Raw genomic sequence first — 57671 nt, 5'->3', positions numbered from 1 at the left:
GAGTCGCGCCCGGTAACCAAGTTCGAAATGCGTGGCCAGCGTTTAGGCCACGGCGTATGGGATCTGATGTTTGAGAGGAAGCAATAATGGCCACGAATCGTAGTCGTCGTTTACGTAAAAAGTTACACATTGCCGAGTTCCAGGAACTGGGCTTCTCAGTAAAATGGCGTTTCGCGGAAGGCACCCCGGTCGAAACTATCGATGAGCAGCTTGATGCGTTCATCGACGGTGTTATCGAGCCAAACAAGCTGGCGTTTGACGGCAGCGGCTACCTGCAGTGGGAAGGTTTGATCTGCCTGCAGGAAATCGGTCACTGCACCGACGAGCACCGCGCACAGGTTAAAAAATGGTTGGAAGACCATAAAATGGAAGATGTAGAAGTTTCCGACCTGTTCGATATCTGGTGGGATTGATTCTGCCGTCATCCTTCGTGCTGCTTCTGCTGTCTTGATGCAGCGCGAATGCTTTTGGCAGAATGTACAACGGAATTATTAAAGGTGCCTTCGGGGCACCTTTGTCATATCTGGAGTCGAGACGTTGGCAACCGAATTAGATAACCGTTTACTGGAAGATATTCTTGAGCAAGTCCGCCCGCTGATTGGTCGCGGCAAAGTGGCGAATTACATTCCGGCACTGGCTGAAGTCAATCCTGACAATCTCGGTATTGCGGTCTGTACCACGTCTGGAGAGACGTTCAGCGCTGGCGACGCCAACGAGCGTTTTTCCATTCAGTCGATTTCCAAAGTATTAAGCCTGACGCTGGCGCTGACACGCTATCAGGAGAGTGAAATCTGGCAGCGCGTCGGCAAAGAGCCGTCGGGCCAGCCGTTTAACTCCTTAGTTCAGCTCGAGTTAGAGCAGGGCAAGCCGCGCAATCCGTTTATCAATCCCGGCGCGCTGGTGGTGTGCGATTTACTGCAAACTCGCCTTGCCGCCCCTAAGCAACGCATGCTCGAAGTGGTCCGCCAATTGGCCGGACAGCCAGATCTCAACTACGATCGTCACGTCGCGCGTTCGGAATTCGACAATTCTGACCGCAACGCCGCCATTGCCTATTTAATGAAATCTTTCGGTAATTTCGAAAACGACGTTATCACCGTACTTCACACCTATTTTCATTATTGCGCGCTGCGTATGAGCTGTGTCGAACTGGCGCGAACCTTTGCTTATTTGGCGAATAAAGGCCAACCGCTCGACAGCGATGAACCTCTAATTGATGCCAGACAGGCTAGACAAATCAATGCGTTAATGGTCACCAGTGGCATGTACGACGGGGCAGGTGAGTTTGCCTATCGCGTGGGGATGCCGGGCAAGTCTGGGGTCGGCGGCGGTATCATCGCCATTGTCCCTGGCGAGATGTGTATTGCAGTTTGGTCACCCGAACTTGATGCCGCAGGGAACTCTTTAGCAGGAACCGCTGCCTTAGAGAAACTGGCGCAACGAATTGGCCGTTCGATTTTTTAATTGTTTGCTGTTGGAAGGGAGAGAACATGGAATTTAAGACCGGATTGAAAATGAGCATCGCGGGCCTGTTGGCGATGACCGCATGGAGTGCGCAGGCGGACTACCAGTGTAGCGCCAATCCGCAAGACGACGTGGTGATTAAACCGCAAACCGTGCAGGTGGTAGGTGCCAGCGGCAACCTGCTGATCACCCCAAACGGTGATGTCACCCTTAATGGCAAACAGCCGACGCTGAGCGCAAAACAGCGCCAAGAAGCGATTGATTATCAGGCCGCGCTGCGCCGCGACCTGCCGTGGATTGATCAGGGTGCCACCGCGCATCTGGAGAAAGGCCGCGTGGCGATGGATAAAGTCATCGTCGAGAAGCTGGGCAGCGACAGCAACGTGCGCAACCGCCTGACCACTCTCAACACTCAGTTGAAGCAGCAGATGAACCGCATCATCGAGCACCGCAGCGATGGCCTGACTTACCACTACAAAGCCGTGGATCAGGTGAAAGAGGATGGGCGTCGTATTCTCGAACAGAGCATGGGCGGCGTGATGCAAGACAGCCTGAACGAAATGGGCGTCAAGCAGGCAACCAGCGGCGGCAACCCGCTGCAAGCCGTGATGGGCAATCTGGGCGGCTTACAGCAGGCTGTGCAGAATGAGTGGAGCAAGCAGGAGCAGGACTTCAAAACCTTCGGCGACGACGTATGTAAACGTGTTACTTCGCTCGATACCCAGCACAAGACTTTATTGGCAAGCCTGAAGTAATTGCGCCATTAATCGCGCCATAATTTATCGCTAATCGCGCCACAATCGCGCCACTTTTCCCGGTTGAAGTGGCGCGATTAGGTGTAAAAGTGGCGCAATAGTGGCGCGATTTTGATAATCGCGCCATTCTCAACTCGCCAGCGCAATCAGCTGTGCATCAAAACTTGATGATGTTGCCATCCGCCACATGCGGCTGTAGAAGTCGCTTTCTATCTTATCTTTCAGCAGTGCGCCGGGTTCCAGATAGTAGTAGATATCCGCGTAGACCTTGATTTCCGTTGACGTGATGCGGCGCAGCATATGGTGCGACGTTAGCTGCTCTGGGCGGCTGACGCCAGCTGCGGCTAGCATCTCGGCCAATGCTTTGACGGTGTTTTGGTGGAAATGGTAAACCCGCTCGGCCTTGTCCGGCACGACTAAGGCTTTCTGACGCAGGCTATCTTGAGTGGCGACGCCGGTCGGGCAGCGGTTGGTGTGGCAGCTCTGCGACTGAATGCAGCCGACGGCAAACATAAAGCCGCGCGCCGAGTTCACCCAGTCCGCCCCCAGCGCCATGACGCTGGCGATATCAAAGGCGCTGATCATCTTGCCGCTGGCACCAATCTTGATTTTATTGCGCAGGTTACAGCCGGTCAGGGTGTTGTGTACGAACAGCAGCCCTTCGCGCAGCGGCATCCCCATATAGTTCGACAGCTCGAGCGGTGCCGCGCCGGTGCCGCCTTCTTTGCCATCAACTACGATAAAGTCCGGCAGGATCTTGGTTTCTAGCATGGCTTTGGCGATAGCCACGAATTCCCACGGGTGACCAATGCACAGCTTGAAGCCGACAGGTTTGCCGCCGGAGAGCTCGCGCAGCTTGGCGATGAAATGCATCATCTCGCGCGGATTGCTAAACGCGCTGTGAGAAGCCGGAGAGATGCAATCCACGCCCTGCGGCACGCCGCGCGTTGCGGCGATTTCGGCATCCACTTTCTTGCCCGGTAGGATCCCGCCGTGGCCGGGTTTGGCGCCCTGACTCAGTTTTATCTCGATCATTTTGACCTGAGAGCTTTTTGCCTGACGGGCAAACTGCACCGGATCAAACTCGCCGTTCTCGGTGCGGCAGCCGAAATAGCCGCTGCCCAGCTCCCACACGAGGTCGCCTCCGTGTTCGCGGTGGTAACGGCTGATGCTGCCTTCGCCGGTATCGTGGTAGAAATTGCCCATTGAAGCGCCTTTGTTCAGAGCGCGAATGGCGTTGGCCGAGAGCGCGCCGAAGCTCATGGCGGAGATATTAAATACCGAGGCGGAGTAGGGCTGCTGGCAGTCCGGGCCGCCAATCTCGACGCGGAAGCTTTCGGGGTCTGACACCGGCACGGGCTGCATCGAGTGGCCGATGCACTCATAGCCGGTTTGGTAGACGTCCAGCAAGGTGCCAAAAGGCTTCTCGCCCATTTCGTTCTTGGCGCGGCGATAGACCAGCGTGCGCTGGGTGCGCGAGAACGGGAGCTCTTCATTATCTTCTTCCAATAAATACTGGCGCAGCTCGGGGCGAATAAATTCAATCAAAAAGCGTATGCGGCCAATCACCGGATAGTTACGGCAAATCGAGTGGCGCTTCTGCACCACGTCCCAGCAGCCAAGCAGGCTCAGCGCGCCGAAGATCAAGGTGACTATCCACATGCCTTCAATGCGAGAGAGGTAAAACAGACTGACGAGGGTGATTAGCAGGCACAGCGTAAAGCAGGTGTAGCGGCTGAATAGAGAGACTTTCATGACAGCTCCTGTCGTTTTATCTTGCGGATGCAGTTGTCTACTGCTTAACCACAGAGTACTGACAGGAGCTGGATGTTATTTGATTGTTAGTGGCAGATTGCTTTTGGTTACATTTAATTAACTTCTATTCATCCAAAAACAGTTCCAACAAAGAGTTGAGGAACAGCTTGCCGTGCTCGGTAATTTGCCAGTGAGAATCCGTTTCGAGCAGATAATTTTTGGCGATAGCTTCGTCCAGCTGCGGGCGAATGGTGGACTCTTCCAAACCGGTATAAATCGCAAACTCTTCGCGCGGGGCGGCTTCCAGCAGGCGAAAACGGTTCATAAAGAACTCAAACGGCAGCTCGACGGTCTCCACCTGATGCTGTTTATCCATGTAGCGCCCCTGCATATAACCCCGTGGATGCTTGGTTTTCACGGTACGCAAAATCTGCCCGTCGGGCTGAGTTAGCTTGCCGTGTGCGCCACAGCCAATGCCGAGGTAATCGCCAAAACGCCAATAGTTGAGGTTGTGCTGGCACTGATAACCGGGCTTGGCGTAGGCCGAGGTTTCATATTGCTGATAGCCCGCGGCGGTCAGCAACTGGTCGCCCTGCTCGAAGATATCCCACAGCGCGTCGTCGTCCGGGAGCTTTGGCGGGCGTGAAGCGAACATGGTATTAGGCTCGATGGTGAGCTGATACCAAGAGAGGTGCGGCGGGTTAAGGGCAATCGCCTGACGCAAATCGTCCAGCGCCTCTTCCAGCGTCTGGTCCGGCAAACCGTGCATTAAGTCGAGGTTGAAGCTGCGCAGCCCGAGGCCGGTCGCCAGATGCGCGGCGCGTTTGGCTTCATCAGGGCCGTGAATGCGCCCCAGACGTTCCAGCTTTTGCGCACTAAAGCTTTGCACACCAATTGAGATGCGATTGACACCAGCGCGCTGGTAGCCGCTGAAGCGGTCTGCTTCCACCGTGCCGGGGTTGGCTTCCATGGTGATTTCAGCATCCGCTGCCAACGGCAGGCGCGCACGCACGCCGTCGAGCAGGTTTTGCATCGCTTGCGCACTGAGCAAACTTGGGGTTCCGCCGCCGATAAAAATGGTCTTCACCTCGCGGCCCGCGGTCAGATGCAGGTCAGCATCCAAGTCTGCCAGCAAGTGCGCCACATAATCGTCGTGCGGCACTTCACCTTTCAGCGCGTGTGAATTGAAATCGCAGTACGGGCATTTCTGCACGCACCACGGGATATGGATGTAAAGACTAAGCGGCGGTAACTTACGCATTCTTCTGGGTTTTCTCTTTCATAGCGGCAAGCAGTAATTTCAGTGCCTGCCCGCGGTGGGATACCGCGCTTTTCTCTTCACGGGTCAACTCAGCGGCGGATTTACCCAGCGCCGGAACCTGGAAGATAGGGTCATAGCCGAAGCCGCCTTTGCCCGCTTCGGCAAACAGAATTTCGCCGTCCCAGCTGCCGTGACAGACGATTGGCGTCGGGTCTTCGGCGTGGCGCATATAAACCAGCACGCAGTGGAACTGGGCACCGCGCTGGCTCTGCGGCACGTCTTTCAGGGTGACCAGCAGCTTATCGAGATTCTGCTGATCGCTGGCTTCTAAACCGGCATAGCGCGCGGAGTAGATGCCCGGCGCGCCGCCCAAGATGTCCACGGCTAAGCCGGAATCATCGGCGATGGCGGGCAGGCCGGTGATGGCTGCAGCGTGGCGCGCTTTCAAAATGGCGTTTTCGATAAAGGTCAGGCCGGTCTCTTCGGCTGACTCCACGCCAAGCTCGGTTTGCGCCACGACATCAAGGCCGAAGTCAGCTAACAGGTGGGCGAGTTCGCGCACTTTGCCGGGGTTGCCGGTCGCTAAGACTACTTTTTGCATGAGATTTTATCCTGATGAAGCGACTTACTTGCCCTTTGCGGGCCTCAGTCCGGCTTTATTGTCCTGAGAGTTAACGATTATTTTGCGAGCAACGTCGCGACTTCGGTCGGTATCTGTTGCGGATTTTCAATGCGGACTTGTTTGTGGCGGCCCAATTCGCCTTTCTCAATACTGACCTGACTTTTGGCGACTTTAAACTGTTTGGCGAGGTATTTCACCAGATGTGTATTCGCTTGACCATCAACCGGCGGGGCGGTGATGGCGACTTTGAACTCGTCGCCATGCAAACCAATCAGGCCGTCGCGGCTGGCTTTCGGCTGAATAACCAACCGTAAAACCAGTGCGTCGGCCTGCCAGCAAACCGGGTTTAGAGCAGGAACCACAGCTCACCCAGTAGATCCATGCCGAGATAATTCAGCATATAGAGGATAAGGATCACCACCATTGCTGAGAAGTCGATACCACCCATCGCAGGCAAAAAGCGACGGATCGGCGACATTAGTGGCTCGGTCAACTGCATCAACACGTAGTCCATCGGCCCACGGCCCTGACTGACCCAGCTCATCAGCGAGCGGATGATAATCAGCCAGAACACCAGATAGCCCGCCGACTTCACCAGCGCAATCAGGCCAAACAGCAGGTTGTAAGGACTAAGTGAAATCCCTCCGCCCTGAATCAATAGCAGCAGCGGGTACTTAATGGTCATCAGCAAGAAGGCCAGCAGCAGCGAGGCGCTGTCGATTGGCCCCAGCGGCGGAATAATGCGACGCAGCGGCCCAATGATTGGCTGGGTGATTTTCACCACGAACTGTGAGAACGGATTGTAGAAATCGGTCCGCGCCCACTGCATCCAGATGCGTAATAGTAAAACCATGACATACAGGTCAATCAGGGTCTTAACCAAGAAAGTCAGCGTTAACATGCGTTACCCTTGTGTTTGCCCGGCATCTTGCGAGATGGCTCGCAGGAGTTCGGGCATCAATATTTTTATATGTTCAGAATGATGAATTAGAACAGTTTTTCCATTTCCTGCGCGCGTTTAATGGCAGCTTGCATGGCTTGAGAAACAATTTCTGGCAACTTCTGATCGGTGAAGACTTTCAGCGCTTCGAAGGTCGTGCCGCCTTTGGAGGTGACATTCTCGCGCAGGGTGGACAGTGGCGTGTCCGGGCTGGCGGCCACCAGTGCTGACGCGCCGCTTGCCGCTTGCTCGACCAGCATACGCGCCGTGTCGGTGCTGAAACCTAAACGCTCGGCTTCGGCTTGCATCGCTTCCATAAACAGGAAGAAATAGGCCGGAGCACTGCCTGCGGCGGCGATAACGTGGTTGATGCCGTCTTCGCTATCAACCCAGCACACTTTGCCGACGGCGGTCATCAGGTCGCTGGTATAGTCGCGATCCTGCTGGCCCACTTCCTCTGGCGCATACAAACCACTCATACCCTGACCGACCAGCGACGGAGTATTTGGCATGATGCGCACGATATTCAGATTGTCGCCAAGCAACTCCTTGAAGCGCGCGACCTTCACGCCTGCGGCGATTGACAGTACCAGTTTCCCGCTAAAATCCACGTCCTTTTGCAGTGTTTTACATACATCTGCCATCAGCTGTGGTTTGACGGCCAGCACCACAACGTCGGCTTCTTTGGCGCAGCCAATATTGTCGTCGCTGCTTTTCACGCCATATTTTTCCGCCAGCGGGTCGCGGTTTTTGCCCGAAGGGGCGCACACGCTGATTAAGTTTGCCGGGTAGCCGCTTTCAATCAGGCCAGAAATGATGGCACCTGCCATGTTACCGGCGCCGATAAAACAGAGTTTGCGATGTTGCATGAGGCTCCTTGCTAGCTTGATGCTGGATTTTTATAGGATATGGGGATGAATGTGACTAAGCGTAGTCACGCGCACCAAATATTGCGGTACCGATTCGCACCATAGTGCTGCCAGCAGCGATTGCGGCAGGCATGTCATCGGTCATTCCCATCGACAGCGTGTCGGCCTGCGGGTAGCGCTGGCGTAGGGCGTCAAAGGCTTCGCGCATCTGGGTGAACACCGCCAACTGACGTTGATAATCGGTTTCAACGGCCGGAATCGCCATTAAGCCGCGCAAAACAAGATTGGGCATCTGGCTTATCTGTTCAGCTAAGGCGTCGATGTCACTCAGCGCAATGCCTGACTTGCTGGCTTCATCGCTAATATTAACTTGAATCAATACGTTAAGCGGCGCTAAGCCTGCCGGACGCTGCTCATTCAGTCGCTGGGCGATCTTCAGGCGATCGACGGTATGGCACCAGTCGAAATTCTCCGCTACCAGACGGCTTTTATTGGATTGCAGCGGGCCGATAAAGTGCCACGTCAAAGCAGGCTGGTGCCCGGCAAAGTGCGCAATCTTCTCCACGCCTTCTTGAACGTAGTTTTCACCGAAGGCCAACTGCCCGGCTTCAATGGCTTTTTCGACGTCGCTCGCAGGTTTAGTTTTGCTGACTGCAAGCAGCGTAATTTCTTCCAGAGGCCGCTCGCAGCGCTGTGCAGCGGCTGCGATTTTCTCACGGACATCCTGTAGGTTCTTCCCAATAGCGTTGTGCTGACTAAGGCTCATAGTGACTCAGGAGGTTTTAAAGTGGATATCAATGGATTTGTGGAGCGTAGTGTAAAGCAAAATGCGTCAGATCTGCACCTCTGCGCCGGACATCAACCGATGTTACGCACGCAGGGAGAATTACGGCCGTTGCAGGGGGCGCCCAAAATAAGTGCCGAAAACATGCGCTGGCTGAGTGACATCTGGCTGGAACCCCAACAGTTGGAGGAGTTGCAGCGGGAAGGGCAGGCCGATTGCGCCATTACTCTGGGCACGGGCCAGCGCATCAGGGTGAATTTCTTCAAACAACTTCATGGCCTGTCAGCCGCGCTGCGCCGAGTGCCGGACAAGTGCCCGCAGCTGGAGCAGCTACACGTGCCGGAGGTATTGGCCGAGCTGGCGACCCAAGAGGACGGGCTGATACTGGTCACTGGCGCTACCGGCAGCGGTAAGTCCACCACCCTTGCGGCGATGATTGACTACCTTAATCGAAGCCGGGCGCGGCACATCATCACGCTGGAGGACCCAATTGAGTTTGTTCACCACAGCAAGCGTTGCCTGATCCAGCAGCGCGAGCTGGGCCGCCATACGCGATCCTTTATCGAGGCGATACGCGGCGCGCTGCGTGAGGACCCGGACGTGCTGCTGCTGGGCGAATTACGCGACGCAGAAACCATCCGTTTGGCCCTGACCGCCGCCGAAACCGGCCACTTAGTGCTAGCAACGCTGCACACCCGCAACGCCACTCAGGCGGTGGATCGGCTGGTGGATGTCTTTCCGGCGGAAGAGAAAAATTTTGTCAGAACTCAGCTGGCAGGCAGCCTGCGCGGGATTATCGCGCAAAAGCTGGTAGCCGGAACTCAGGGAGAGAGGGTGGCGCTGTTTGAAGTGCTGACTTCAACGCCCGCCGTGGGCAATTTAATTCGTGAGGGGAAGACGCATCAGCTGGCAGATATTTTGCAAACCGGCGGTAAGGCCGGAATGCAAACCTTCGAGCAGAGTCGCTCACAGCGCGTGGCTAGCGGGCTTATTGCTCCGCCGCCGGTTGACTCCACTGCTTCTCAAACCAGCTTTCCAGAATGATGACGGCGGACGCGGCGTCCACGCTGCCTTTGTCTAAAGCACGGAATCCGCCGCGATCGAACAGGTCTGCGCGGGCTTCGACGGTGCTCAGGCGTTCGTCATGCAACTCAACCTGAACGCCAAAACGGCCATGCAGGCGATTGGCGAACTTGCGGGCGCGGGCGGTAAGAGGCTGCTCGGTGCCGTCCATATTGAGTGGCAGGCCAACCACCACCAGATCGGGCAGCCACTCTTTCAGCAGCTTCTCAATTTTCTGCCAGTCCGGGGTGCCGTCTTGGGCTTTGAAGGAGGTCAGTGGGCGAGCAGTGCCCGTAACTTCCTGACCGATGGCCAGCCCGATACTTTTGGTGCCGAAATCGAAAGCGAAAACCGTGCGGTTAGCCATTATGCGTGACCTGCGTGGGTGGCGAGCTGGCTGACGTCAATGCCAATCATCTTCGCCGCTTCGCGCCAGCGCTCGGCAATCGGCGTGCGGAACAGGATGTCGCTGTTGGCTTCGATGGTCAGCCATGCGTTGTCCAGCAGCTCTTTCTCCAGCTGGCCTTGTTCCCACGCGGCGTAGCCCAGAGCCACTAACACGTCTTTCGGCTGTTCAGGCGTACCCAGTGTCTCAAGTACGTCTTTCGAGGTGGTGATCATGGTGGTGTCGGAAATCTGAATGCTGGAGCCAAATCCGGCGCGCGGCGTGTGCAGAATAAAACCGCGATCGTCAGCCAGCGGGCCGCCGGAAAACACCGGGCGGTCAAGGCGAATGGCGGGATCGCGCGGCGAAGGCGTGATCTCTAATTTATCGAGTACGTTTTCTACGGTGAAATCTTCCACCAGTTTATTAATCACCAGACCCATTGCGCCGTCTTCGTTATGTTCGCAAACATAAACGACCGAACGCTTGAACGTGGGTTCATCCAGTCCGGGCATGGCAATAAGGAAGTGATGTTGTAAGTTCATGGTATGTAAGATTTAACCTTAAAAATAAGCGCCATGGCGTAGGAGTACGCCATGGCTTAGGCAGGACATTTATGACATTAAAGCAGAATGGCTGAAATTAGCGATTTGCTAAACGCTTTTCGATAGCGTCCATCAGCATCCCGGTAACAGAAATCGGGAATGCGGCTTCAATTTCACGGGCGCAGGTTGGGCTGGTCACGTTAATTTCAGTCAGGCGGTCACCAATGATGTCCAGACCGACGAAAATCAGGCCTTTCTCTTTCAGGATTGGTGCGACTTTGCGAGCAATAGCCCAATCGCTTTCGCTTAACGGGCGAGCTTCGCCACGGCCACCGGCGGCCAAGTTACCACGGGTTTCGCCCTGAGCCGGGATACGCGCCAGACAGTAAGGAACAGGTTCGCCGTCGACCACCAGAACGCGCTTGTCACCGTCTTTGATAGCAGGCAGGTAGTTTTGCGCCATGCAGAAGCGGCTGCCGTGTTCGGTCAGGGTTTCAATGATAACCGAGACGTTGGCGTCTTCTGGTTTCAGACGGAAGATTGACGCGCCGCCCATGCCGTCCAGCGGCTTGAGGATCACATCAGTGTGCTCTTTATGGAAAGCTTTAAGCTGTGCCGCATTGCGGGTCACCAGCGTGTCTGGCGTCAGTTCTGGGAACCACGCGGTGAACAGCTTCTCGTTACAGTCGCGCAGGCTCTGCGGCTTGTTAACGATAAGCGTGCCTTTCTCTTCTGCGCGCTCAAGGATGTAAGTGGCGTAGATGAATTCGGTATCAAACGGCGGATCTTTACGCATCAGGATCACGTCCAGATCTTGCAGTGCGATATCCTGCTCGGAGCCGAACTCATACCAGCTGTCGTAGTCCTGCTTGACGCTCAGTTTACGGGTCAGAGCACGTCCTTCACCGCCGCGCAGATACAGAGAGTCCATCTCCATATAGTGCAGTTCATAACCGCGACTTTGTGCTTCCAGCAGCATGCCGAAGCTGGTGTCTTTTTTTGATATTAATGGACGAAATTGGGTCCATTACGATGCCAAGCTTGATCATGGGTATTCTCCGACACGTTTGGGTCTGTGTGACTTGCCATTTAATCTGGCTGCGATTTTTTGCGTAATAGGACAGTGATGAAGCCCGAACTTAGCGATTTTGTCTATGCCCCTGATGCTTCAAGCGCATAGACCTTGCTTAACCTAAGTCGCCGAAGCGAACTTGCAAAGCGGTGATTGCGGTCAGCGCCGTGGTTTCCGTGCGCAGCACGCGCGGCCCGAGCAAGATATCTGTGAATCCGTAGCCGCCGGTCATGGCTATCTCTTCGGCGGACAAACCGCCCTCAGGGCCAATCAGCAGGCGGACATTATCCACCGGCAGCGGCAGCGTATTGATGCTGTGGCTGGCGCGCGGGTGCAGATTGAGCTTCAGGCTGTTGTCCTGCTCGGCGCACCAGGCTTCTAGCTGCATGGCTTCGCGAATTTCTGGAATACGGTTGCGGCCACACTGCTCGCAGGCCGCGATGGCAATTTTCTGCCACTGCTGGAGTTTTTTCTCCAGCCGCTCGCCGTCGAGTTTAACGCCACAACGCTCTGAAAACAGCGGAGTGATGGTGTTCACGCCCAGCTCGATAGATTTCTGAATGGTGAACTCCATCTTTTCGCCGCGCGAGATGACCTGCCCGAGATGTAAATTCAGCGGAGATTCATTATCGGCCAGCACGCCCGCCCCGACGCTCACGCGAACGCTCTTCTTATCGACGTGGGTGATCGTGGCTTCAAAGGTCTGGTTGCTGCCATCGAACAGCTGGATATTCTGCCCCGGCTGCATACGCAATACGCGGCCAGTGTGGTTTGCCGCATCTTCGCTAAGCGCAATGTCGCTGTGGTCGATAATAGGTTGCGGGTGAAAAATGCGAGGTATGCGCATGTCGGGCTGCTGTCCTTAAAGTCTTCGGTAAGTGGGTATCTTAGGTTAGCCCTTTTGCTGCATGCAAGCCTGCTGCACGTAAGGATTATGATTTCCCTGTACTTGTGCAATGCGATTATCGCGCAAGCATTCCCACGAGGTCACCGGATACTGCTTGTTCCACGCGGTAAATAGCTGAGTCTGCTGGCGCGATAAGTTGAGCTGGTATCGGTCGCGCATATAAAAATAGGTGCGGGCAATGGCACCACGGGCGCGGGCTGGCGGCTCGGCGGCCTTGGCTTTGAAATCCACCTTCATCTCGCAGCGACCGTATTGGCCTTCGCCACCGTTCCACTGGCTGTACATAAAGTTATTGCGGTCACCATTCACTTCGCCAATTGCCGGTTGCAGGTTATGCAGGTCGGTTTCGATTTGGCGATAGCCCGCGTCTTTGGCGCAGCTTTTGCGCCCGCCGTCCTGCCAGCACTGGCGTAAGTGGCCGAATTGCCACGCGGGCATCACATGCTCCCATTCAATGCGTTCGGCGCGAGACTGATTCTTGCGTGGCTGATAACCGCAGGATTTCAGGTCTGGCGTACCTTTCTTACCTTGCCAACTGATATCGCAGCCGCAGTAAAAAGTGGGCGCGCCCTGATTGATTTTTACCGCCTCGGCCTTTGCCTGACTGAAGTTGTTGATGCCCTTGCTGGCGGCGAGAAAAGGGAGGAATAGGGCGACGAGCCCCAGTGAGGCAATGAGTTTGCGAGACATATTTCTAATTAACCTGGTGTGAAGCAATCTGATGCGAAAGGCGGGCAGGGTACCCAAAGCTGGCGGGGCTGACAATCAGGAAATGCTGATTTTATTGTTTAATAATCAAACGATTAACCCGTTCCTTTGACGTGAAATCGTAACAGTTCGCCGCAGTGGCGGCAGCGATATTCCGCCTCTTTACGCATGACGCGGTTGTGGCGTCGGACCGTCAGTTGGTGCTCCTGACAGGCGCAGAGGTAAGGGTAGGTTTTGCTTTGAACCGAGGCGGTTTCGAACTTGTGGGTGCGGCTGGCAGAAACGCCGAGCACCTGCTCCATCATCCAGCGCCACTCTTTGCCGTGGGGCGCGGCGGCGCGTCCAAAGCGTCGGTAAACCAACAGGTGCGCCAATTCGTGTGGCACCACTTCATCGACAAAGGGCTGCTGGTTTTCGATCAGCAATATCGGGTTGAGGCGGATTTGCCAGTGTTGCAGGTAGGCGCTTCCCGCGCTGGTGCCGCGCTGTTGATAGCTGATTTCCGGCTCTGAATAGTCAGTACCGAAATAGGCATTTGCGAGCTGGAGTTTTTCCCGCAGGCAGCGCATGACGGCCTGTTGCAGGGCGATTGGGAGGCGTGGGCTTTTCATCAGGCGAAGAATAAATCGCGGCGAGGGGAGATGCAAACAGTTAGTGAAAGCTCCCCCCTACGGGCGGGAGGAGCCGTTTTGTGGCTTATTTACCGATGTCGCGCAGCGCTTCGCCTTTCATCAGGTTGCGTTCGATGTGTTCCAGAGAAACGTTTTTGGTTTCAGGAATCAACGCAATGGTGATGAAGATGAACACCACGTTCAGTGCGGCGTATACCCAGAAGGTATTGGCGTTGCCGAGGCTGTCCAGCATGGTCAGGAAGGTAGCGCCGACAATCATGTTGGCAATCCAGTTGGTGGCAGTGGAAACGGTGATACCAAAATCACGACCGCGCAGCGGCTGGATTTCAGAGCACAGCACCCAAATCAGCGGACCGGCGCTCATGGCGAAACCGACGATAAACATCAGCAGCATGGCGATGGAGAAGTATTTCGCCGCGTCCGATTCCACGCCGATATGCAGCATGGTGCCGAGGATACCCATGCCCAGCGCCATCACCAAGAAGCCGAGTTTCAGCGTAGGTTTACGGCCCCAGCGGTCAACCAGACCAATGGCGATAAAGGTGGCAAGAACGTTAACCAGACCGACGATCACCGTGCCCCACATCTGTTGAGAGGTGCTGGCAAAGCCGGCAATCCCGAAGATTTTTGGCGCGTAGTACATGATGACGTTCATCCCGGTGAACTGCTGCATTACTTGCAACAGGATGCCGAGGAACACCGCGCGGCGGAAGTTCTTGTTGCTGGTGAACAGGCCCCAGCCACTCTGTTTGATTTTCAGGCTTTCGCGAATTTCATCCAGCTCGTTTTTCGCCTGAGCACTGCTATCACGCAGTCTTTCCAGCACGCGTCGCGCCTTGTTGTCATCGCCACGCGCCGCCAGCCAGCGTGGGCTATCTGGCAGGAAGAACACGCCAATCAACAGCAGCAGGGCAGGGATGGTGATCACACCCAGCATCCAGCGCCATGCGCCGGTGTAACTGAAGGCGGTGTCAGACAGGTAGGCCGCCAAGATACCGATGGTGATCATCAACTGGTACATGGAAATCATGCTGCCGCGGATTTTCTCGGGTGCGATTTCGGACAGGTAAATTGGCGCGGTGTAGGAGGCGATACCTACTGCCAGACCCAGTAGCACGCGTGCCACAATCAGCACTTCGGCGTTGGGCGCGAAGGCAGAGCACAGGGAGCCGACCACGAACAGCACGGCGCCAATCATCAGGCTGAATTTACGACCAAGGCGGAAGTTAAGCCAGCCACTGCCGATAGCGCCGACGGCGGCACCGAACATCATCGAGCTGACCACCCACTCTTGCTGGTGGCTGGTTATCTGGAATTCATGACTGATGAAGGGAAGAGCGCCAGCGATGACCCCGATATCAAGGCCAAACAGCAGGCCCGCTAGTGCAGCGAGAAAACAGACAAAGAAGGTCACGCTTTTATTCGAGCGTTTTCCTTTGCTAGACGTTGAGTTACTCATACTGCCTCCAAAAGATAGCAATAATGCTTAGCTTGTTATGTTATTTACCCTTGCCCACGCATAAAGTGAGCCAGATCACAGCGTTGTAATCGTTTACACTTATCGAATCAATTGCACATCAGGTTCGTGAAGCTTTGGCGAGGAGCAATGCAGGGGAAAGGGTTTGCGATGAAGAGTAATACGGAATTCTTTGACTTTAATCAATCAGTATTGGTTTAAAGGTCGCTGATTTTATCTTTAATTACATGATTGTAAAGTAATTATAGTTTGTAATCGTTTCCACTTTGATTGTTGTTTTCGCCCACTGCCCCGCTTTCTGCTTTTCAGTGTAGTCGCTAACGCTTAGTCCGCTTATATACCGGGAGGGCGATGACTCGCCGGGGGCGAAGCAAATGAGCCAAAAAAAAGCCCGGTGCGTTAACACCGGGCTTTTTGCAATCTGTAATGAGAGGGCGATTACAGGTTGGCGGCTTCGCGCAGTTGCGCTGCCTTGTCCGTTTTTTCCCAAGGGAAGTGCTCGCGACCGAAGTGGCCGTAAGCTGCAGTTTCTTTATAGATTGGGTGCAGCAGGTCCATCATCTGGATCAAACCGTATGGGCGCAGGTCGAAGAATTCACGTACCAGCAGGGTTAACTGCTCGTTGGAAACTTTACCCGTACCGAAGGTTTCAACCATGATTGAGGTTGGTTCTGCTACGCCGATAGCGTAAGAAACTTGGATCTCACAACGGTCTGCCAGACCTGCTGCCACGATGTTTTTCGCAACGTAACGCGCAGCGTAGGCCGCAGAACGGTCAACTTTGGATGGGTCTTTACCAGAGAACGCACCGCCGCCGTGACGTGCCATGCCGCCGTAGGTATCAACGATGATTTTACGGCCAGTCAGACCACAGTCGCCCATTGGTCCACCGATAACAAAGCGGCCAGTTGGGTTGATGTGATATTTGGTGCTGGCGTTCAGCCATTCTGCTGGCAGAACTGGCTTGATGATCTCTTCCATCACGGCTTCTTGCAGGTCTTTCAGCGCAATGTCTTCAGAGTGCTGAGTCGACAGTACAACGGCGTCGATCCCGACGATTTTGCCTTCGTCATACTGGAAAGTAACCTGGCTTTTCGCATCCGGGCGCAGCCATGGCAGGGTGCCAGCTTTGCGAACTTCAGCCTGACGCTGAACCAGACGGTGTGCGTAAGTCACTGGTGCTGGCATCAGCACGTCAGTTTCATTGGTCGCATAACCAAACATCAGACCTTGGTCACCTGCGCCTTGTTCCAGCGGATCAGAACGGTCAACACCCTGATTAATATCAGGAGATTGCTTACCGATAGCGCTCAGAACGGCACAAGAGTTGGCGTCAAAGCCCATTTCGGAATTGACGTAACCAATCTCGCGGATGGTCTGACGAGTAATTTCTTCTACGTCTACCCAGGCGGTGGTGGTGATTTCGCCACCTACTAATACCATGCCGGTTTTAACGTAAGTCTCACACGCCACGCGTGCTTTTGGGTCTTGCTCTAAAATCGCGTCGAGGACGGCATCGGAGATTTGGTCTGCGATTTTATCTGGATGTCCTTCTGAAACAGATTCGGACGTAAAGAGGTGTTTAGCCATTATCTTCTTTACCTTCATACGACGGGTTAGAAATCACTGCATAGCGATGGGAACACGGCAGATAAAGAGTCCGGCTCTTATATCGTCGAATGCATCCTGCACGTCCCCACAAGGCAAAGACCTTCAGCAGTTTGACAGTTAATCCGCAACATCGAGTAAGAAAAGTCCCTAAGAAGGATATAGACGGATTAACATCTGGACGGCTATTTTAGGATAGCAGCTGTTACAAAAGCCAGTCATTTTTGTGATAGAAGTAGCCATTATGTGCGGCTTTTGCGTGACATTCACGGATCGAAACAATCCTCTACGCAATTTCATTTTGCAATTACAGCGGGTTGTAGGTATAACGGCCCGCGCCCTGAATGTTTCATTCATCCAGCGTATTCCAGTGTTTACTGTTTCTTAGCAAGACTGCCCGCCGGTGATGCGTGGCACGTGTGGAGGTGGTTAGATTAATGACCCACTTTTTACCGTTTGTAACATTTCTACAGCATCCCCAGCAGGCCGGTTTAATTGCTGCTGCACTCCTTTCTGAAAAATTTCTGTCATCTATCCGATGTTATAAACAGCTGGTCCGTCATTCGGCAGCGTTTAGACAGCCTGACTATAGACAGCTCAGTCCAACATTTCTGAGCGCTACTCAGCTACATCGGGCCGGTTAATACCATCTCTCCCGTTAAAACTGACGTAGCCCGCCATTTAGGGGCGATAGCCCTATGGGTGGGTTCTGACTCGTTCACCGGAGTCCGGCATCATGTTTACAAGCAAAAGAATTCTATAATCATATGAGTGATAAACAGTTTGCGAACGCGGCTTTGCAGGGGTTTCTCCTGTCGCAAAGCCCGCTGTTTGGGTTGTTCTCACTTGTTGTTACTGCGATAGTGGCTGGCGATGTGGTCAGTGTTACAAGAGGATTTACTTATGTCTGATGACATCCAGTCCCACCGTCCGTCACATGCGGGCGATTCTGTTTCTTTGCGCTCCATGCAGGAGGTTGCCGTGAACGATCGTGATGCCAGCAAAATGCTGCGCACTTACAACGTTGCCTATTGGGGTAACAATTATTATGACGTCAACGAGCTGGGCCACATCAGCGTCTGCCCGGATCCAGATGTCCCGTCTGCCCGCGTGGATTTGGCTAAGCTGGTAAAAGACATGCGCGAGCAGGACGGCCAACGTCTGCCAGCGCTGTTCTGTTTCCCACAAATTTTGCAACACCGTCTGCGCTCGATTAACGCCGCGTTCAAACGCGCCCGTCAATCTTTCGGCTATGAGGGTGATTACTTCCTGGTTTACCCAATTAAGGTCAACCAGCACCGCCGCGTAATTGAATCACTGGTTGAATCCGGTGAGCCACTGGGTCTGGAAGCTGGTTCTAAAGCCGAGCTGATGGCTGTTCTGGCCCACGCGGGCATGACCCGTTCGGTTATCGTCTGTAACGGCTATAAAGACCGTGAATACATTCGTCTGGCGCTGATTGGCGAGAAGCTGGGCCACAAGGTTTACTTGGTTATCGAAAAGATGACTGAGATTAAGCTGGTGTTGGAAGAAGCCGAACGCCTGAACGTGATCCCACGTCTTGGCGTGCGTGCGCGTCTTTCTTCGCAGGGTTCCGGCAAATGGCAATCGAGCGGCGGCGAGAAGTCTAAATTCGGTCTGGCAGCTTCTCAGGTTCTGCAATTGGTTGAAATGCTGCGTGAAGCTGGCCGTCTGGAAAGCCTGCAACTGCTGCACTTCCACTTGGGTTCTCAGCTGGCGAACATCCGTGATATTTCAACTGGCGTGCGTGAATCTGCCCGCTTCTATGTTGAGCTGCACAAGCTCGGCGTCAACATTCAGTGCTTCGACGTGGGCGGCGGCTTGGGCGTTGACTATGAAGGGACGCGCTCCCAGTCAGATTGCTCGGTCAACTATGGCCTGAATGAATACGCCAACAACGTGATTTGGGGCATCGGCGACGCCTGTAATGAGCACGGCTTGCCGCACCCGACGGTGATCACCGAGTCTGGCCGCGCGGTTACTGCGCACCACACCGTGCTGGTGTCCAACGTGATTGGCGTTGAGCGTAACGAGTTCCGTGATCCGGTAGCTCCGGCTGACGACGCGCCGCGTGCTCTGAGCAGCATGTGGGACACGTGGAATGAGATGCATGATCCGGAAAACCGCCGCTCGCTGCGCGAATGGCTGCACGACAGCCAGATGGACCTGCATGATGTCCATAGCCAGTACGCGCACGGGATTTTGGATCTGACTCAGCGCGCCTGGGCGGAAGATATCTATCTGAATATCTGCAACATGATTCAGGATCAGCTGGATCCGAGCAACCGCGCGCACCGTCCGATCATTGACGAGCTGCAAGAGCGCATGGCGGACAAACTTTACGTAAACTTCTCGCTGTTCCAGTCCATGCCGGACGCGTGGGGTATCGATCAGCTGTTCCCGGTTCTGCCGCTGGAAGGGTTGGACAAACCGCCGGTAGGTCGCGCCGTGCTGCTCGACATCACCTGTGACTCCGACGGCACCATCGACCATTACATCGACGGTGACGGCGTGGCGACCACCATGCCAATGCCGCCGTATGACCCAGAGAACCCGCCAGTGCTGGGCTTCTTCATGGTCGGCGCTTATCAGGAAATCTTGGGCAACATGCACAACCTGTTCGGCGACACCGCCGCGGTTGACGTGTTTGTCTTCCCTGATGGCAGCATTGAAGTTCAGCAGTCAGACGACGGTGACACCGTGGCTGACATGCTGGAATACGTGCAGCTGGATCCGAATGTGCTGCTCACTCGCTTCCGTGATCAGGTTAAAGAGACCGATCTGGATGAAGCTCTTCAGGCGCAGTTCGTCGAAGAGTTTGAATCCGGCCTGTACGGTTACACCTATCTGGAAGAAGACGAGTAAGGCGGCTGATATTCCGGCTTGAAGGTAAGCCGGAATAGGGTAAAATCCGCGCCATTAGCAAGACATATTGACTCTGAAGATCCCTTCCTCGTCGGGTAAACGACGCGGTGGGGATTTTTTTTCATCTATACTTCACCACTCCGTCATGGCTGCCGCCCTGCGGCGTTGCATAAGAGGACTGTTTAATGAGCACTTTAGGTCATCAACCTGATAACTCCTTGGTTTCCAACGCGTTTGGTTTCCTGCGCTTCCCACTGAATTTCCAACCTTATGAAGCCGATGCTGATTGGGTTATCACCGGTATTCCTTTCGACATGGCGACTTCTGGTCGTTCTGGCGCACGTCTGGGCCCGGCGGCAATCCGTCAGGTTTCTGTGAATCTGGCATGGGAAGGCAAACGCTGGCCGTGGGATTTCGACCTGCGTGACCGTCTGAAAGTGATCGACTGCGGCGACGTGGTGTTCAACTTTGGTGATGCACAGGACCTGACCGACAAGCTGCAACAGCACGCCGAGAAAGTGCTGGCTTCAGGCAAGCGCATGCTCTCTTTCGGCGGCGACCACTTCGTGACTCTGCCACTGCTGCGCGCTCACGCGAAGCACTTCGGTAAAATGGCGCTGGTGCATTTCGACGCCCACACCGACACCTACTCTAACGGCAGCAAATTCGACCACGGCACCATGTTCTTCCATGCGCCGAACGAAGGTCTGATCGATCCAAACCACTCGGTGCAGATCGGTATTCGTACTGAGTTCGACAAGGATCTGGGCTTCACCGTGCTCGACGCGGCGCAGGTTAACGATCGCACCGTTGACGATATTTTGGCGCAGGTTAAGCAGATCGTTGGCGATCTGCCGGTTTACCTGAGCTTCGACATCGACTGTCTGGATCCGGCACATGCTCCAGGCACTGGCACCCCGGTGATTGGCGGTCTGACGTCAGATCGCGCGCTGAAACTGGTTCGCGGCCTGAAAGATTTGGATCTGGATATCGTCGGCATGGACATCGTTGAGATTGCTCCGGCTTACGACCAGTCTGAAATCACCGCGCTGGCAGCCGCCACTTTGGCGTTAGAAATGTTGCACGTTCAGGCTGCTAAAAAAGCTTAAGGGTTTAACCTTTAAGCTAACCTGTTGCAAATTAAGTGCTTCTTAAGCCCGGCCTTTACCGGGCTTTTTTTATTTGTGATCTCCGCCTCACTATAAGTTTTTCCTCTTTGATAAATACCTTCAAATAAATGAATATTTAAATCATCAAATTGTTGAAGATTTTTATGTTATTTTCGACCTTCTCTAGTGCGCCGCGGAAATTGCCAAAATGAGTATGACATTCATCAAGAAAGAAGGTATTGCCCTCGTTAGCCTCGCCAGATATCTGCTGGTTATGAAAGGAGGCGAGCGTCTTAGAACTATTGATGAGATGTCGGATGAATTCTCGCTATCAGTCGGAGTGGTCCAGAACGCGCTGAAAACGCTGGAAGCCAACGATTCAATCAAGCTCGAACGTCGCGGGCGTAACGGCACTATCCTCAAAGAACTGGATATGTCCAAGCTGTTGCAGCAGGCGGATTTAGGCAATCTGGTTTGCGCCATGCCGCTGCCGTACACCAAATTATATGAAGGGCTGGCCAGTGGCCTGAGGTCGCAGTTCACCACCTTGCCGCTGTTTTTTGCCCACATGCGCGGTGCCGAAGTGCGTATCAACTGCCTGATTGAAGGTATTTACGATATCGCCGTGGTTTCCCGTCTGGCGGCTGACAGCTATATCGAGCAAGGCAAAGTGGTGACAGCGGTGAATCTTGGCCCGCGCTCTTATGTCGATGGTCACCAGCTTATTTGCCGCCAAGGCGCATCGGGCGAAATTCGCCGCGTGGGCTTTGACCCTAGCTCCCCTGATCAGCGCCTGCTCAATGACATCGCTTTTGCTGGCAAAGAGGTGGAGTGGGTTGAGACGCCTTATAGCGAATGTTTGCGCCATATTGAAAACAACATGATTGATGCCGCGATTTGGAACGTGAGCAATGCCAAGCCAAACCCAATGCTTGAAGCCCACCCGCTGACCGGCGATCCGCGCTATCAGCAGGCGTCAGAAGCGGTGATTTTGGTGAGAAAAGACAATGCGCCGATCCTGCGATTGCTCACCACCTTGGTGGACACTTTTGCCCTGTTGAACCATCAGCAGGCCGTTGAACGAGGCGAGATCGAACCTCGTTATTAGTTTTTAGACTACAAGGCACTTCGGTGCCAAACACAAAGAGGAAGTTATGGAAACAAGACTCGCTATTCTGGCCGAGGCCGGGGTGATTGATGAAGACATTCATCAGGCAATGAGATTAGTCACATTGCGTCTGGAGCGTCACTGGCAGCTGCCGGTGAGAACCGAGCAGGGGATTTTGGCACTGACCCACCTGGCTAACGCCGTGATGCGTGCGCGTCGCGGTGAAGAGATTCAGGGCATTGATGATGAGCTGCGCGCCGAGCTGGAAAGTCTGGAAGAGTTCACGCAAATCGCCGCCATCCATCAAGACGTAATGGGCCATTTTCCATTGAATGTGCCGGAACATGAAGTGGGTTACCTGCTGGTGAACATTGCGGGTTTGTATCAGAACCGCTAAGCGAGTGGCACGGATAAGTCGTCGCTATTTTTCACGACTTAAATATTCAAAAAAATGATTATTTAGATACAAGCAGAAAGGGAAAGCCAGCTCATGTTTCTACAAGCTTTGGAAAAACAGAATCCAGCGCTGATCGATGCCGCCGTCGCACTGTGGCGCAAAGGCGAAATTGCGCCGGATACCTGTGTCATTGATGTCGACCAGATGCTCAGCAATGCCCGGCTTTTACTGGCCGAGGCCAAGCGTTTAGGTTTGACGCTCTATGCGATGAGCAAGCAGGTCGGGCGCAACCCGCAGCTGTGCCGTTTGCTGATTGAATGTGGTTTTACCGGCATTGTGGCGGTGGATTTTAAAGAAGCGCGCCAGCTGATGCGCCACGGCATCCCGGTTTCCCACGTGGGGCACCTGGTTCAGCCGCCGGAAAGCATGATTGCCGAAGTGCTGCGCCATCGCCCTGAAGTGGTGACGGTATTTTCGCTGGAAAAGGCCCGCAGTATTTCAGCCGCGGCGCTGGAAATCGGCATCGTTCAGCCGTTGCTATTAAAGGTTACTGACGCGGGTGACGCTTTATATAGCGGCCAAGAGGGCGGTTTTGCACTCAGCGAGCTGCCGCAGGTGGTGGCGGAGTTAAGCACTCTGGCGGGCGTGAGCATCGCCGGCGTGACGCACTTCCCGTGCATGCAGTATGACGCCAAGCAGCAGCGCACCGTGCGCACCGCAAACATGGATACTCTGCTGTCGGCGCGCGACATTCTGGTCGAGCAGGGCGTGGACGTTATTCACGTCAACGCGCCGAGTGCCTCGAGCTGTGAAACCTTCGCCGAGTTGGCGCAGTTGGGTGTCACTCACGCCGAGCCGGGCCACGCATTGACAGGCACCACCCCGGCTAACCAGCGCGGCACCTGTCAGGAAAAAATTGCCATGCTGTACCTCACCGAGGTATCGCACCAGTACGAAGGGCGCGCTTACTGCTTCGGTGGCGGATATTACCGCCGTGGCAATCTGGATAACGCGCTGGTGATTGACGGCGACGACCGACGTCGCGACCGGGTTATCACGCCAGACATGAGCAGCATCGACTACTGCTTACAGCTCGCCGAGTCGCACCCTATCGGCAGCGCGGTGGTGATGTGTTTTCGAACCCAAGTATTTGTCACCCGCAGCGATGTCGCTTTGATCAGCGGTGTTTCAACCGGAAAACCAGTGCTAATGGGCCTGTACGACAGTTTGGGCAACACCATTAAGGCGGAGGCGAAATGAGTAAATATATTGTTTTGGTGATCGACAGCTTCGGTATCGGCGAGATGCCAGATGTGCCAGACGTTCGCCCGCAGGATATCGGCGCTAACACCTGTGGTCATATCCTAGAACGCCTCCCGGAACTGAATTTGCCGGTGATGCGTCGCATGGGGCTGATGAATGCGTTGGGTTATCCGGTCGGTTGCATGACCCCTTCTGACATCGCCACCTTTGGTCGGATCGGCTTGCAGCACGAGGGCGGCGACACCTTCGTCGGGCATCAGGAGATCATGGGTACGCTGCCATTGCCTCCGCTGACTTTGCCGTTCTCGGCGGTTATTGATGAGGTCGAAAACGCGTTACGGTTGAAAGGTTTCGTCACAGAACGTATTGTTCTCAACGATTTAAGCTACCTGTGGGTTAACAACGCGGTGGCGATTGGCGACAATCTGGAAGCCGATGTTGGTCAGGTTTACAACATTAGCGCTAATTTGTCGCAGGTCAGCTTCGCGCAAACGCTGGAAATTGGCCGCTGCGTTCGCGCCTGTGTCAAAGTCGGGCGGGTGATCGCTTTCGGCGGCGAAATCGACGATAGCAGCTCGATTCGCGATGCCGCCGAAGTGCGCGATGGCAAATACATTGGCATCAACGCGCCGCGTTCCGGTTTATATCGCAAAAACTTCCAAGTAGCCCATCTGGGTTATGGCGTTGATGAGAAGACTCAGGCGCCAGCGAAGTTACACGACGTTGGAATCAAAACGGTACTGGTCGGCAAAGTGGCGGATATTGTCTCCAATGAGCATGGCACGAGTTATATGCAACTGGTTGACTCGCAAACCATTCTCGACATTACGCTGAAAGAAATCAGCCAGCCGGGCGATGCATTTATTTGTACCAATATTCAGGAAACGGATTTAGCAGGGCATGCAGAAGACGTCGAGCGATATGCCGACCGCCTGCAAGTCGTTGATAAGTCGCTGGCGCAGTTTATTGATGCCATGCAGCCTGAAGACTTATTGGTGGTGATTGCCGATCACGGCAACGATCCAACCATTGGCCATAGCCGCCATACCCGTGAGCAGGTGCCGTTGTTGGTGTATCAACACGGATTGCCGCCGGTTGAGCTGGGCTGGCGTACTACGCTTTCAGACGTAGGCGCTAGCGCCTGTGACTTTTTCGGGGCTGCAAAGCCGCAAAACGGTCGCTCTTTCTTGCCTTTACTGTCGCTTAACGCCACGACGAGTACTTCGCCAACACCGGAGAAAAAACCATGATCAATCCACTGGGATATACCTATGCTCACGAGCATTTGCATATTGATTTGTCCGGTTTTAAGGACAATATCGACTGCCGTTTAGATCAGTACGAACCTCTGTGTGCCGAAATGCGAACTCTGGTGAGCAAAGGCGTACTGAACATTGTTGAAGTGACCAACCGCTATATGGGCCGTAATGCTCAATTTATGTTGGACTTAATGCGCGATACCGGCATTAACGTTTTAACTTCAACAGGTTATTACACTGACAGCTTCTACCCGGCCCACGTGCGTAATACCAGCGCGCAGCAGTTGGCGGCAGAAATGATCGGTGAGATTGAAAACGGCATTGATGGCACCGCGCTTAAGCCTTGTGTCATAGCCGAAATCGGCACCAGCGAAAACCGTATTACGGAAGATGAAGTCAAAATGTTCCACGCTGCGGCGCTGGCTCACCATGCAACAGGTTTGCCGATTTCAACTCACACCAGCTTCAGTACTATGGGGCCGGAGCAGGTGGTGATGCTGGAAAATCATGGCGTTGCGTTAGAGAATGTGGTGATTGGTCACTGTGATTTGAAAGACGATCTGGACCAAATTTTCCGTATGCTCGACAAAGGCGTTTATGTACAGTTCGACACAATCGGTAAAAACAGCTACTTCCCGGACACCCGTCGGGTCGAGATGCTGCAAGCACTGATCGCGCGCGGATTCGGCGACAAAATCATGCTGTCGATGGACATCACGCGCCGTTCTCATCTGCAAGCCAATGGCGGCAGTGGTTTTAGTTATTTGGTTGATACTTTTGTTCCCATGTTACTCGGCGCGGGCATTACTCAGCGTCAGGTTGACACTTTACTTCGCGATAATCCGGCGACTTTCTTTGGTCGTGCCGGCGCACTCTGAGCAATTAAGGTAAATAAAATGAAAAAAATTGGTATTGCAGGGCTACAGCGTGAACAGATTCAAAAACTGGTAGAAGCCACAGCGCCGGGCGAGTTCGAGTGTCACATTCTGAGTGATATGGAAGCAGCCTCGAAAGTGAAAAAAGGTGAGCTGGATTACTACATTGGTGCCTGTAACACCGGCGCGGGTGCGGCTTTGTCGATGGCTATCGCCATCATCGGTTACAACAAAAGCGCCACCATCGCCAAGCCGGGTATTCAGGCGAAAGCCGATCAGGTTGCCAAATTCATTGCTGAAGGCAAAGTCGCTTTCGGTCTGTCGGTCGAGCACGTGGAACACGCAATCCCACTGTTGATCACCCAGTTACGTTAATCGTGAGATAACGACTATGGAATACGTACACATTATTGTGGTGGCGTTATTAACCGGGATGACCGCCTTACTGGCGCACAAATCGGTTGCAGTGTTTCATGACGGTATCCGACCAATCCTTCCGCAGCTGGTAGAAGGTAATATGAGCCGCCGCGAAGCGGGCAGTATTGCATTTGGTCTGAGCGTGGGCTTTATCGCCTCGGTAGGCATCTCCTTCACCCTGTCGACCGGCCTGCTTAACTCATGGCTGCTGTTCCTCTCCACCGATATCATCGGCGTGCTGGCGATTAACGCGTATCTGGCCTTCGGCTTAGGGGCTATCTGGGGCGTGTTGGTGTTCACCAGCCTGCCTGCGGTAAACAGCGTCCTGACCTCGCTGCCGGTTAACTTTATCGGTTCGCTGGGTGAGCTGAGTTCACCCGTTATTTCAGCCTTCGCGCTGTTCCCGCTGGTGGCGATTTTCTACCAATTTGGCTGGAAGTCGGGGGTTATCGCTGCGCTGCTGGTGCTGTTGACTCGCCTGCTTATCGTGCGATTCACGCCGCTGTCTCCAGAATCTATCGAGATTTTCGTCGGTATGATTTTGCTGATTGGTATCGCGATTTACAAAGATGTCAAAGCCAAAGCGCACCTTGGCGGTGGTGGCGAGTCGATGTTCGAAGAGCGAACCTCGCGCATTATTAAGAACTTGCCGCTTATCGCGATTGTCGGCGCACTTATCTCTGCGGTGGCCAGCATGAAGCTGTTCGGCGGTAGCGAAGTGTCGATTTACACGCTGGCAAAAGCTTATGCACCGGGCGTCTCTCCGGCGGACTCTGCGAGCCTTATCCATCAGGCAGCACTGGCTGAATTCATGCGCGGCTTGGGCTTTGTTCCCATGATTGCCACCACGGCGCTGGCCACCGGGGTCTACGCCGTAGCCGGTTTCACCTTCGTCTTCGTGGTCGGTTACTTGGTGCCGAACCCGTGGTTAGCTGCACTGCTGGGCGCGATTGTGATCAGCTTAGAAGTGCTGCTACTGCGTTCAATTGGCAAATGGATGGGGCGTTTCCCATCGGTGCGTAATGCGTCTGATAACATTCGTAACGCCATGAACTTGCTGATGGAATACGCGCTGCTGATTGGTGCTATCTTCGCCTCGATTAAAATGGCGGGTTACACCGGTTTCACCATGACCACCGCGATTTACTTCCTCAACGAAGCCTTGGGTCGCCCAGTATTGAAAATTGCAGCACCAGTGGTTGCGGTTATCATTACCGGTATCGTGCTTAACTTGTGTTTCTGGGCGGGTATCTTCATCCCAGCATAAGATAAAGTTTAACGATTTAATTAAAGCGCAATTTTATTTATTAAAGTTGCGCTTTTTTATTTGGAAATGATTTTTTGCAGAATAGTGATATTCAGATTACGGCTATTCGCGTAAAAGTAGTTCGCATAATAATAGGTATTTATTTTCTCTCTTCACTTTTCAGTTTTTAATCGCGCTGCGACAGTAGGGTTATTATTAGCGTTGTCTGCTGTGATCTCCCAAACTGGCGTACTCCCTGCGCTGTGGCCGCTCGACGGCTTTGGTTCCACAAAAATAAGATTTATTTATCATTTTGCATGTTATTAGGTATTTTGCGGGGAATAATCAGTGAAAGCTGTAAAGTGCATGACCAAGAAGCGAATGTTATCGACATTCACTTTGTTACCTATTATTACTTTTCTCAGCGGCTGTGCTTTTATTCATTCAGAGCCGCCGGTCGCTAAAAAAACAGATATTGCGAAACTCACCACAATAACTATTCCTAATGGCGGAGTTTGGCCATCCACTGAATGGTGGAAGCAATATAATAACCCGCAATTAAATCAATTAGTGGCTCAAGCGCTGGCGGATTCACCTACTCTGGCCGTGGTTGAGCAGCGAGTCATGCTAGCTAAAGCACAAACCGAAACGGTACGTGCTGGCGCGGGTGCCAACCTGAATTTTGGTGCCGACGTTGAGCGGCAGAAAGTGTCGGCTGAGGGCATACTTGGCCCCTTCGCCGTGGATGACCCGGCAGCTGGCACCACCGGCCCGTGGTACACCAACGGCACCTTTGGCTTACAGGGCAGCTATGAGTTTGATATTTGGGGCAAAGATCGCGACCGCATCGAGGCCGCTTTAGGCCTTGAGCAAGCCAAACAGGCCGAACTGGCGGAATCCAAACTGCTGGTCTCCTCGGCGGTGACCGAGCTGTATTGGGATATGCAAACCGTGATGGCGCTGCAAGACACCTTGCAGCAGATGCGTGAGCAAGAGGCGCTGATTGTCCATACCGATGAGAAATTGTATTCCGAAGGCATCTCTTCTTCCTTGGATGACACCGTCGGCAGGGTGTCGCTGGCCAAGCTTGACCAGCGCATTGCCTCCAATCAAGGCGAGCTGCATGCCTTACAGGCCACCCTCGGCGCGATGCTCGGCCTGCAACATCCCTTGCCTGAGATTAAAGCCGTGCCTCTGCCGGACGTCAGCCAGCCATTGCCGCCGAAGCTCAACTACCAGCTGCTGGCGCGCCGCCCTGACTTGCAGGCCGCGCACTGGTATATCCAATCCTCTCTGAGCCAAACCGAGGCCGCGCGCGCCGCTTTCTACCCAACCGTCAATTTGATGAGCTTCCTGCAATATGACGCTTTGCACCTCAGCGACCTGTTCCGCAGCTCGGCCCAGCAGGCGGGCGGCATTTTGGGCTTCACGTTGCCGATTTTCGACAGTGGTCGCCTGAATGCCAATTTGGCGGTGGTGCAGTCGGACAGCAATCTGGCTATCGCTTCCTATAACAAAGCCGTGGTTTCAGCTGTGACCGACGTGGTGAAAGACGCCAGCGCCATGCAGACCTTGGCCGAAGAGCGCGTCCAGCAGCAGCAGGTGGTTGATGGCGAAACCCACATTTTATCGCTGGTGCAGCGACGCTTTAACGCCGGGCTAGCCAGTGGTAATCAGGTGTCGAAAGCGCGCATCCCGCTGTTGGAAGAGCAGGCCAATTTGTTGATATTGAAAAACAAAGCCAACAATGCGGATATCAGCCTGATCACGTCATTGGGCGGTGGGTATCATCAGGGGGCGGCAAACTAGAGCCGTTGAAAAGGTAAAGGCGCGGATCGCTCCGCGCCTTTGTGCTTTGGTTTGAAAGCTGTAGTGAAGGTTTACTGTCCGGCGGCAATGCGTTCGCGAATGTGCTTGGCGCGGGCTTCGGAAGAAGGGTGGTCGTCAAACCAGCCAATGCTGCTGCCTTGTTCCATTTTTGCCAATTTCTCAAAGCTGGTGGCCAGCCCGGTTGGGTCGATGCCGCGCTGCTTCAACAGATCAAAGGAGTAGTCATCGGCCTGAGACTCCTGTTTTTGCGAGAACTGGGCGTTGACGTATTTCTCACCCAGATCGGCGAGTTGCGACTGTGACAGCGTGGCACTGATGCCGCCCAGTGACGAAGCCACAGAGCGCGCGGCGGTAGCGCCGTAGGCAACCTGCATCGCTTTGCGGGTGTGACCGAGGGCAACGTGGCCCATTTCGTGGCCGAGTACGCCTTCGACTTCGTTGTCATTCATCATGTCCATCAGGCCGCTATAGACGCGAATACAGCCGTTAGCCATCGCCCAGGCGTTGACGTCTTTGGTCAGGTAAACCTTATAGTTGGCGGGCGTGCCGTTGATGTTGTCGCCGAGCGCGGCAGAAATTTTCTTCAGGCGTTGCGCGTATTCGCTGTCGTCTGGGGCGATTTTGGCTTTCTTGTCCATCTCTTCGCAAGACTGCACGCTGAGGGTTTTAACATCAGCATCGGACAAAGTGGCGGCTTGGTAAGCCTGAGCACCGGATTGCATCAGCGTGTCGGTATTCACGGTGGAGCAGCCGGCAATCAGGGTAGCGAGACTTAAGCTCAACAGCGCAGGAGTCATTTTCATCAGTTTTGGTTCCCAAAAGTAACAATCAGAAGCAAAGAAAAAGCCTTCAAAAAGGCATTATTGATAAGGATAGCGGTAAATTAGGCTTTTAGGGCTTGCCGTTCTATAGTTGATATCCTAAAAATTGCACTGATTTAAAAGTCTTTTTTGTGAAGTTCATCACGCGTGTTAATAGAGATTGCCGTTTTAATGCCTAGTCTGAGAAAATGACTTTCTTGACTGCTTTTTTAATCCGACCTGGAGTAGAACATGTCCTCTCGTAAAGAGCTTGCGAACGCTATCCGTGCATTGAGTATGGACGCCGTGCAGAAAGCGAATTCCGGCCACCCTGGCGCCCCTATGGGCATGGCTGATATTGCCGAAGTCCTGTGGCGTGACTACCTGAACCACAACCCAACTAACCCACATTGGGCTGACCGCGACCGCTTCGTGCTGTCGAACGGTCACGGTTCTATGCTGATTTACAGCCTGTTGCACCTCACTGGCTACGACCTGCCAATCGGCGAGCTGGAAAACTTCCGTCAGCTGCACTCTAAAACCCCGGGCCACCCAGAATACGGTTACACCCCAGGCGTTGAAACCACCACGGGTCCACTGGGTCAGGGCATTGCCAACGCAGTAGGTTTCGCTATTGCAGAACGCACGCTGGGCGCGCAGTTCAACAAGCCGGGCCACGACATCGTTGACCACCACACCTACGCCTTCCTGGGCGACGGTTGTATGATGGAAGGCATCTCTCACGAAGCCTGTTCACTGGCTGGCACCATGAAACTCGGCAAACTGACCGCGTTCTATGATGACAACGGTATCTCCATCGACGGCCACGTTGAAGGCTGGTTCACTGATGACACTGCTAAACGTTTCGAGTCTTACGGCTGGCACGTCGTGCGTGGTGTTGATGGTCACAACCCAGATTCCATCAAAGCAGCTATCGAAGAAGCTCACAAAGTCACTGACAAACCATCCCTGTTGATGTGCAAAACCATCATCGGTTTCGGTTCACCAAACAAAGCCGGTACCCACGACGTTCACGGTGCTGCTCTGGGTGCTGCTGAAGTGGCTGCAACGCGCGAAGCGCTGGGCTGGAAATACGCTGCCTTCGAAATTCCACAAGACATTTATGCTCAGTGGGATGCTAAAGAAGCTGGTAAAGCGAAAGAAGCCGCGTGGGACGCTAAGTTCGACGCTTACGCTAAAGCTCACCCAGAATTGGCAAAAGAGTTCAAACGCCGTATTAAGGGCGAACTGCCAGCTAACTGGGAAACTGAAGCACAGAAATTCATCGAGCAGCTGCAGGCAAACCCTGCCAACATCGCAAGCCGCAAAGCGTCACAAAACGCGCTGGAAGCTTTCGGTAAAGTGCTGCCAGAATTCCTCGGTGGTTCTGCTGACCTCGCGCCAAGCAACCTGACCATGTGGTCTGGCTCTAAGTCTATCGGCGACGATCAGGCGGGTAACTACATTCACTACGGCGTGCGCGAATTCGGCATGACCGCTATCACCAACGGTATCGCACTGCATGGCGGTTTCCTGCCGTACTCTGCAACCTTCCTGATGTTCGTTGAATATGCCCGTAACGCGGTGCGTATGGCGGCACTGATGAAGATCCGTAACGTGTTCGTCTACACCCACGACTCTATCGGTCTGGGCGAAGATGGCCCAACGCACCAGCCGGTTGAGCAGATCGCCAGCCTGCGCGTTACGCCAAACATGAGCACTTGGCGTCCAGCGGATCAGGTTGAATCTGCGGTAGCTTGGAAATACGCCATCGAGCGTAACGACGGCCCAGTCACGCTGATCTTCTCTCGTCAGAACCTGACCCAGCAACCACGTACTGCTGAGCAATTGGCAAACGTGGCGCGCGGTGGTTATGTGCTGAAAGACAGCGAAGGCACGCCAGACGTGATTCTGATCGCGACCGGTTCAGAAGTGGGCATCACTGTAGAAGCTGCTGACAAGCTGGCCGCTGCGGGCACCAAAGTGCGCGTAGTGTCTATGCCTTCTACCGACGCCTTCGACAAACAGGACGCGGCTTACCGTGAATCTGTCCTGCCGAAAGCCGTGACTGCTCGCGTAGCAGTAGAAGCGGGTATCGCTGACTACTGGTTCAAATACGTTGGCCTGAATGGCGCTATCGTTGGTATGCACAGCTTCGGCGAGTCTGCACCAGCCGATCTGCTGTTCAAAGAGTTCGGCTTCACCGTCGACAACGTAGTGGCTCAGGCTCAGTCTCTGCTGAAGTAATTCGCTAAAGCTTGAAGTCAAAAGGCATCCTTCGGGATGCCTTTTTTATGGCGGGTTTGCAACGAAAGAGTATGACCCAGCTCGCAGTTCTCGTTAGCAATGACGTAGGTCAAACTGCATGGCCGCCACCTCGGCTACACTCAAAATCCCTAATCAGTATTTAATGTTGTCAGTTGAATGATAAAAAGACTGACGTAAATATGATGTAAACGTTAAAGCGGGGTAATGATGGGCTTTAGTGTGGCGATTTTTCCAGCAATCGCACCGGGAAATGCGCCGAAATCGGGCGGATTATTCCTTTTGTATACACTTTAGTTTATGCTCGGCTGAACCGTTTCAGTTGCGAAGTTAGTGGTTAACGTCGCGGTTGAGTGGTTAACGTGTTATCGCAAGAAAAGCAAAACGCCGCCCCGGCATGCAGAAACGTTGTTGAGAATGATTCACCGTTACTGCGCACTGCATTACTATAGGGTTACCACCATTAGGTAACAACCGTGTAACAGGGAGAAGTATGCCAATACGTATTGCAATTAATGGCTTTGGTCGCATCGGCCGTAGCGTATTGCGCGCGTTATATGAATCCGGGCGTCGGGCAGAGATTAGCGTTGTCGCTATTAATGAACTTGCCAGCCCCGAAGGCATGGCTCACCTGTTGAAGTACGATTCCAGCCACGGGCGTTTCCCATGGGACGTCAGACAGGAAGGCGAGCAGCTTTATGTCGGCGATGACAGCATCCGCCTGTTACACCAGCCAGACGCAGCCAAGCTGCCATGGGGTGAACTGAGCGTTGACGTGGTGCTGGATTGCACCGGCGTTTACGGCAGCCGCGAAGATGGCGAGACCCAGCTCAAAGCCGGTGCCAAGAAAATCCTCTTTGCTCATCCCGGCGGGCACGATCTCGATGCCACCGTGGTCTATGGCGTTAACCACAACTTGCTTGAACGCCAGCACCGTATTGTCTCCAACGCCTCTTGCACCACCAACTGTATTATCCCTGTTATCAAGCTGTTGGACGATGCCTATGGCATTGAGTCCGGCACCGTAACCACCATCCATGCGTCGATGAATGACCAGCCAGTTATTGACTCGTACCATGCCGATTTACGCCGCACGCGCGCAGCAAGCCAGTCAATCATCCCAGTTGATACTAAACTTGCAGCTGGCATCACGCGCATCATGCCCAAGTTCTGCGATCGCTTTGAAGCCATCTCAGTTCGCGTGCCTACCATCAACGTGACGGCGATAGATTTAAGCGTTTTTGTCGGGGGAAGTGTGACGGTCGAAGAGGTCAACCAGCTGCTGCAAAAGGCCGCACAGGGTGCTTTTCGTGGTATAGTTGACTATACCGAACTACCATTAGTCTCGACAGATTTTAACCATGATCCACACAGTGCCATCGTTGATGGCACGCAAACGCGGGTCAGTGGACAGCACCTGATTAAGACACTTGTCTGGTGCGACAATGAGTGGGGTTTTGCTAACCGAATGTTGGACACAACATTGGCAATGTCCGCCAGCGGTTTCTAGTACGGCACTCCCAGCTTGTTGCTGGAATTGCCCTCAAGCAACTTTAAAGAGAATCAACGAGAGGATTCACCATGTCTGTTATTAAGATGAGCGATCTGGATTTAGCGGGTAAACGCGTACTGATCCGTTCAGACCTGAACGTACCAGTAAAAGACGGTAAAGTGACGTCTGACGCCCGTATCCGTGCTTCTTTGCCTACTATCGAAGCCGCCCTGAAACAAGGCGCTCGCGTGATGGTAACTTCGCATCTTGGTCGTCCGACTGAAGGCGAGTACAACGAAGAGTTTTCTCTGCTGCCAGTAGTTAACTACCTGAAAGATAAGTTGTCTTCTCCTGTTCGTCTGGCTAAAGATTATCTGGACGGCGTTGATGTTGCTGAAGGTGAGCTGGTTGTTCTGGAAAACGTTCGCTTCAACAAAGGCGAAAAGAAAGACGACGAAACCTTATCTAAAAAATACGCTGCCCTGTGTGACATCTATGTGATGGACGCCTTCGGTACCGCGCACCGCGCGCAGGCTTCTACTCACGGCGTAGGCAAATTCGCACCAGTAGCTTGTGCAGGTCCACTGCTGTCTGCTGAGCTGGAAGCACTGGGCAAAGCGCTGGGTAACCCAGCTCGCCCAATGGTTGCTATCGTGGGCGGTTCTAAAGTTTCTACCAAACTGACCGTGCTGGAATCCCTGTCTAAAATCGCTGACCAGCTGATCGTCGGTGGCGGTATTGCTAACACCTTCGTTGCCGCGCAAGGCAACAACGTGGGCAAATCCCTGTACGAACCAGACCTGTTAGACACCGCGAAAAAACTGCTGGAAACCTGTGATATCCCAGTTCCAACAGACGTTCGAGTAGCGACTGAGTTCTCTGAAACTGCCACTGCCACTGTGAAACCAGCGTCAGAAATCAAAGACGAAGAACAAATTCTCGACATGGGCGACGTTTCTGCAAATCGTCTGGCCGAGATCATCAAAAACGCTAAAACCATTCTGTGGAATGGCCCGGTTGGCGTATTCGAGTTCCCTAACTTCCGTAAAGGGACTGAGATTGTCGCGAACGCGATTGCTGACAGCGAAGGTTTCTCCATCGCAGGCGGCGGCGACACTCTGGCAGCTATCGATCTGTTCGGTATCGCTGACAAAATTTCCTATATCTCCACTGGCGGCGGCGCATTCCTTGAGTTCGTTGAAGGAAAACAACTGCCAGCTGTTGTGATGCTAGAAGAGCGTGCTAAGAAGTAATGAACTTGAGTAGGCGGCATAAGGCTGCCTACTTTTCTATTTCGCGCGAGGGGCTGCACAGTGGAACTCAGGCGAGATAGCAACCGTTTCAAATCCATCTACGGCCGACGAAAAAGGACACCGAACTATGTCTAAAATTTTTGATTTCGTAAAACCAGGCGTCATCACTGGTGATGATGTTCAGAAAGTTTTCGCTATTGCTAAAGAAAACAACTTTGCTCTGCCAGCAGTTAACTGCGTAGGCACCGACTCCATCAACGCCGTTCTGGAAGCTGCTGCTAAAGTTCGCGCTCCAGTGATCGTGCAGTTCTCTAACGGTGGCGCTGCGTTCATCGCGGGTAAAGGTCTGAAAACTGACGTGCCACAAGGCGCGGCAATCCTGGGCGCAATCTCTGGCGCACACCACGTTCACCAGATGGCTGAGCACTACGGTGTTCCAGTTATCCTGCACACCGACCACTGCGCGAAGAAACTGCTGCCATGGATCGACGGTCTGCTGGACGCTGGCGAAAAACACTTCGCGAAAACCGGTAAGCCACTGTTCTCTTCTCACATGATCGACCTGTCAGAAGAATCTCTGGAAGAAAACATCGAAATTTGCAGCAAGTACTTAGCTCGCATGGCAAAAATCGACATGACTCTGGAAATCGAACTGGGTTGTACTGGTGGTGAAGAAGATGGCGTTGATAACAGCCATATGGACGCATCTGCTCTGTACACTCAACCACAAGACGTTGATTACGCTTACGAAAAACTGAACGCAATCAGCCCGCGCTTCACTATCGCTGCGTCATTCGGTAACGTTCACGGCGTGTACAAACCAGGTAACGTTAAACTGACTCCGACCATCCTGCGTGATTCTCAAGAGTACGTTTGCAAGAAACACAACCTGCCACACAACTCCCTGAACTTCGTGTTCCACGGCGGTTCTGGTTCTACTGCTGCTGAAATCAAAGAGTCTGTGGGTTACGGCGTGATCAAAATGAACATCGATACCGACACCCAATGGGCTAACTGGGACGGTATCCTTCAGTTCTACAAGAAAAACGAAGCTTACCTGCAAGGTCAGTTGGGTAACCCAGAAGGCGCGGACAAACCTAACAAGAAATTCTATGACCCACGCGTATGGCTGCGTGCTGCACAGTCTTCCATGGTGACTCGCCTGGAACTGGCATTCAAAGAACTGAACGCAATCGACCGTCTGTAATTTTAAAGCTCTGACCTGCGGGTCAGGCGCTGAGAATTACCTTAAAAGGGGCTTCGGCCCCTTTTTTTATTGTCTATAATCCGGCAAATATATGTCTGGCTTCCCATAGGCTCTTCATAGATAGGAAAATAAAAATGCGCCTTGCCGTTCTGCTGACTCTACTCGCTCTTACCCCGCTGGCCCACGCCGCCGAGGTTGATTGCAAAAATGCCAACACCCAGACTGACATGAATATCTGCGCCGCGCAGGACTTCAAACACAGCGACACCCTGTTAAATCAGGCCTATAAGCTGAAGATGTCACAACTCAATGCTGACCAGCAGAAGAAGTTGAAAGTCGCCCAGCGCAGCTGGATTGCTTTTCGCGACAGCGATTGTGACTTCCAATCTTCTGGCGTCGAAGGCGGCTCAGCGCAGCCGATGGTTTATTCTATGTGTCTGAAAGAGAAGACCGAGCAGCGCACCAAAGAAATTAATAACATTATGCACTGCGAAGAAGGTGATTTAAGCTGTCCATAACATGAGGTCCGAAGGTAGAAAGCCATGAAGCCAAAATCTGTCACTCTTGATGATGTCGCGCGCCATGCGGGTGTGTCCTATCAGACCGTTTCTCGCGTCCTGAATCAGGCGGCGCACGTGTCCGTCAGAACGCGCGATAAAGTCGAACAGGCGATGGCTGAGCTGAATTACGTCCCAAACCGTGTTGCCCAGCAACTGGCGGGCAAAAAAAGCTTCACTCTCGGACTGGCGACTACCGAACTGGCGCTGCACGCACCTTCACAAATCGCATCTGCGATGAAAACTCGCGCGAATCAGTTGGGTTTCAACGTTGTGATTTCGATGATCGACAACCTGAGTCTGGCCGCCTGCCGTACGGCGGTGAACGAACTGATGTCACAGCGGGTGGATGGGATTCTGATCAACGTGCCGCTGTCAAATGATGATGCGACAGCAATAGCTCAGCTTTGTGGCACTTTGCCGGCGCTGTTTCTGGATGTAGATCCCGAAGCCGACGTCTTCAAAATTCTGTTCGATCCGCATTGCGGGGCTGAGCAGGGGGTGGAACATTTGCTGGCGCTTGGACATCAGCAAATCGCGGTGCTGACTGGTCCGCTCGAATCTATCTCTGCGCGTTTGCGTTATGAAGGCTGGATAAACACACTGGCTAGGCGTGATATTACACCCTGTGCGATTCAGCATGGCGACTGGAGCGCGGCGTCGGGTTATCAGCAGGCGTTTTTACTGCTCAAACAGCCGAAGCGTCCGACAGCCATTCTGGTCGCCAATGACCAGATGGCGCTCGGTGTCCTGCGTGCCGTGCATGAGTTTGGTCTGCGGGTACCGGAACAAATTTCGGTGATTGGCTATGACGATACTGAAGACAGTGCCTTTTTCTTCCCGCCGCTGACCACCATCAAACAGGATTTTCGCCTACTGGGGCATGAGAGCATCAATCGACTGTTGGGTAATCTGCATAATCATGACGATCATCACGGTGACTCGCTGTTGTTGCCCACTTCTTTGGTTGTGCGCCATACCACTGCCAGACCAGGCGCAGAAAATGTCTCACAGGAAACGTTGTCTCAGGAACTGATCCGCATCGCGCATCAGCTTAGTGCTCTGTAAACCTTCTTTGTAAACACTGGCTGGCGCGGAATTTGTGATCCGCGTCCCTTTCCTGAATTCCTCCGCTTTACTTACTTTCTTCAGATAAGCATGTTTACATTATTGTGAGCGTATAACAATTTACCGAGAAGAAAGTATGAACCCATCTGCTGAAGATAAATTATCATCGCTGGCCACCGTTCTGGCTCGCCGAGACTGGGAGAAACCTGCCTCGACGCAGTGCAATAGATTACCTGCGCATCCGCCGTTTAGCAGTTGGCGTGATGCACAGGAAGCCAGAGAAAATCAGCCTTCAGCAAAAATCCGCTGCCTCAATGGCGAATGGGGTTTCAGCTATTTTAACCGCCCGGAAGCGGTTCCTGAGCAATGGTTGCAACAGGATCTGGTTGACGCCGATCGCCTACAGGTGCCATCAAACTGGCAGCTGGCAGGCTATGACGCGCCAATATACACCAACGTTCAATATCCGATCCCGGTGGATCCGCCGTTTGTACCCGAAGAAAACCCCACTGGTTGTTACTCGCTCACATTTTCTGTGGATCATGACTGGCTGAGCAGCGGACAAACGCGCATCGTTTTTAACGGCGTCAATTCTGCGTTCTATTTATGGTGTAACGGCGAGTGGATCGGTTACTCACAGGACAGCCGTTTACCGGCTGAATTCGATCTCAGCAAGATTTTACACATTGGAGAAAATCGCCTGGCTGTGATGGTGCTGCGCTGGAGTGACGGCAGCTATCTGGAAGATCAGGATATGTGGCGCATGAGCGGCATTTTTCGAGATGTCACGTTACTGCACAAACCGGTGGAACAGATCACCGACTTGCAGGTGCGCACGCATCTATTCCACGGTTTCACGCAGGCGGAGCTGGAAGTGCAGGTCAGTGCCGCCGTGCCGCAGGAAACTGCGACTGATTATCAGGTGCGCGTCGAACTCTGGCAGGGTGATAAAGCGGTAGCAGAACATCAGCAACCGCTAGGCAGCGAAATTATTGATGAGCGGGGTGCAGCGTATGACCGTACTACGCTGCGCCTGCCAGTTAGCCGGCCGAAATTGTGGAGCGCAGAACAACCGGCGCTATATCGCGCGGTGATTTCACTGATTTCACCTAAAGGCCAACTTATTGAAGCCGAAGCGTGCGATGTCGGTTTCCGTCAGGTGGAAATCAGCACCGGATTGCTGAAAGTGAACGGTCAGCCAGTGCTGATCCGAGGCACCAACCGTCACGAGCATCATCCTGAAAACGGTCAGGTTATGGATGAAGCCACCATGCGTCGCGATATTGTGCTGATGAAACAGCACAACTTTAATGCCGTGCGCTGCTCGCATTATCCGAATCATCCACTGTGGTACAAGCTGTGCGACGAATACGGCTTGTACGTGGTGGATGAAGCGAATATCGAAACCCACGGCATGCAGCCGATGAATCGCCTGTCGGACGACCCGCTGTGGTTTAACGCTTTCAGCGAACGCGTCACGCGCATGGTTCAGCGCGACCGCAACCATCCCTGCATCATCATCTGGTCACTGGGCAACGAATCAGGGCATGGCGCAAACCACGACGCGCTCTATCGCTGGATCAAATCTGTCGACCCGACCCGTCCGGTGCAGTACGAAGGTGGGGGGGCTAACAGCGCAGCAACCGATATTATCTGTCCGATGTATTCCCGCGTTGAACAGGATCAGCCGTTCCCGGCGGTACCAAAATGGTCGATTAAAAAGTGGATCAGCATGCCGGATGAAACACGCCCGCTGATCCTCTGCGAATACGCTCATGCTATGGGCAACAGCTTCGGGGGATTCGATAAATACTGGCAAGCTTTCCGCCAGTATCCGCGTCTGCAGGGCGGTTTCGTCTGGGACTGGGTTGATCAGAGCCTGACCAAAACCTCGCCGCAGGGCAAAAGTTATCAGGTTTACGGCGGCGACTTCGGCGACACGCCGAATGACCGCCAGTTCTGTATGAACGGTCTGGTATTTGCCGATCGTACGCCGCATCCGTCCTTATTCGAAGCGCAGCGTGCACAGCAATTCTTCCAGTTCTCGCTGATCTGCACCTCACCTTTGACGATCGAAATTCAAAGTGAATATCTGTTCCGCGACAGTGATAACGAGCAGTTAGTCTGGCGTATTGAACATGACGGCGAAGTGATTTCACAAGGGGAAGCGGCACTGAATATAGCGCCAAACGGTAAACAGACGTTAGAGCTGGGTGATATCCCGCAGGCCGAAGGTGATATGTGGCTGAACGTTGCCGTACATCAGCCGCAGGCGACCGCGTGGTCTGAAGCCGGACATCGCAGCGCTTGGGATCAATGGCAGTTACCACAACCTCTGAGCCAGCCGGTGGCGGAAAGAATCCGCGCTGCTGCGCCGGTTTTGGATCAGCAGGGCGATCTGATTTCTGTGGCACACGGCGCGCAACGCTGGCAGTTCAGTCAGCAAACCGGGCAGCTTGAACAGTGGTTTGATGGCGAAACGCCGCGGCTGCTATCTGCGTTGCGCGACCAGTTTGTCCGCGCGCCCGTCGATAACGATATCGGCGTCAGTGAAGTGAGCCGTATTGATCCGAATGCCTGGATTGAGCGTTGGAAAGCCGCCGGAATGTATCACCTGGAATCGCGCCTGCTGAATATCAGCGCCGATCAGTTGCAGGACAGGGTGGTGATCACTACCACTCATGCGTTTATGACCGGTGAAGAAACGCGCCTGCTGAGCCGCAAAATTTTCAGCATCAATAATCAGGGCGAGTTGCATATCAGTGTCGACGTTCGTGTGGCGTCAAACGTGCCGTCACCGGGACGCATCGGCCTGACCTGTCAGTTAGCGGACAGTGCTGAGAACGTCCGCTGGCTGGGGCTAGGACCGCACGAAAACTATCCCGATCGCCGTCTGGCGGCGCAACACGGTCGCTGGGATTTGCCGCTGGCTGAGTTGTATACGCCATACGTTTTCCCTAGCGAAAACGGCCTGCGCGGTGAGACCCGCGAGTTGGATTACGCCGGATGGAAGTTACGCGGCAATTTCCACTTTGGTCTGAGCCGCTACAGTCTGCGCCAGCTGATGAATACCAGTCATCGTCACTTATTGCGTGAAGAAGAGGGCACATGGCTGAACATCGACGGCTTCCATATGGGCGTCGGCGGCGATGATTCGTGGAGCCCGAGCGTCAGCCCGGAATTCCTGCTGACAGCCGGTCAGTACCATTATTCGTTCATTTGGAAACGTGCCTGACAGCCTGTGCCGCTGGGTTAATTCCCAGCGGCGCAATATTCAGACGTAAGGAAACTGCTTATGTATTACCTGAAAAACACTAACTTTTGGATGTTCGGGCTGTTCTTCTTTTTCTACTTTTTCATCATGGGTGCCTACTTCCCGTTCTTCCCTATCTGGCTACATGACATCAATCACATTAGCAAAAGCGATACCGGCACTATTTTCGCCAGCATTTCGTTATTCTCGCTAATGTTCCAGCCGGTGTTTGGTTTACTTGCCGATAAACTCGGGCTGAAAAAACATCTGCTGTGGATCATCACCGGCATGCTGGTTTTGTTCGCGCCGTTCTTTATTTATGTTTTTGGCCCGTTACTGAAAATAAACATTTATCTTGGCTCGGTGGTCGGGGGGATTTACCTCGGACTGATTTACAACGCCGGTGCCCCCGCTATCGAGGCTTACATCGAAAAAGTCAGCCGTCGCAGCAGCTTTGAATTTGGCCGGGCGCGTATGTTTGGTTGTGTCGGCTGGGCGCTCTGCGCATCAGTGGTCGGCATCATGTTTACCATCAATAACGAATTCGTGTTCTGGCTCGGCTCCGGCTGTGCGGTGATCCTCGCCATTCTGTTACTGCTCGCCAAACCGGAGGTGAAATCAAGCGCCCGGGTGGCCAACGAACTGGGAGTGAACTCCAAATCGTTCAATCTCAAATTGGCGCTTGAGCTGCTGAAAGACAAAAAACTGTGGTTTCTTGCCCTGTACGTGATTGGTGTTTCCTGTACTTATGACGTATTCGATCAGCAGTTTGCCAATTTCTTTACCTCGTTCTTTTCTTCATCTTCAGAAGGGACGCGCGTCTTTGGCTACGTCACTACCCTGGGCGAATTGCTGAATGCCTGCATCATGTTCTTCGCGCCGCTGATTGTGAACCGCATAGGTGGTAAGAATGCTTTGCTGCTAGCCGGGATGATTATGTCGGTGCGTATCATCGGCTCTTCATTTGCTTCTTCACCGCTGGAGGTGGTGGTACTGAAAACGCTGCATATGTTTGAAATACCTTTCCTGATTGTGGGCTGTTTCAAATACATCACGTCGGTGTTTGAGGTGCGTTTCTCGGCAACGATTTATCTGGTCACCTTCTGCTTCTTCAAGCAGGTGGCAATCATGTTTATGTCCGTCTTTGCCGGGAACATGTATGACCGGATCGGTTTCCACGGAACGTATCTGATCCTTGGGTTGATCGCACTGACCTTCACGATAATCTCAGCCTTCACGCTGAGTGGTCGCGGGCCACTGCAGGCCTTTAAATCTCCTGAACCGCTGAAAAACAACCATGCAAATTCCTAATTTTACTGAAGTCTTTCCCGCGGGGTTGGCACTTCAACGCATTGTTAGTTACCCTTAAAAGCTTGAGGAGTCCATCCGCTGATTTTTCAGCGTGGTTTTTCTGGTTACCCGCGTGGGTACTTTTAGGGGTGTTTCGAATGGAAGATTTGAACGTTGTAGGCAGCATTAACAATGCTGGAAACTGGCTGGTGCGCAATCAGGAACTGTTGCTGCACTATGCCGTGAATATCGTCGCCGCGATCTTTATCCTGATCGTCGGTTTGATTGTGGCTCGCGTGCTGTCAGGCGCTGTGAGCCGTGTGATGAAGCTGCGTGGCATTGATCTGACCGTGTCCGACTTCCTCGCCGCGCTGGTGCGTTATGCCATTATCGCCTTCACGCTGATTGCCGTGCTGGGCCGTATCGGCGTGCAGACCACCTCCGTCATTGCGGTTATCGGTGCCGCCGGTTTGGCCGTAGGTTTGGCGCTGCAAGGTTCGCTGTCGAACTTCGCTGCGGGCGTGCTGCTGGTTATCTTCCGCCCATTCCGCGCCGGTGAATATGTCGATTTAGGCGGCGTTGCGGGTACCGTGACGCAGGTGCAGATCTTCTCTACCACGCTGCGTACCGTTGACGACAAAGTGATTGTGGTGCCAAACGGCAAAATCATCGCCGGTAACATCATCAACACTTCTCGCGAGCCAAACCGCCGTACCGAGATCATCGTCGGCGTAGGTTATGACTCGGATATCGACACGGTGAAGAAGGTGCTGGGCGACATTATCGCGGCCGACAAGCGTATCCAACACGACAAAGGCGTTACCGTTCGTCTGAACGAAATGGCGGCTTCCACTCTGAACTTCGTGGTGCGCGTTTGGACCACCAACGGCGACGCGCAGGAAGTGAACTGGGATCTGCTTGAAGCCTTCAAACGCGCGCTGGATAAAAACAACATCAATATTGCTTACCCGCAAATGGATGTTCACCTCTATCACGTGGCCGATGCCGCGGCGAGCCAGCAGGAAGATCAGCGTTCAATCGAGCAAAAAGGCGTGGCGGAATAAGCCTCCCTCAGTTCGAACTCAAACAGGCGCCTACGGGCGCCTTTTTTATGTCAGAGACTCAGCCAGTTTGGTGATTAGCAAAGCTTATGTGGGATTAGAATTATCAATTTCCGCTAATGACAAAGCTCGCATACACTGCGCGTCATTCCACTTTTGGACTTTTTTAAGGATTTCGACGTGCTGGCAATATTTTTTCAAGGGTTAGCGATGAGCGCGGCCATGATCTTACCCATCGGACCGCAAAACGCCTTTGTGATGAATCAGGGGATCCGTAAGCAATATCACCTGATGATCGCCTCGCTGTGTGCCATCAGCGACGCCCTGCTGATTTGCGCCGGTATCTTCGGCGGCAGCGCGCTGCTCAGCCAGTCACCGACCATTCTGGCGCTGGTTAGCTGGGGCGGCGTGGCTTTCCTGCTGTGGTACGGTTGGGGAGCGTTTCGCACCGCCTTCGCCAAAAATCCTGAACTCGCGCAGGCAGAAGTCGCCAAGCAGAGTCGCTGGAAAATCGTGGTCAGCATGCTGGCAGTCACTTGGCTCAACCCGCACGTTTACCTCGACACCTTTGTGGTGCTGGGCAGCCTCGGCGGCAGCCTGAGCAGCGACGAGCGCTCGTGGTTCGCATTGGGTGCCGTAATGGCGTCGGGCATCTGGTTCTTCGGCTTGGCGCTACTGGCGGCGATGCTCTCCCCTTGGCTCAACAGTGGCAAAGTACAGCGGATCATTAACTTCGTGGTCGGTGCGATCATGTGGGGAATTGCCGTTCAGTTGGCTCGCCAAACGCTGCACATGTAAACCTTCTGGCCGGGCATTTTTAAGATTTTGTCCCTAATCTTCATCTACAAATTGCTCTACTATGCTAGGGTTTTGAGGTTAGTGAACGAATTTAATGCCAAATCTGGAATGATTAATGGAGGCACTGTGAAATTGAAAGCATTGGCGATGGCTGCAATGTTGGGATTAGGGACGTTACCTGCTGCACTTCAGGCTGCTGAGGTACCTGCGGGTCCCCACGTAGTAACGTCAGGGACTGCCAGCGTGGACGCAACGCCGGATATTGCGACACTGGCGATTGAAGTCAATGTATCGGCCAAGGACGCCGCGTCAGCGAAGAAACAGGCTGACCAGCGCGTGGCGGAGTATTTTGCTTTCTTGCAGAAAAACGGTATTGAGAAGAAGGACATCAACGCCGCTAACCTGAGTACTCAACCGGAATATAACTACCTGAAAGACGGTGGCACCGAGCTGAAAGGCTATCGTGCCGTGCGTCAGGTGCAGGTAACTCTGCGTCAATTAGACAAGCTGAATGACCTGCTGGATGGTGCGCTGAGCTCCGGTCTGAATGAAATTCGCTCGGTAGAGCTTGGGGTTGCGAACCCAGCAAGCTTCCGCGATCAGGCTCGTCAGAAAGCGATTGATAACGCCACAGAGCAGGCTAAATCACTGGCCGAAGGCTTCCACGCTAAACTGGGTCCGGTTTACAGCATTCGCTATCACGTCGCCAACTACCAGCCAATGCCGGTAGCGCGTATGTACAAAGCGGCTGAAGCCTCGGCGCAAAGCGATGCGGCGCAAACTTATGAGCAGCAGAGCATCCACTTTGACGATCAGGTCGACGTGGTGTTTGAACTGCAACGCTAAGTCGTTGATTGCTTAAGTTGATTGTTTGAATTGACTGCTTGAAAAGAAAAACCCGCCTCGGCGGGTTTTTTTATGGGGAAGCGAAATCAATCCTGACGCAGCACCTGACGGCCGTGGGCCAGCAGGGCGTCGGTGACTTTACGCATCATGCGGCTTTCTGGCGCGAAACGGTGCCAGAACAGCATCCGGCGCTGGAACAGGCCCGGCGTCAGGTCGATCAGTTCGCCGCTTTCCAGCTCTTTCTCAATTTGCAGATGTGGGATCATACAGCAGGTAGTTCCCTGACGAGCCAGCTGCACAAAGGCTTCTGACGAGTTAACGATGTGGCACGGCACGCTGCCCGGCGATAAATCGAAATTCTGCTGCAAGAAGGCTTGATGCATGTCGTCAAGATGGTCAAAGGCCACGGCCGGGGCTTTTAGCAGCGCCGAGCGGGTCACGCCGTTGGGGAAGTAGCGATCGGCAAAAGGCTTGGAGGCGACAAACAGATAGTCCAGCGCGCCCAGTTGGTCCACCAGACAGCTGGGTAAAGGCTGCGGCTGAATACTTACCGCGCCCACCACTTCGCCGCGACGTAAGCGCTCTTGGGTGCGCGTTTCATCTTCAACCTGCAAGTTCAGGCGAATTGGCGAGTCGACCAGCACGGATTTCAGCGCGGGCAGCAGCCAGGTTGCCAGACTGTCGGCGTTGACCGCCAGCGACAGCAGCAGCGGCGTGTCATTGCTGTCGGTGCCGCTGTCATTGCCCAGCCACTCCTCTTCCAACAGTTCTACCTGATGCAACAGCGCCAGCAATTTTTGCCCTTGCTCAGTGGGGCGCGGCGGTACGGTTCTGACCAGAAGCGGCTGGCCGAACAAATTCTCGAGCTGCTTAATGCGTTGAGATACCGCCGATTGAGTGATGCAAAGCTTCTGCGCGGCGCGCTCAAAACCGCGCTCGCGGATCACAGCGTCCAGCGCCTGAAGCGTTCTATAGTCTGGGCGTTTCATCGGAGTTCTGTCCCTTGGATTTAATTTATTCAAACACTATGCCACAGATTTAGCGCATTTGGGGTGGACTAAAACGGGTCTTCCCGCAAGTTATTGCCAGCCGCCAGTGCGCCATAACTTGCTCGGTCGGCTTATATAAGTGTGATCTGGCTCGGAAGGCGACTGCCCAATTTACGGGGACATGCTTTATAATCATTGGCGTCGTTCCCCCGTACGCAAAACAGCAGAGAAGCCATGATGACTCAGGAAGAATTAAAGAAAGCAGTTGGTTGGGCCGCGCTTGACTACGTGACTCCCGGCACCATTGTTGGCGTTGGCACCGGCTCTACCGCCGCCCATTTTATTGACGCATTAGGCTCGATCAAACATCAAATCGAAGGCGCGGTATCCAGCTCAGACGCCTCGACCGCCAAACTCAAAAGCTTGGGTATCCACGTTTTCGACAGTAACGAAGTGGATGAACTGGCGGTGTATGTTGACGGTGCTGATGAAATCAACCACCAGATGCAGATGATCAAAGGCGGCGGTGCGGCACTGACGCGTGAAAAGATTATTGCGGCGATCAGCAAAAGGTTCGTTTGTATCGTTGATGCTTCTAAGCAGGTCGACGTACTGGGTAAATTCCCGCTGCCGGTCGAAGTGATCCCGATGGCGCGTTCTTACGTGGCGCGCGAATTGGTCAAGCTGGGCGGCCTGCCGGAGTATCGCCAAAATGTGGTTACCGACAACGGCAACGTGATTCTGGACGTGCACAACTTGTCGATTCTCGACGCCATCGCGCTGGAAAATAAGATCAACAGCATTGCCGGTGTGGTGACCGTCGGCCTGTTTGCTAACCGTGGCGCGGATATCGCGCTGGTCGGCACTGCAGACGGGGTCAAAACCGTCACGCTCAAGTGATCTGACTGACCTGAGCGATAAGTAGAAGATCTGGCTGCGTGAGTTTGCGCGCAGCCAGTTACACAGCGGTCATAATGCAATGTTATGAAGATGATAATTTACCGCCTGAATCATCTTTTCTTCACAGGGCCGAATTTGGTGACTTATGTCACATTCCTGCCTCATACCTCGGTAACATCCGGCTCCAAATTTCTTACTCAGCATTAAATTCTGTAAAGCCCTCGACTGACTGAGCCTTCTGCTAGCCACGAGGCAATCGTTTGTATTGATGATGGCGAATTTTTTGTTATGTTGGCTATGTTGCTGCCTCACGGCCGCCACGTCAGCGGTAAAAAACACCATCGGTTGCACACGTCGTCAGTCAGAATAATCAGTCAGAACAAATAGGGTCGGGAAATGGCAAAAGTATCACTTGAGAAAGACAAGATTAAATTTTTGTTAGTGGAAGGCGTCCACCAAAGTGCGGTTGATACACTCCGCGCCGCGGGTTACACCAATATTGAATTTCACAAAGGTGCTTTAGATAACGAATCGCTGAAAGAGTCGATCCGTGATGCGCACTTTGTTGGACTCCGATCGCGTACTCAACTGACTGAAGAAGTATTCGCTGCCGCTGAAAAACTGGTTGCCGTAGGCTGTTTCTGCATCGGGACCAATCAGGTTGACCTGAATGCAGCCACCAAGCGCGGTATCCCGGTCTTCAACGCGCCGTTCTCTAACACCCGTTCAGTCGCCGAAATGGTGCTGGGCGAAATGCTGCTGATGATGCGCGGTATCCCGGCTGCTAATGCCAAAGCACACCGTGGCGTGTGGCATAAACTGGCCGTCGGCTCGTTTGAAGCGCGCGGTAAGCGTCTGGGTATCATTGGTTACGGCCATATCGGTACCCAGCTGGGTATTCTGGCCGAAGGGCTGGGGATGCGCGTCTTCTTCTATGATATCGAAAGCAAACTGCCACTGGGCAACGCGCAACAGATAGCGAGCCTGAATGAACTGCTGCAAACCAGCGACGTGGTCACGCTGCACGTGCCTGAAACCCTGAACACCAAAGACATGATTGGCGCTGAGCAACTGGCACAGATGAAGCCGGGCTCGCTGCTGATCAACGCCTCACGCGGCACGGTTATTGATATCCCGGCGCTGTGCGACGCGCTGCGTAGCAAGCATCTTTCTGGCGCGGCTATCGACGTCTTCCCAGAAGAGCCTGCCACCAACAGCGACCCGTTCCATTCGCCGCTGTGTGAATTTGATAACGTGATCCTGACTCCGCACATCGGTGGTTCCACCATGGAAGCGCAGGAAGGCATCGGTCTGGAAGTGGCGGGTAAACTGGCGAAATACTCTGACAATGGTTCAACTCTGTCAGCCGTTAACTTCCCAGAAGCCTCTCTGCCAGCGCACGGCGCTAACGTCAGCCGCTTGCTGCATATCCATGAGAACCGTCCGGGCGTGCTGACCAGCATCAACCAGATCTTCGCCGAGCAGGGCATCAACATTGCCGCGCAGTACTTGCAGACTAGCCCGCAGATTGGTTACGTGGTTATCGATGTCGAAACCGACACCGCGACGCTGTCAACGGCACTTCAGCTGATGAAGGCGATCCCAGGCACCATTCGCGCCCGTCTTCTGTACTGATTTAACCTGCTGAAACAAATAACAAAGCCGCCGCAAGGCGGTTTTTTTATGTCTGAAATTGGGTGAGTTGTTAGCTTGGAGAGAGGGGAATTGTGGGAAAAGTAAAAAGAGTTAACGCTGAGCCTCAGAGCACTTCGAACTGCATCAGGAAGGAGAGGGTGATCAGACCGCAGAGGATCAAAGAACTGAGTGTAATTTCAAAAAGGTAGCGGCGCAGCATCATTATCAGCCCCTCAAGATAGTAAACCAGAGAAAAAAACACCCGGCGAACCGGGTGTTGAATAATCAGTCTTACTAACAGTGAGTGAATACGCTCACCAAGACTTCTTACTTATTTAGCTGCTGGAGCAGCTTTTTTAGCATGTTTCACGTGTTTTTTAGCAGCCTGAGCTTTCTGTGCCGGAGCAGCTTTTTTAGCGTGTTTTACGTGCTTTTTAGCAGCCTGGGCTTTCTGAGCTGGTGCAGCTTTTTTAGCGTGTTTTACGTGCTTTTTAGCAGCCTGGGCTTTCTGAGCTGGTGCGGCTTTCTTCGCTTTCTTGTGTTTCTTAGCAGCCTGAGCTTTCTGGGCAGCTTTCTTGTGTGCTTTCTTATGCTTAACAGCGTGTTTAGTTGGTGCTTTTGCAGCTGGAGCAGCAGCCGCTGGAGCAGCGGTAGTTGCAGCTGGGGCAGCAGCAGGAGCTGGTGCGGCAGTAGTGTCAGCAGCGAAAGCTACAGAAGACAGACCCATTGCAGCGGCAACAACCAGAGCTAATACTTTTTTCATGTTTAATTCCTCAAGAATTTCGGTTTATGTGTCTACCCCACTGCGGGGCCGATGGAAGAATAATAGGCGTGTCGAACAACATTGTCCGTGAGTGATTGGTTTCGGCGTGTAACGCTCTGTACAAACAAAAAACGCATAAATATCAATGAATTAATGTTTTCCTGTGACGTTGAAAATGTACAAATTGACTACTTAGTTACAACATACTGGACTTCTTGCATACATTTGAGGAATACAAAGGGTTAGAAACAATGGGAGGGAGAAAAGGAATCTTAGGGATCAGAAGGATTAGACCAATTTTACCACTGCCACACTTTGCTCGGTGTGATCACTTCAGGCAGCGGCACGTCCCAATGCTCTACCGGCAGGTTGTCGACTTGCTGGCAATCGTGCGCCAGCCCGATGGGATAAGGGCCGCCGTCCTGCCAGTTTTCCAGCGTGCGGTCATAGAAGCCGCCGCCCATGCCTAAACGCTGTCCGTGACTATCAAAGGCGACCAGCGGCGTAAGTATAATGTCCAATTGGGATAAAGGCACAATCTGCGTGGCGTCGAGGACAGGCTCGAGGATCTTCAGCTTATTGCGCACCAGAGGGGTGTCGGGGTTGTAGCGCAGAAAAAGCAAATTGCCGGATGTGAAAGGGTGCAGCACCGGCAGACAGAGCTGCTTGCCTTCTTGCCACAGTCGCTTAATCAGCGGCGCGGTATCCAGTTCGCCATCAAAAGAGAGAAACACTGAGATCGTGCTGGCAGCTTGAATACGCGGATGTGTCGCCACGCGATCAGCGGCTTGCTGGGCAAAGAGACTTTGCTGCTCGGAAGTAAGATTTTTTCTGCGTTGACGGACTTCAGTGCGAATCTGTTGGCGGATTGATGCGTGCTGGGGAGTGTGCGACATAGATACAACAACCAAAATGGGGTGTACCGACTAGAAAGGGGAATCTCCGAGATGCCGTCGCAGGCTGTAACCCTTGAACCCATGGTTCAAGGTGAACGTGCTGTCGTAATCTTTAGGCTTCTCGGACGGACCGAGCATGCGCACCGATTACGGATCATCACATTCTGTTGGTACTAATTATCGGCTCAGGGGACGGGCCCGCTGGCGAACATCTCAGAGAAATTTTTTTACTCATTGCTGACTGCCTGTGACCAGCGAATCAACAACTTAGTATTAGTTATCGAACTTACTCGAAAGGAGCCCCTTCGCGTTCCGATATCTTACCTTGTTCGAGCAAAGCCTGCTCGATGGTTTGTTGCAGCATCCGAATACGTTGTTCCATATTGGAGGCATAGTCACGGGTTTTCAACCGTTCTTGAGCAAGTTCGTGACACACATTCAGTGCCGCGATGAAAACTAACTGCTCTGTATTGGTGACTCTAGTGCGAACTTTAAGATCTTGCAACCGCTGATTAAGATCCTCAGCAGCCATGTTCAATGCTTCTTGTTGTTCTGGCGGACAATTCACTCTTAACGAGCGGCCAAAAATTTGAATATCTACCGGTTGTGCAGACATGCCACCTTCCTGCCTTCTTTGAACGCCGCGCCAACACAAGCACTTTGACTCGCACAGGTCGTTGGAAGCGGCCTCACTATAACTATCTCAATACCAGGTTACAACCCCATGACGAACTGATTGCTGGATGTTTGTCCAGTGCATTTGCCGGCCAAAGAGAGGCTCAACAACTGCCATTCGCTGGTCTGCTAATCTGGTACTACGACTGACCTTGGTGGTAGCATAACACGAACTTAACCGACCAACGATGGCGAATACGCATGTCTATTGAGAATACTTATCCTACTTATGATTCGTTGGATCACGCGCTGAAACAGCAATCTGTCGCGCTGACCGCGGCGGAAATGCACGGACTTATCAGTGGCCTGCTGTGCGGCGGTAACCGTGACGGCAGCTGGCTGACGCTGGTGCATGACCTGACCAATGAAGGCATGGCCTTCCCCCACACGCTGGCAGATTTGCTGCAACAGCTGCGCAAAGCCACGGCTGACACGCTGGAAGATGACAGCTTTGAATTCAACATGTTAATGCCGGACGACGAAAAGCACATTTTCGAACGCGCCGATGCATTAGCCGGTTGGGTGAACCACTTCCTGCTGGGGCTGGGTATGATGCAGCCGAAGCTTGCCAAAGTGAAAGGCGAAGTGGGCGAAGCCATTGACGACCTGCGCAGCATTGCCCAGCTCGGTTATGAAGAAGATGAAGACCAAGAGCAACTGGCTTCTTCTCTGGAGGAGGTGGTCGAGTACGTTCGCGTGGCGGCTATCTTATGCTTCGGCGAATTTGGTCACAGCCACCCGCTGGCACCGGAAAGCCCGCGCACGCTGCATTAATTAGTCACATAACAATAAATTAAAACCGTTTTGGGAGATGAAGTGATGACTCAGCAGGAATTCGAAAATCGCCGTCAGGCTCTGTTAGCCAAGATGGCACCGGGCAGCGCGGCAATTATCTTCGCTGCCCCAGAAGCATTGCGCAGTGCTGACAGTGATTATCCTTTCCGTCAAAACAGCGACTTCTGGTATCTCACTGGGTTTAACGAGCCGGAAGCCGCGCTGGTGCTGGTGAAAAGCGATGAGAATCACAACCACAGCGTGCTGTTTAACCGCGTGCGTGATTTGACTGCTGAGATCTGGTTCGGTCGCCGTCTGGGTCAGGACGCGGCACCTGCCAAGTTGGGTATCGACCGCGCGCTGCCGTTTGACGACATCAACACCCAACTTCATCTTCTCTTTAACGGTCTTGATGCGCTGTATCACGCGCAGGGCGAATACGCCTATGCCGACGAGATCGTCAATCGCGCCATGGACAAGCTGCGCAAAGGTTCGCGCCAAAGCCTGAGTGCGCCGGACACCGTCATCGACTGGCGTCCTATCGTGCATGAAATGCGCCTGTTCAAATCGCCGGAAGAAATTGCCGTGATGCGCCGCGCGGGGGAGATCACCGCTCTGGCCCATACTCGCGCGATGGAAAAATGCCGCGCTGGCCTGTTTGAATACCACCTTGAAGGCGAAATTCATCACGAATTTAACCGCCACGGCGCGCGCTTCCCTTCCTATAACACCATTGTTGGCAGCGGCGAAAACGGCTGCATCCTGCACTACACCGAAAATGAATCCCAGCTGCGCGACGGCGATTTAGTGCTGATTGACGCGGGCTGTGAGTTCCAAGGCTATGCCGGTGATATCACCCGCACCTTCCCGGTGAGCGGCAAGTTCAGCAAAGCGCAGCGCGAAATCTATGACATCGTGCTGGCTTCCGAATACAAAGCGCTGGAAGTGTTACGTCCGGGCAGCAGCATCCAAGAAGCCAATGAAGCCGCCGTCCGCGTGATGCTGGAAGGCTTGGTCAAGCTTGGCATCCTGCACGGCGACGTCGACACCCTTTATAGCGAGCAGGCGCACCGCCCGTTCTTTATGCACGGCCTGTCCCACTGGCTGGGTCTGGATGTGCATGACGTCGGCAACTACGGCAGTCCTGAGCGCACCCGTACTCTTGAGCCGGGCATGGTGCTGACTGTCGAGCCGGGCCTGTATATCGCGCCAGATGCCGATGTGCCCGAGCAGTATCGCGGTATTGGTATACGCATTGAAGACGACATCCTGATCACCGCCGACGGCATTGAAATCTTTACCGGCGACGTGGTGAAAGAGGCCGATGAGATTGAAGCCCTGATGGCGGCGGCCCGTAAATAATATGAGCATTATTATTGTTGGCGGCGGGATGACCGGCGCCACGCTGGCACTGGCTATCTCCTCGCTGACCCAAGGCCAACTGCCGGTACATCTGATTGAGGCTTCTTCGCTGGGTGGCAGTGGCCATCCGGGGTTTGACGCCCGATCCATCGCGCTGGCCCAAGGCACTTGCCAGCAGCTGGCGCGCATCGGGTTGTGGTCTGCTTTAGCGGATATCGCCACGCCGATCAGCGACATTCATGTCAGCGATCGCGGCCATGCGGCTTTTGTGAATCTCAATGCCGGGCATTATGGCGTGGAAGCGTTGGGTCAGGTGGTTGAGCTGCACGGCGTGGGCCAACGGCTGTTCGCCAGACTGAAAGAGGCACCTGGCGTCATGTTGCACTGCCCGGCGAAAGTCACCGACGTGCAGCGTAGGGTAGACGGTGCCAGCGTCACGCTCGACAACGGCGAGGTGCTCGACGGCAAGCTGCTGGTGGCGGCGGACGGTTCTCATTCGATGCTCGGCAAAGCCTGCAATATTCGCTGGCAGCGCGAGGATTACGGCCAGATTGCGGTGATCGCCAACGTGGTCACCAGCGAACCTCATCGCGGCCGGGCTTTTGAGCGTTTTACCGAGCACGGCCCGCTGGCTCTGCTTCCGATGTCGAAAGGGCGCAGCTCTTTGGTCTGGTGCCATCCTCGCGAGGCGCAGGCTGACATTGATAGCTGGAGCGAAGAGAAATTCCTCGCCGAGCTGCAAAAAGCCTTTGGCTGGCGCTTGGGTAAAATGCAGCAGGCGGGCACGCGATTCAGCTATCCGCTGCAATTGCAGACCGCCAGCAGCCACATTAGCCATCGGCTGGCGCTGGTCGGCAACGCCTCGCAAACCCTGCATCCGATAGCAGGTCAGGGCTTTAACCTTGGCCTGCGTGACGTCATGACCTTGGCCGAAACCGTGGCGACGGCGCATCTGGCCGGCAATGACATTGGCAGCTACCGCGTGTTAAGTGGCTATCAGCAGCGTCGCCAGCCAGACCAGCAGGCGACGGTCGGCGTGACCGACGGCCTGATCCACCTTTTCGCCAATCGCTATGTTCCCTTGATGGTCGGGCGTAATCTCGGCCTAATGGCGATGGAAGGCATTTCCCCCCTGCGTGATGCCTTTACACGCCGGACGCTAGGTTGGGTGAGCCGCTGAACCTCTTCCCACAGGAAAATTTATGCAATCTTTTGATGTAGTTATCGCCGGTGGCGGCATGGTTGGACTCGCGCTGGCCTGTGGGTTACAGGGCAGTGGCCTGCGCGTTGCCGTGGTGGACAGCCACCAACCCGACCTCGACTCTCCACTGCCAGCAGCTCCGGGTCTGCGCGTTTCGGCCATTAATGCCGCCAGCGAGCGCCTGCTGCAATATATCGGCGTGTGGGACAACATCACCGCCCAGCGCGTCAATGCATATCAAGGCATGGAAGTGTGGGACCGCGACAGCTTCGGCAAAATCGCTTTCCGTGGCGAAGAGTATGGTTTCAGCCACTTGGGTCACATCATCGAAAACGAGGTGATCCTGCGCGCGCTTTGGCAAAAAGCCGAGCAATCTTCTGACATCACTTTGCTCTGCCCGGCGACCTTGAAAAACGTGGCTTGGGGCGAAAACGACGCCTTTGTTACCTTGAACGACGATCGCCAGCTCAGCGCCCGTTTAGTGGTTGGCGCGGACGGCGCGCAGTCTTGGCTGCGCCAGCATGCCGATATCCCGCTGACATTCTGGGACTATCGCCACCATGCGCTGGTCGCCACTATTCGCACCGCCGAGCCTCACCAGTCGGTGGCGCGGCAGGTATTTCATGGCGAAGGCATTCTGGCATTCCTGCCGCTGGCTGACCCGCATCTGTCTTCCATCGTTTGGTCAGTTTCTCCAGAAGAAGCCCAACGGCTGTCTGCTCTATCTAATGACGAGTTCAATAAAGTCCTCGCTAGCACCTTCGACCTGCGTTTGGGGCTGTGCTCGGTTGAAAGCGAACGTCTTACCTTCCCACTGACTGGCCGCTACGCGCGCAGTTTTGCCGCCCAGCGTCTGGCGCTGGTGGGCGACGCCGCGCACACCGTGCATCCGCTGGCCGGGCAGGGGGTGAACCTTGGTTTTATGGACGCCGCCGAATTGGCGTCTGAAATCAGACGTTTGCAGCGCGCGGGCAAAGACTTCGGCCAGCACATGTATCTGCGCCGCTATGAGCGCCGCCGCAAACACAGCGCCGCGCTGATGCTGGCGGGCATGCAGGGGTTCCGCGAACTGTTCAACGGCGATAACCCGGCGAAAAAACTGCTGCGCGACATCGGGCTGACGCTGGCGGATTCCCTGCCGGGCGTGAAGCCAAAACTGGTGCGTCAGGCAATGGGATTGAATGATTTACCCGAATGGCTGGAGCAGGATCCCGTTCGATTGAAATAATCTAATTTCAGCGCCTTTTTCCCATTACTTTTTATAATGCGAGGCCGGATATCCCACTCTGCAAATGGTGAGATATCCGGCCTCTTCGTTATATAACATCGAGATTTTTGTGGTTCATTTGTAGATTTTGCGCCATAAACCCCATTTTTCTAGTCAGAAACTCTGCACAATACTCCTCGCTTATCCCTGCTGTTTCTCCAGATACTGATATTTTAACTTATGGTTAGCAGGGAGATTCGGTGATAAGTTCGAGCTATAGGATAACGTTTGCGTCGCCCTTGGTCCTTCGCGCTATTTTGGTGTTGGCTGCCCTGATTCACCCAGTCACTTACTTGAGTAAGCTGCTGGAACTCACTCAGTTGCCGCCTTGATACAGCGCGAATGATTTAGGGGAAACGAGAGCAATTTATATTCCGATATTCCGACTTCGTTTTTGCATTCGCAGGTTAATGAGGATCAAGATGGTTAAGCAGACTCAGCTTTATGAACAACACGTGGCGTGCGGTGCGCGTATGGTTGATTTCCACGGTTGGATGATGCCGTTGCACTACGGCTCACAGCTTGATGAGCACCACGCGGTGCGTCAGGACGCTGGCATGTTCGATGTCTCCCACATGACGATTGTTGATCTGCACGGCGCCCGTACTCGTGAATTCCTGCGCTATTTGGTGGCCAACGATGTTGCCAAGCTGACCGTTCCCGGCAAAGCGCTTTATACCGGCATGCTTAACGCATCCGGCGGCGTGATTGACGACCTGATTATCTACTTCTTTACTGAAGATTATTTCCGCTTGGTGGTGAACTCCGCCACGCGCGACAAAGATTTGGCATGGATTTCGCAGCATGCAGAAGCCTACGGCGTTGAAGTCACCGTGCGTGATGACTTGGCGCTGATTGCCGTTCAAGGCCCTCAGGCCAAAGAGCGCGCTGGCACGCTGTTCACTGAAGAGCAGAAGCAAGCCGTGGCCGGAATGAAACCATTCTTCGGCGTTCAGGCCGGTGACCTGTTTATCGCCACCACTGGCTACACCGGCGAAGCGGGCTACGAAATTGCCGTGAAGAAAGAGCAAGCCGCTGACCTGTGGCAGAAACTCCTCAAGGCTGGCGTCAAACCTGCCGGGCTGGGCGCGCGCGACACCCTGCGTCTGGAAGCAGGCATGAACTTATACGGTCAGGAGATGGATGAAGGCGTGTCTCCACTGGCGGCCAACATGGGCTGGACCATCGCCTGGGTGCCGGAAGATCGCGATTTCATCGGCCGCGCTGCGCTGGAAAAACAGCGTGAGCAGGGGACCGAAGAACTGGTCGGATTGATCATGACCGAAAAAGGCGTATTACGTAATGAGCTGCCGGTGCGTTTCACCGACGCTGCGGGCAACCAGCAGGAAGGCGTCATCACCAGCGGCTCATTCTCACCGACTTTGGGTTACAGCATCGCGCTGGCTCGCGTTCCGGCTGGCATCGGCGAAAACGCCATCGTGCAGATCCGTAACCGCGAAATGCCAGTCAGAGTGACCAAACCTGGTTTTGTTCGTAACGGTAAGCCGTTGGTTTAATAACGAATTCATTAATATCTGAAAATTTTTGGAGATTCTTTCATGAGCAATGTTCCATCAGAATTGAAATACGCCGCGTCACACGAATGGGTTCGTTCAGAGGGTAACGGCGTTTACACCGTAGGGATTACCGAACACGCGCAAGAATTGCTGGGCGACATGGTTTTCGTCGACCTGCCAGAAGTGGGCCGCCAAGTGGCTGCCGGTGAAGACTGCGCCGTTGCCGAGTCGGTCAAGGCGGCGTCTGACATCTACTCCCCAATCAGCGGCGAAATCATTGCAGTAAACGCCGAGCTGGAGAGTTCACCAGAGCTGGTCAACAGCGAGCCATACGGCGACGGTTTCCTGTTCCAGATTAAAGCCTCTGATGAAAGCGAAATCGCTAACTTACTCAGCGCCGACGCCTATCTTTCAGGTATCGACGAGTAATGAAGTGCTGCCCCGTAAGCCGTTTACGGGGCAGGTTTAGTCCCCGCTTGCCCGTTATCGGTTGTCCTTCGACACCACCATGCAGATTCAGGAATGCGTAGCAAATGACTCAGACTCTCAGCCAACTCGAACACAGT

At 53.8% G+C, this 57671-nt stretch carries 55 protein-coding genes, 1 other RNA gene and 1 pseudogene (2 of these 57 running past the window's edge); 35 read left to right on the top strand and 22 right to left on the bottom strand.

The window, feature by feature from the left end; all coding sequences use genetic code 11:
- The 4 genes from trmB to GEAM_RS15420 all read left to right on the top strand — a co-directional run.
- Positions 1-87, top strand: partial view of a tRNA (guanosine(46)-N7)-methyltransferase TrmB gene (gene trmB, locus GEAM_RS15435; protein WP_034793125.1) — the end only. Its footprint begins 633 nt before the window's first position; the window shows 87 of its 720 coding nt (coding positions 634-720); its start codon lies beyond the left edge, outside the window; it ends in the stop codon at positions 85-87.
- Positions 87-413, top strand: a complete 327-nt coding sequence (locus tag GEAM_RS15430) for a YggL family protein (RefSeq protein WP_034793122.1) — start codon at positions 87-89, stop codon at positions 411-413. The genes trmB and GEAM_RS15430 overlap by 1 nt, the downstream gene beginning before the upstream one ends.
- 124 nt (positions 414-537) lie before the next feature.
- The gene (glsB, locus tag GEAM_RS15425; RefSeq protein WP_034793119.1) at positions 538-1464 is read left to right on the top strand and encodes a glutaminase B; all 927 of its coding nucleotides are present in this window, start codon (positions 538-540) and stop codon (positions 1462-1464) included.
- A 26-nt stretch (positions 1465-1490) separates the two neighbouring features.
- A complete protein-coding gene (locus GEAM_RS15420; protein ID WP_034793114.1) occupies positions 1491-2219 on the top strand; it encodes a YggN family protein in 729 nt (242 codons plus the stop codon).
- A 129-nt stretch (positions 2220-2348) separates the two neighbouring features.
- Here the strand turns inward: GEAM_RS15420 and GEAM_RS15415 are convergent, their stop codons facing one another.
- From GEAM_RS15415 to GEAM_RS15385, 7 genes are all read right to left on the bottom strand, one after another.
- Positions 2349-3974 carry an FMN-binding glutamate synthase family protein gene (locus GEAM_RS15415; RefSeq protein WP_034793111.1) on the bottom strand — a complete coding sequence of 542 codons (1626 nt, stop codon included), beginning with the start codon at positions 3972-3974 and terminating at the stop codon, positions 2349-2351.
- A 124-nt stretch (positions 3975-4098) separates the two neighbouring features.
- Positions 4099-5235 carry a radical SAM family heme chaperone HemW gene (gene hemW, locus GEAM_RS15410; protein ID WP_034793108.1) on the bottom strand — a complete coding sequence of 379 codons (1137 nt, stop codon included), beginning with the start codon at positions 5233-5235 and terminating at the stop codon, positions 4099-4101.
- Complete coding sequence (gene rdgB / locus GEAM_RS15405) at positions 5228-5836, bottom strand: RdgB/HAM1 family non-canonical purine NTP pyrophosphatase (protein WP_034793107.1); 609 nt, start codon at positions 5834-5836, stop codon at positions 5228-5230. The genes hemW and rdgB overlap by 8 nt, the downstream gene beginning before the upstream one ends.
- 77 nt (positions 5837-5913) lie before the next feature.
- The gene (gene yggU / locus GEAM_RS15400; protein WP_034793106.1) at positions 5914-6219 is read right to left on the bottom strand and encodes a DUF167 family protein YggU; all 306 of its coding nucleotides are present in this window, start codon (positions 6217-6219) and stop codon (positions 5914-5916) included.
- Positions 6204-6758: a YggT family protein gene (locus tag GEAM_RS15395; RefSeq protein WP_034793103.1), complete on the bottom strand. Its 555-nt coding sequence runs from the start codon at positions 6756-6758 to the stop codon at positions 6204-6206. Before GEAM_RS15395 ends, yggU begins: the two co-directional genes overlap by 16 nt.
- 86 nt (positions 6759-6844) lie before the next feature.
- On the bottom strand, positions 6845-7666 hold the full coding sequence (gene proC, locus GEAM_RS15390; RefSeq protein WP_034793101.1) for a pyrroline-5-carboxylate reductase: 822 nt from the start codon (positions 7664-7666) through the stop codon (positions 6845-6847).
- A 55-nt stretch (positions 7667-7721) separates the two neighbouring features.
- Entirely contained in the window at positions 7722-8432 is a 711-nt protein-coding gene (locus GEAM_RS15385; RefSeq protein WP_034793098.1) for a YggS family pyridoxal phosphate-dependent enzyme, read from the bottom strand.
- Between the two features lie 21 nt (positions 8433-8453).
- On the opposite strand from GEAM_RS15385, the gene GEAM_RS15380 reads away from it, so the two are divergent.
- A complete protein-coding gene (locus GEAM_RS15380) occupies positions 8454-9494 on the top strand; it encodes a type IV pilus twitching motility protein PilT (protein ID WP_034793095.1) in 1041 nt (346 codons plus the stop codon).
- Here GEAM_RS15380 and ruvX read toward each other — a convergent pair.
- The 8 genes and pseudogenes from ruvX to metK form a co-directional block, all read right to left on the bottom strand.
- Positions 9439-9879, bottom strand: coding sequence for a Holliday junction resolvase RuvX (ruvX, locus tag GEAM_RS15375; RefSeq protein ID WP_034793092.1), 441 nt, complete (start codon positions 9877-9879; stop codon positions 9439-9441). The genes GEAM_RS15380 and ruvX overlap by 56 nt on opposite strands.
- Positions 9879-10442 carry a YqgE/AlgH family protein gene (locus GEAM_RS15370; RefSeq protein ID WP_034793091.1) on the bottom strand — a complete coding sequence of 188 codons (564 nt, stop codon included), beginning with the start codon at positions 10440-10442 and terminating at the stop codon, positions 9879-9881. Before GEAM_RS15370 ends, ruvX begins: the two co-directional genes overlap by 1 nt.
- Before the next feature lie 97 nt (positions 10443-10539).
- Positions 10540-11491: pseudogene (gene gshB, locus GEAM_RS15365) on the bottom strand (glutathione synthase).
- A 138-nt stretch (positions 11492-11629) separates the two neighbouring features.
- Positions 11630-12361 (bottom strand): 16S rRNA (uracil(1498)-N(3))-methyltransferase, encoded by a 732-nt coding sequence (rsmE, locus tag GEAM_RS15360; protein WP_034793087.1) that lies wholly within the window; start codon positions 12359-12361, stop codon positions 11630-11632.
- A gap of 45 nt (positions 12362-12406) precedes the next feature.
- Complete coding sequence (gene endA, locus GEAM_RS15355) at positions 12407-13111, bottom strand: deoxyribonuclease I (protein WP_034793084.1); 705 nt, start codon at positions 13109-13111, stop codon at positions 12407-12409.
- 113 nt (positions 13112-13224) lie between these two features.
- The gene (locus tag GEAM_RS15350; RefSeq protein WP_034793081.1) at positions 13225-13740 is read right to left on the bottom strand and encodes a SprT family zinc-dependent metalloprotease; all 516 of its coding nucleotides are present in this window, start codon (positions 13738-13740) and stop codon (positions 13225-13227) included.
- A gap of 85 nt (positions 13741-13825) precedes the next feature.
- Complete coding sequence (locus GEAM_RS15345; protein WP_034793077.1) at positions 13826-15220, bottom strand: sugar porter family MFS transporter; 1395 nt, start codon at positions 15218-15220, stop codon at positions 13826-13828.
- A 456-nt stretch (positions 15221-15676) separates the two neighbouring features.
- Entirely contained in the window at positions 15677-16828 is a 1152-nt protein-coding gene (metK, locus tag GEAM_RS15340) for a methionine adenosyltransferase (protein ID WP_034793075.1), read from the bottom strand.
- Between the two features lie 921 nt (positions 16829-17749).
- Here metK and speA point away from each other — a divergent pair.
- The 10 genes from speA (at position 17750) to GEAM_RS15290 (ending at position 29215) form a co-directional block, all read left to right on the top strand.
- On the top strand, positions 17750-19732 hold the full coding sequence (gene speA, locus GEAM_RS15335; RefSeq protein WP_034793073.1) for a biosynthetic arginine decarboxylase: 1983 nt from the start codon (positions 17750-17752) through the stop codon (positions 19730-19732).
- A gap of 185 nt (positions 19733-19917) precedes the next feature.
- Positions 19918-20841, top strand: coding sequence for an agmatinase (gene speB, locus GEAM_RS15330; RefSeq protein WP_034793070.1), 924 nt, complete (start codon positions 19918-19920; stop codon positions 20839-20841).
- A 208-nt stretch (positions 20842-21049) separates the two neighbouring features.
- Positions 21050-21949, top strand: coding sequence for a GntR family transcriptional regulator YhfZ (gene yhfZ, locus GEAM_RS15325; RefSeq protein WP_034793067.1), 900 nt, complete (start codon positions 21050-21052; stop codon positions 21947-21949).
- A 46-nt stretch (positions 21950-21995) separates the two neighbouring features.
- Complete coding sequence (locus GEAM_RS15320) at positions 21996-22346, top strand: PRD domain-containing protein (protein WP_034793065.1); 351 nt, start codon at positions 21996-21998, stop codon at positions 22344-22346.
- Between the two features lie 93 nt (positions 22347-22439).
- Positions 22440-23606, top strand: a complete 1167-nt coding sequence (locus GEAM_RS15315; protein WP_034793062.1) for a YhfX family PLP-dependent enzyme — start codon at positions 22440-22442, stop codon at positions 23604-23606.
- Positions 23603-24859 carry a phosphopentomutase gene (locus GEAM_RS15310; RefSeq protein WP_034793060.1) on the top strand — a complete coding sequence of 419 codons (1257 nt, stop codon included), beginning with the start codon at positions 23603-23605 and terminating at the stop codon, positions 24857-24859. The genes GEAM_RS15315 and GEAM_RS15310 overlap by 4 nt, the downstream gene beginning before the upstream one ends.
- Positions 24856-25746, top strand: coding sequence for a phosphotriesterase-related protein (locus GEAM_RS15305; RefSeq protein WP_034793058.1), 891 nt, complete (start codon positions 24856-24858; stop codon positions 25744-25746). The genes GEAM_RS15310 and GEAM_RS15305 overlap by 4 nt, the downstream gene beginning before the upstream one ends.
- An 18-nt stretch (positions 25747-25764) precedes the next feature.
- Entirely contained in the window at positions 25765-26118 is a 354-nt protein-coding gene (locus GEAM_RS15300; protein ID WP_034793057.1) for a DUF2620 domain-containing protein, read from the top strand.
- A 16-nt stretch (positions 26119-26134) separates the two neighbouring features.
- Positions 26135-27427, top strand: a complete 1293-nt coding sequence (locus GEAM_RS15295) for a YhfT family protein (protein WP_034793055.1) — start codon at positions 26135-26137, stop codon at positions 27425-27427.
- Between the two features lie 345 nt (positions 27428-27772).
- Positions 27773-29215, top strand: a complete 1443-nt coding sequence (locus GEAM_RS15290; RefSeq protein ID WP_072009912.1) for an efflux transporter outer membrane subunit — start codon at positions 27773-27775, stop codon at positions 29213-29215.
- Between the two features lie 71 nt (positions 29216-29286).
- On the opposite strand, the gene loiP is transcribed toward GEAM_RS15290, so the two are convergent.
- On the bottom strand, positions 29287-30039 hold the full coding sequence (gene loiP / locus GEAM_RS15285) for a metalloprotease LoiP (protein ID WP_034793053.1): 753 nt from the start codon (positions 30037-30039) through the stop codon (positions 29287-29289).
- Positions 30040-30288: 249 nt separating this feature from the next.
- Between loiP and tkt the strand changes: the two genes are divergently transcribed.
- The 11 genes from tkt (at position 30289) to GEAM_RS15230 (ending at position 45126) form a co-directional block, all read left to right on the top strand.
- Complete coding sequence (gene tkt / locus GEAM_RS15280) at positions 30289-32283, top strand: transketolase (RefSeq protein WP_034793051.1); 1995 nt, start codon at positions 30289-30291, stop codon at positions 32281-32283.
- Positions 32284-32794: 511 nt separating this feature from the next.
- Positions 32795-33811: an erythrose-4-phosphate dehydrogenase gene (epd, locus tag GEAM_RS15275; protein WP_034793050.1), complete on the top strand. Its 1017-nt coding sequence runs from the start codon at positions 32795-32797 to the stop codon at positions 33809-33811.
- 71 nt (positions 33812-33882) lie between these two features.
- Positions 33883-35046 (top strand): phosphoglycerate kinase, encoded by a 1164-nt coding sequence (gene pgk, locus GEAM_RS15270; protein ID WP_034793048.1) that lies wholly within the window; start codon positions 33883-33885, stop codon positions 35044-35046.
- A gap of 127 nt (positions 35047-35173) precedes the next feature.
- The gene (fbaA, locus tag GEAM_RS15265; RefSeq protein ID WP_034793046.1) at positions 35174-36253 is read left to right on the top strand and encodes a class II fructose-bisphosphate aldolase; all 1080 of its coding nucleotides are present in this window, start codon (positions 35174-35176) and stop codon (positions 36251-36253) included.
- Between the two features lie 134 nt (positions 36254-36387).
- Positions 36388-36771, top strand: coding sequence for a lysozyme inhibitor LprI family protein (locus tag GEAM_RS15260; protein ID WP_051899537.1), 384 nt, complete (start codon positions 36388-36390; stop codon positions 36769-36771).
- Between the two features lie 24 nt (positions 36772-36795).
- On the top strand, positions 36796-37878 hold the full coding sequence (locus GEAM_RS15255) for a LacI family DNA-binding transcriptional regulator (protein WP_034793039.1): 1083 nt from the start codon (positions 36796-36798) through the stop codon (positions 37876-37878).
- A gap of 136 nt (positions 37879-38014) precedes the next feature.
- On the top strand, positions 38015-41113 hold the full coding sequence (locus GEAM_RS15250; RefSeq protein ID WP_034793037.1) for a beta-galactosidase: 3099 nt from the start codon (positions 38015-38017) through the stop codon (positions 41111-41113).
- A 60-nt stretch (positions 41114-41173) separates the two neighbouring features.
- The gene (locus tag GEAM_RS15245) at positions 41174-42442 is read left to right on the top strand and encodes an MFS transporter (protein WP_034793035.1); all 1269 of its coding nucleotides are present in this window, start codon (positions 41174-41176) and stop codon (positions 42440-42442) included.
- 137 nt (positions 42443-42579) lie between these two features.
- The gene (mscS, locus tag GEAM_RS15240) at positions 42580-43485 is read left to right on the top strand and encodes a small-conductance mechanosensitive channel MscS (RefSeq protein WP_034793034.1); all 906 of its coding nucleotides are present in this window, start codon (positions 42580-42582) and stop codon (positions 43483-43485) included.
- A gap of 177 nt (positions 43486-43662) precedes the next feature.
- Complete coding sequence (gene argO / locus GEAM_RS15235; RefSeq protein ID WP_034793032.1) at positions 43663-44280, top strand: arginine exporter ArgO; 618 nt, start codon at positions 43663-43665, stop codon at positions 44278-44280.
- 126 nt (positions 44281-44406) lie between these two features.
- Entirely contained in the window at positions 44407-45126 is a 720-nt protein-coding gene (locus tag GEAM_RS15230; protein WP_072009911.1) for an oxidative stress defense protein, read from the top strand.
- Between the two features lie 86 nt (positions 45127-45212).
- On the opposite strand, the gene GEAM_RS15225 is transcribed toward GEAM_RS15230, so the two are convergent.
- Complete coding sequence (locus tag GEAM_RS15225) at positions 45213-46115, bottom strand: LysR family transcriptional regulator ArgP (protein WP_034793031.1); 903 nt, start codon at positions 46113-46115, stop codon at positions 45213-45215.
- A gap of 237 nt (positions 46116-46352) precedes the next feature.
- Between GEAM_RS15225 and rpiA the strand changes: the two genes are divergently transcribed.
- Positions 46353-47015: a ribose-5-phosphate isomerase RpiA gene (rpiA, locus tag GEAM_RS15220; protein ID WP_034793029.1), complete on the top strand. Its 663-nt coding sequence runs from the start codon at positions 46353-46355 to the stop codon at positions 47013-47015.
- Positions 47016-47411: 396 nt separating this feature from the next.
- Positions 47412-48650, top strand: a complete 1239-nt coding sequence (gene serA, locus GEAM_RS15210) for a phosphoglycerate dehydrogenase (protein WP_034793024.1) — start codon at positions 47412-47414, stop codon at positions 48648-48650.
- A 124-nt stretch (positions 48651-48774) separates the two neighbouring features.
- On the opposite strand, the gene ydgU is transcribed toward serA, so the two are convergent.
- The 5 genes from ydgU to zapA all read right to left on the bottom strand — a co-directional run bounded on the left by ydgU (position 48775) and on the right by zapA (position 50925).
- Positions 48775-48873: a small membrane protein YdgU gene (ydgU, locus tag GEAM_RS23610; RefSeq protein ID WP_456863683.1), complete on the bottom strand. Its 99-nt coding sequence runs from the start codon at positions 48871-48873 to the stop codon at positions 48775-48777.
- A 108-nt stretch (positions 48874-48981) separates the two neighbouring features.
- Positions 48982-49413, bottom strand: a complete 432-nt coding sequence (gene asr / locus GEAM_RS15205) for an acid resistance repetitive basic protein Asr (protein ID WP_034790559.1) — start codon at positions 49411-49413, stop codon at positions 48982-48984.
- A 299-nt stretch (positions 49414-49712) separates the two neighbouring features.
- Positions 49713-50309, bottom strand: coding sequence for a 5-formyltetrahydrofolate cyclo-ligase (locus tag GEAM_RS15200; protein ID WP_034793023.1), 597 nt, complete (start codon positions 50307-50309; stop codon positions 49713-49715).
- Between the two features lie 39 nt (positions 50310-50348).
- A non-coding RNA gene (ssrS, locus tag GEAM_RS22805) (6S RNA) lies at positions 50349-50532 on the bottom strand.
- A gap of 63 nt (positions 50533-50595) precedes the next feature.
- Positions 50596-50925, bottom strand: a complete 330-nt coding sequence (gene zapA, locus GEAM_RS15195) for a cell division protein ZapA (RefSeq protein WP_034793021.1) — start codon at positions 50923-50925, stop codon at positions 50596-50598.
- A 260-nt stretch (positions 50926-51185) separates the two neighbouring features.
- Between zapA and GEAM_RS15190 the strand changes: the two genes are divergently transcribed.
- From GEAM_RS15190 to gcvP, 7 genes are all read left to right on the top strand, one after another.
- Positions 51186-51758, top strand: coding sequence for a YecA/YgfB family protein (locus GEAM_RS15190; protein ID WP_034793019.1), 573 nt, complete (start codon positions 51186-51188; stop codon positions 51756-51758).
- A 45-nt stretch (positions 51759-51803) separates the two neighbouring features.
- The gene (gene pepP / locus GEAM_RS15185) at positions 51804-53120 is read left to right on the top strand and encodes a Xaa-Pro aminopeptidase (protein WP_034793017.1); all 1317 of its coding nucleotides are present in this window, start codon (positions 51804-51806) and stop codon (positions 53118-53120) included.
- A gap of 1 nt (position 53121) precedes the next feature.
- A complete protein-coding gene (ubiH, locus tag GEAM_RS15180; RefSeq protein ID WP_034793015.1) occupies positions 53122-54300 on the top strand; it encodes a 2-octaprenyl-6-methoxyphenyl hydroxylase in 1179 nt (392 codons plus the stop codon).
- Between the two features lie 22 nt (positions 54301-54322).
- Positions 54323-55549, top strand: coding sequence for an FAD-dependent 2-octaprenylphenol hydroxylase (gene ubiI / locus GEAM_RS15175; protein WP_034793011.1), 1227 nt, complete (start codon positions 54323-54325; stop codon positions 55547-55549).
- Between the two features lie 461 nt (positions 55550-56010).
- Positions 56011-57105, top strand: a complete 1095-nt coding sequence (gcvT, locus tag GEAM_RS15170; protein WP_034793008.1) for a glycine cleavage system aminomethyltransferase GcvT — start codon at positions 56011-56013, stop codon at positions 57103-57105.
- A gap of 42 nt (positions 57106-57147) precedes the next feature.
- A complete protein-coding gene (gcvH, locus tag GEAM_RS15165; RefSeq protein WP_034793005.1) occupies positions 57148-57534 on the top strand; it encodes a glycine cleavage system protein GcvH in 387 nt (128 codons plus the stop codon).
- Between the two features lie 104 nt (positions 57535-57638).
- Positions 57639-57671, top strand: partial view of an aminomethyl-transferring glycine dehydrogenase gene (gene gcvP, locus GEAM_RS15160; protein WP_034793002.1) — the beginning only. 2841 nt of this gene lie beyond the right edge of the window; 33 of the gene's 2874 nt are visible here — the first part of the coding sequence; it begins with the start codon at positions 57639-57641; its stop codon lies off the right edge, out of view.

It is taken from the genome of Ewingella americana ATCC 33852, assembly GCF_000735345.1.
In the GTDB taxonomy this organism is placed as follows: domain Bacteria; phylum Pseudomonadota; class Gammaproteobacteria; order Enterobacterales; family Enterobacteriaceae; genus Ewingella; species Ewingella americana.
The sequence above is the reverse complement of the archived record's forward strand: the minus strand, read 5'-3'. Positions and strand labels throughout refer to the sequence as shown.

Bases quoted from the DNA above. Each gene is read 5' to 3' on its own strand.
- GEAM_RS15430 (WP_034793122.1), top strand. From the start codon at position 87: ATGGCCACGAATCGTAGTCGTCGTTTACGTAAAAAGTTACACATTGCC.
- GEAM_RS15420 (WP_034793114.1), top strand. From the start codon at position 1,491: ATGGAATTTAAGACCGGATTGAAAATGAGCATCGCGGGCCTGTTGGCG.
- GEAM_RS15415 (WP_034793111.1), bottom strand. From the start codon at position 3,974: ATGAAAGTCTCTCTATTCAGCCGCTACACCTGCTTTACGCTGTGCCTG.
- hemW (WP_034793108.1), bottom strand. From the start codon at position 5,235: ATGCGTAAGTTACCGCCGCTTAGTCTTTACATCCATATCCCGTGGTGC.
- rdgB (WP_034793107.1), bottom strand. From the start codon at position 5,836: ATGCAAAAAGTAGTCTTAGCGACCGGCAACCCCGGCAAAGTGCGCGAA.
- GEAM_RS15395 (WP_034793103.1), bottom strand. From the start codon at position 6,758: ATGTTAACGCTGACTTTCTTGGTTAAGACCCTGATTGACCTGTATGTC.
- proC (WP_034793101.1), bottom strand. From the start codon at position 7,666: ATGCAACATCGCAAACTCTGTTTTATCGGCGCCGGTAACATGGCAGGT.
- GEAM_RS15385 (WP_034793098.1), bottom strand. From the start codon at position 8,432: ATGAGCCTTAGTCAGCACAACGCTATTGGGAAGAACCTACAGGATGTC.
- ruvX (WP_034793092.1), bottom strand. From the start codon at position 9,879: ATGGCTAACCGCACGGTTTTCGCTTTCGATTTCGGCACCAAAAGTATC.
- GEAM_RS15370 (WP_034793091.1), bottom strand. From the start codon at position 10,442: ATGAACTTACAACATCACTTCCTTATTGCCATGCCCGGACTGGATGAA.
- rsmE (WP_034793087.1), bottom strand. From the start codon at position 12,361: ATGCGCATACCTCGCATTTTTCACCCGCAACCTATTATCGACCACAGC.
- endA (WP_034793084.1), bottom strand. From the start codon at position 13,111: ATGTCTCGCAAACTCATTGCCTCACTGGGGCTCGTCGCCCTATTCCTC.
- GEAM_RS15350 (WP_034793081.1), bottom strand. From the start codon at position 13,740: ATGAAAAGCCCACGCCTCCCAATCGCCCTGCAACAGGCCGTCATGCGC.
- GEAM_RS15345 (WP_034793077.1), bottom strand. From the start codon at position 15,220: ATGAGTAACTCAACGTCTAGCAAAGGAAAACGCTCGAATAAAAGCGTG.
- metK (WP_034793075.1), bottom strand. From the start codon at position 16,828: ATGGCTAAACACCTCTTTACGTCCGAATCTGTTTCAGAAGGACATCCA.
- speA (WP_034793073.1), top strand. From the start codon at position 17,750: ATGTCTGATGACATCCAGTCCCACCGTCCGTCACATGCGGGCGATTCT.
- speB (WP_034793070.1), top strand. From the start codon at position 19,918: ATGAGCACTTTAGGTCATCAACCTGATAACTCCTTGGTTTCCAACGCG.
- yhfZ (WP_034793067.1), top strand. From the start codon at position 21,050: ATGAGTATGACATTCATCAAGAAAGAAGGTATTGCCCTCGTTAGCCTC.
- GEAM_RS15320 (WP_034793065.1), top strand. From the start codon at position 21,996: ATGGAAACAAGACTCGCTATTCTGGCCGAGGCCGGGGTGATTGATGAA.
- GEAM_RS15315 (WP_034793062.1), top strand. From the start codon at position 22,440: ATGTTTCTACAAGCTTTGGAAAAACAGAATCCAGCGCTGATCGATGCC.
- GEAM_RS15310 (WP_034793060.1), top strand. From the start codon at position 23,603: ATGAGTAAATATATTGTTTTGGTGATCGACAGCTTCGGTATCGGCGAG.
- GEAM_RS15305 (WP_034793058.1), top strand. From the start codon at position 24,856: ATGATCAATCCACTGGGATATACCTATGCTCACGAGCATTTGCATATT.
- GEAM_RS15300 (WP_034793057.1), top strand. From the start codon at position 25,765: ATGAAAAAAATTGGTATTGCAGGGCTACAGCGTGAACAGATTCAAAAA.
- GEAM_RS15295 (WP_034793055.1), top strand. From the start codon at position 26,135: ATGGAATACGTACACATTATTGTGGTGGCGTTATTAACCGGGATGACC.
- GEAM_RS15290 (WP_072009912.1), top strand. From the start codon at position 27,773: ATGACCAAGAAGCGAATGTTATCGACATTCACTTTGTTACCTATTATT.
- loiP (WP_034793053.1), bottom strand. From the start codon at position 30,039: ATGAAAATGACTCCTGCGCTGTTGAGCTTAAGTCTCGCTACCCTGATT.
- tkt (WP_034793051.1), top strand. From the start codon at position 30,289: ATGTCCTCTCGTAAAGAGCTTGCGAACGCTATCCGTGCATTGAGTATG.
- epd (WP_034793050.1), top strand. From the start codon at position 32,795: ATGCCAATACGTATTGCAATTAATGGCTTTGGTCGCATCGGCCGTAGC.
- pgk (WP_034793048.1), top strand. From the start codon at position 33,883: ATGTCTGTTATTAAGATGAGCGATCTGGATTTAGCGGGTAAACGCGTA.
- fbaA (WP_034793046.1), top strand. From the start codon at position 35,174: ATGTCTAAAATTTTTGATTTCGTAAAACCAGGCGTCATCACTGGTGAT.
- GEAM_RS15260 (WP_051899537.1), top strand. From the start codon at position 36,388: ATGCGCCTTGCCGTTCTGCTGACTCTACTCGCTCTTACCCCGCTGGCC.
- GEAM_RS15255 (WP_034793039.1), top strand. From the start codon at position 36,796: ATGAAGCCAAAATCTGTCACTCTTGATGATGTCGCGCGCCATGCGGGT.
- GEAM_RS15250 (WP_034793037.1), top strand. From the start codon at position 38,015: ATGAACCCATCTGCTGAAGATAAATTATCATCGCTGGCCACCGTTCTG.
- GEAM_RS15245 (WP_034793035.1), top strand. From the start codon at position 41,174: ATGTATTACCTGAAAAACACTAACTTTTGGATGTTCGGGCTGTTCTTC.
- mscS (WP_034793034.1), top strand. From the start codon at position 42,580: ATGGAAGATTTGAACGTTGTAGGCAGCATTAACAATGCTGGAAACTGG.
- GEAM_RS15225 (WP_034793031.1), bottom strand. From the start codon at position 46,115: ATGAAACGCCCAGACTATAGAACGCTTCAGGCGCTGGACGCTGTGATC.
- rpiA (WP_034793029.1), top strand. From the start codon at position 46,353: ATGACTCAGGAAGAATTAAAGAAAGCAGTTGGTTGGGCCGCGCTTGAC.
- serA (WP_034793024.1), top strand. From the start codon at position 47,412: ATGGCAAAAGTATCACTTGAGAAAGACAAGATTAAATTTTTGTTAGTG.
- ydgU (WP_456863683.1), bottom strand. From the start codon at position 48,873: ATGATGCTGCGCCGCTACCTTTTTGAAATTACACTCAGTTCTTTGATC.
- asr (WP_034790559.1), bottom strand. From the start codon at position 49,413: ATGAAAAAAGTATTAGCTCTGGTTGTTGCCGCTGCAATGGGTCTGTCT.
- GEAM_RS15200 (WP_034793023.1), bottom strand. From the start codon at position 50,309: ATGTCGCACACTCCCCAGCACGCATCAATCCGCCAACAGATTCGCACT.
- zapA (WP_034793021.1), bottom strand. From the start codon at position 50,925: ATGTCTGCACAACCGGTAGATATTCAAATTTTTGGCCGCTCGTTAAGA.
- GEAM_RS15190 (WP_034793019.1), top strand. From the start codon at position 51,186: ATGTCTATTGAGAATACTTATCCTACTTATGATTCGTTGGATCACGCG.
- pepP (WP_034793017.1), top strand. From the start codon at position 51,804: ATGACTCAGCAGGAATTCGAAAATCGCCGTCAGGCTCTGTTAGCCAAG.
- ubiH (WP_034793015.1), top strand. From the start codon at position 53,122: ATGAGCATTATTATTGTTGGCGGCGGGATGACCGGCGCCACGCTGGCA.
- ubiI (WP_034793011.1), top strand. From the start codon at position 54,323: ATGCAATCTTTTGATGTAGTTATCGCCGGTGGCGGCATGGTTGGACTC.
- gcvT (WP_034793008.1), top strand. From the start codon at position 56,011: ATGGTTAAGCAGACTCAGCTTTATGAACAACACGTGGCGTGCGGTGCG.
- gcvH (WP_034793005.1), top strand. From the start codon at position 57,148: ATGAGCAATGTTCCATCAGAATTGAAATACGCCGCGTCACACGAATGG.